This window comes from Pseudomonas sp. BW16M2, from assembly GCF_014268865.1.
GTDB lineage: Bacteria > Pseudomonadota > Gammaproteobacteria > Pseudomonadales > Pseudomonadaceae > Aquipseudomonas > Aquipseudomonas peradeniyensis.
On sequence record NZ_JABWRI010000022.1, the window covers coordinates 1 to 57671 of the forward strand.

The window sequence follows — 57671 nt, forward strand, 5'->3', positions numbered from 1 at the left end:
CGCCACCTTTGCCCTCTCCACGGGGAAGGCACTGTCATCAGTGGCGCGGCCAATGCCACAGTGAATGGTCGTGCAATTGCACGCATGGGGGATGAGCTCAGCTGCGGTGCGGTCATCGAGACCGGTGCCGCGCATACGCTCATTGAGGGCAGTCCTGCGGCGCGCCAGGGAGACAAGACAAGCCACGGCGGGACACTGATAGAAGGTGAACCCGCCTGGCTGATCGAATAGGGCTAGCTAGAGTCGCCGAGCATCATCATGACGGACGCCACGCATGCACCCTGCGTGTGAAGAGGGAGACTGCCAGCGAGAACAGATAACCCGGCCACAATCAGATGCCCACTGTGGCCGGCCCAAATACTAAAATGAACCTGCAACCACCAAATCCCAGGCACAAAAAAAGAGGCCTTTTGGCCTCTTCTTTGTGATCCCAGCGACGCACTGCGGATCGAATTTGGAGCGGGAAACGAGACTCGAACTCGCGACCCCGACCTTGGCAAGGTCGTGCTCTACCAACTGAGCTATTCCCGCGTCGTGATGGGTGCCATTCTAGCGATTTCCAGAACGGCGTCAACCCCTTGATTCAAAAAAACTTTTACTTCTGCTCCGAACCTTCGCGCAGGTGCGGCCAGGCGGCCAGCAGGTAGTGCACCATCGAGATCAGGGTCAGGCCCGCCGCCGCCACCAGCAGCCCATAGCCCAGCACCACCCAGAAGGTCAGCAGCGGCGGGTTGGCCAGCAGGATCACCAGCGCCAGCATCTGCGCGGCGGTCTTCCACTTGCCCAGGTTCGACACCGCCACGTGGGCGCGGGCGCCGAGCTCGGCCATCCACTCGCGCAGCGCCGAGACGACGATCTCGCGGCCAATGATCACCGCCGCCGGCAGCGTCAGCCAGAAGTTGGCGTGCACCTGCACCAGCAGGACCAGGGCCACGGCGACCATCAGCTTGTCGGCCACCGGGTCGAGGAAGGCGCCGAACGGGGTGCTCTGCTGCAACCGACGCGCCAGGTAGCCGTCGAGCCAGTCGGTGGCGGCGGCGATGGCGAACACCGTGCTGGCGGCCATATAGCTCCAGTGATAGGGCACATAGAACAGCAGGATGAAGATCGGGATGAGCAGGACGCGTAGAACGGTGAGCAGGTTTGGAATATTCATCGGTACGACTGGCTGCGAGTTGAACCCGGCATTCTACTCGCTATGCAGGCTGGCATAAATCGACTCGGCAAGCTTTTTACTGATGCCGGGGGCTTTGGCGATCTCGTCGACACTGGCGCGGTTGAGCTCCTGCAGGCCGCCGAAATGTTTCAGCAGGTCGCGACGGCGCTTGGGGCCGACCCCGGCGACGTCCTCCAGGCTCGAGGTGCGCCGGGCCTTGCCGCGCCGGGCGCGGTGGCCGGTGATGGCGAAGCGGTGGGCTTCGTCGCGGATCTGCTGGATCAGGTGCAAGGCCGGCGAGTCGCCCTTGAGGGTGAACTCGTGGGCCACGTCGTTCAGGTACAGGGTCTCGAAACCGGCCTTGCGAGTCACGCCCTTGGCCACGCCCAGCAGCGTCAGGTCAGCAAAGCCCAGTTCCTGCATCACGTCGCGGGCCATGTTCAACTGGCCCTTGCCGCCGTCCACCAGCAGCACGTCAGGTAGCTTGCCCTCGCCGTCCTTGATCCGCCCATAACGGCGCTGCAAGGCCTGGTGCATGGCCGCGTAGTCATCGCCAGCGGTGACGCCTTCGATGTTGAAGCGGCGGTAGTCGGACTTGAGCGGGCCTTCGGGGCCGAACACCACGCAGCTGGCCACGGTGGCTTCGCCGCTGGAGTGGCTGATGTCGTAGCACTCCAGGCGCTGCGGTACCTCGTCCAGGTCGAGCACCTGGGCCAGCGCCTCGAAGCGCGCGGCCATGTGCTGGCGGTTGGCCAGGCGGGCGTTTAGGGCCTGCTCGGCGTTGGTCACCGCCAACTGCTGCCAGCGCGCGCGGGTGCCGCGCACCCGGTGGCTGATGCTGATCTCGCGGCCGCGCAGGGTCTGCAGCGCCTCGCTGATGGCGGCGAAGTCGTCGTGCACCACGTTGACGATCAGCTCGCCCGGCAGCTCGCGCTCGGCGTTGCCCAGGTAGTACTGGGAGAGGAACGCGGCCATGACTTCGGCCACCTCCTCCTCGATGCCCACCTGGGGGAAGAAGTTCTTGCTGCCCAGCACCCGGCCGCCACGCACGCTGATCAGGTGCACGCAGGCGCCGCCCGGGTTGACGAAGGCCGCCACCACGTCGACGTCGCCGGAGCCGCCCTCCATGTACTGCTGGTCCTGGACCCGGCGCAGCAGGGCGATCTGGTCGCGCAGCTCGGCGGCCTTCTCGAAGTTCAGGGCCATGGCGGCCTTTTCCATCTCGGCGCTGAGCTCGTTGCCCAGCTGCTGGCTGCGGCCTTCGAGGAACATCACCGAGTGGCGCACGTCCTCGGCGTATTCCTCGGCGGCGACCAGCCCCACGCACGGTCCCTTGCAGCGCTTGATCTGGTACTGCAGGCACGGGCGGGTGCGGTTGGCGTAGTAGCTGTCCTCGCACTGGCGCACCGAGAACGCCTTCTGCAACAGGCTCAGGCTCTCGCGGATGGCACCGGCGCTGGGGTACGGGCCGAAATAGCGGCCCTTGGCCTTCTTCGCGCCGCGGTGGATGCCCAGGCGCGGGAATTCGCCGTCGGACAGGAACACGTACGGGTAGGACTTATCGTCGCGCAGCAGGATGTTGTAGGGCGGCCGCCATTCCTTGATCAGCGTCTGCTCGAGCAGCAGCGCCTCGGTCTCGTTGGCGGTGATGGTGGTTTCGACCTGGGCGATGCGCCCCACCAGGGCAGCCGTCTTCGGCGCCAGCCCGGTCTTGCGAAAATAGCTGGCCAGGCGCTTCTTGAGGTTCTTGGCCTTGCCCACGTACAGCAGCCGGGCCTCGGCGTCGAACATCCGGTACACGCCCGGGCGACCGCTGCAGGTCGCCAGGAACGCGCTTGCATCAAAAGGTTGTGACATGAGGTGTGCTTACAGACTTGCGTCGACCATACCGTGGCGGACGGCCAGCAAGGTCAGTTCGACGTCGCTGGTGACCGAGAGTTTTTCGAAGATTCGATAACGGTAAGTATTGACGGTCTTGGGGGACAGACACAACTTGTCAGAGATGATCTGCACCTTCTGGCAGCCGACGATCATCAGCGCAATCTGGATTTCCCGCTCGGACAGCGCGTCGAACGGCGAGCCCTGGGGCTGGAACGACTTGAGCGCCAGCTGCTGGGCAATCTGCGGGCTGATGTAGCGCTGGCCGGCGAAGGCCAGGCGGATCGCCTGGACCATTTCGTCGAGCCCGGCGCCCTTGGTGAGATAGCCCGCGGCCCCCGCCTGCAACAGGCGGGTGGGGAACGGGTCTTCCTCGCACACGGTCACCGCGACCACCTTGATGTCCGGATGGCTGCGCAACAGCTTGCGCGTGGCTTCCAGACCACCGATCCCTGGCATCTTCACGTCCATCAGGACCACGTCCGGCTTGAGCTCGCGGGCCAGCTTGAGGGCGGACTCGCCAGAGTCCGCCTCCCCCACCACCTGCAGCCCGTCGATGTCGGCCAGCATGCGTGTGATGCCGGTACGCACCAGATCGTGATCGTCGACCACCAGGACCCTAATCAAGCAGACACCTCGTCAGTGGGGCGATTGGATCCCGCCACCTTAACAAAATTTTTCACAACGAACCTAGCGCAAAGCGTCATGGAAATATGCCTGCCGGTCAGGCCGCCGAATACGCAGCACTTGCGCCCCGCCCTCTTCGCCTGCCAGGCGGTTGAGCAGGTGCCAGACCGCGGCCTGGTCGGCCGAGGGCAGGCGGCGGAACGCGTCGAGCAGACGGTTTTCGTCGGACGTGAGGCTGTCCAAGGGCGCGGGGGTGTGCACGCCGCTCAGCACATAGAGCGCATCGACGCCCTTGCTGGCGACTGCCGCGAGGTAGTCCATGCGCGGCGTGCGTTCGCCGCTCTCGTATTTGCCCTGGGCGTTGGGCTCGACCCCGCCGATGTCGCCAAAGATACGCTGGGTCAACCCCAGGCGTTCGCGCTCTTCTCTGAGTCGCGGACCGAATCCGTTCATCTGCTTGCCTCCTTTGCATGAATGGAAGAAGGGTGCATCCCGCACCCGAGTGAATGCTTGCGCAGTCGTCCGGCACTATGCCAATTGGATCCAATCCTTGCAAGCCATCATTGCGCCACGGTCGGACGGCTGGGGGACATGGAAGCGCCCGACGACAGACGAAAATAGCACTTCCAAGAATCAGAAAGACCACCCAAGTCAGTAAAAAAGCGCACATCTAAGCGCGACTGAAACGGCTGAAAACGTGGCGAAAAGCGCCATTTTGGCGTCATTTTATCGGCACAAACAAGCATATCGATTTTTTGACGCCTAACTTTTATCTAACTTTAACTCGTTGTTTTTCAAGTAGTTTTTAACTTTCTCACAGCGCATTTAGAATTTATCAAAACAACAACACAACAAAGCTTGCCGAACTATCAGAAAACTCCTTAGGATGTAAAAAGACCACCAAGAAACAGCCTGCATCGCTATATATCTAGCGCGGCCTGATCCTGCGCGTCTGGCATTTTCAAAACTTCTGAACTGAGTATCTCGGCCGGCCTTGCGCCGCGCCTGGGGAGAGGGATCTATGAACATCAGTATCTTCGGACTTGGCTATGTGGGGGCGGTCTGCGCCGGCTGCCTGTCGGCACGCGGACACCAGGTACTGGGGGTGGACGTCGCCCAGGCGAAGATCGACATGATCAACCAGGGCCGCTCGCCCATCGTCGAGCCGGGCCTGGAACAGCTGCTACTCGACGGCGTGCGCCAGGGCCGCCTGCGCGGCACCACCGATGTCCAGGCGGCGATCCTGGCCACCGAGCTGTCGCTGCTGTGCGTCGGCACGCCGAGCAAGGCCAACGGCGACCTCGACCTGGTGTACATGGAAGCGGTGTGCCGGGAGATCGGCGCGGCCCTGCGCGACAAGGCCAGCCGCCATACCGTGGTGGTGCGCAGCACGGTGCTGCCGGGCACGGTGAAGAACGTGGTCATCCCGCTCCTCGAGCAGGCTTCGGGCAAGCAGGCCGGTCGCGATTTCGGCGTGGCGGTCAACCCGGAATTCCTGCGCGAGAGCACGGCGATCCAGGACTACGACTTCCCGGCCATGACCGTGATCGGCGAACTCGACAGCCGTTCGGGCGACCTGCTCGCCGCGCTGTACGAAGGCCTCGACGCCCCGGTGATCCGCAAGTCGATCGAGGTCGCCGAGCTGATCAAGTACACCTGCAACGTCTGGCACGCCACCAAGGTCAGCTTCGCCAACGAGATCGGCAACATCGCCAAGGCCTCGGGGGTCGACGGCCGCGAGGTGATGGACGTGGTCTGCCAGGACTACAAGCTCAACCTGTCGCGCTACTACCTGCGCCCGGGCTTCGCCTTCGGCGGCTCGTGCCTGCCCAAGGACGTGCGCGCCCTCACCTACCGCGCCAGCCAGCTGGACGTGGCGCACCCGCTGCTGGCCTCGATCATGGACAGCAATCGCAACCAGGTACAGAACGCCTTCGACCTGGTGACCCGGGCCGGCAAGCGCCGCATCGCCCTGCTCGGGCTGGCCTTCAAGGCCAACAGCGACGACCTGCGCGAAAGCCCGCTGGTGACCCTTGCCGAGCAACTGATCGGCAAGGGCTACGACCTGCGCATCTTCGACGCCAACGTCGACCACGCCCGTCAGTTCGGCGCCAATCGCCAGTACATCGAGCAACAGATCCCCCACGTCAGCGCCCTGCTGCGCAGCGACCTGCAGCAGGTGATCGACGAGGCCGAGGTGATCGTGCTGGGCAACAACGACGAGCGCTTCGTCCAGGCCCTGGACGTCGGCAACGGCAAGCAGGTGATCGACCTGGTCGGCTTCATGGCCGGCAGCAGCGACGCCCAACGCCACGGCATCTGCTGGTAAGGCACGCCGCCGCCCGCCGTCACGGCGGGCCCCGACTCAAGGAGCTACAACGCCATGGAACGACAGCAACAGCGGCCTTTCGCGGCCCCGGCGTACATGCGCGCGGCGGCCGCCTTCTGCGCCTGGGCACTGCTCGCCGGGCTGATCGCCCTGGCCGCGCAGATGGTCGCGCCACAGTACCTGGACCCCAGCCACCACCAGTTCATCTTCATCATCGGCACCCTGGGCATGTGGCGCTACGGCAACGCCATCGTCCACTACCTGCGTGGCATGTACTTTTTGCACTGGCGCTTCCCGCGCCTGCGCCGCCGGGTCGAACGCCTGGGTGACGCGGCCTTGCCGTCGCACATGTTCATGGTGGTGACCAGTTTTCGCATCCCCACCCACACCACCTTCAAGGTGTACCAGTCGGTGTTCCAGGAGGTGCAACGGCTCAAGGTGCCGTGCACGGTGATCGCCTCGATCGTCGAGAAGGGCGACGAGCAGTTCATCAAGGACATCATGCGCGACGAGGTGCGGGGCCGCGACGATATCGGCCTGGTGATCGTCCGCGCCCGCGGCACCGGCAAGCGCGACGGCCTGGCCCACGCCTTCCGCGCGCTGTCGCGGCAGATGCCGCTGGACGACGCGGTGGTCGGCGTGGTCGACGGCGACACCATGATGCTGCCCGGCTGCGTCGAGCGGGCGGTCAAGCTGTTCGCCGTGCTGCCCGACGTCGGCGGCCTGACCACCAACGAGTTCTGCGAGGTCGAGGGCAGCCGCTGGATGCGCCAGTGGCACTCGATGCGTTTCGTCCAGCGGCACATCAACATGTGCTCGATGGCCCTGTCGCACCGGGTGCTGACCCTCACCGGCCGGCTGTCGTTCTTCCGCGCCGGGGTGATGACCGACCCGGGCTTCATCCGCGACGTCGAGGCGGATTTTCTCGAGCACTGGCGCCTGGGCCGCTTCCAGTTCCTCACCGGCGACGACAAGTCGAGCTGGCTGAGCCTGATGCGCGCCGGCTGGGACACCTTCTACGTGCCCGACAGCCATACCCTGACCGTCGAGCACCCGCCCAGCGACAGTTTCTGGGTGGCCACCCGCCAGCTGATGTTCCGCTGGTACGGCAACTCGCTGCGGCAGAACTTTCGCGCCACCGCCCTGCTCGGCCGCGCGCGCCTGGGGCTGTTCACCCTGTACGTGCTGCTCGACCAGCGGGTGTCGATGTGGACCTGCCTGATGGGCCTGACCGCCTCGGTGCTGGCCGGCCTGGTGTTCGGCATCCAGTACCTGCTGGTGTACCTGTTCTGGGTGCTGGTCTCACGCAGCCTGGTGACGGTGCTGTTCGTCTTCGCCGGGCACCCGGTCAGCCCGATGTACCCGTTCGTTCTCTATTACAACCAGATCGTCGGTTCGCTGATGAAGGTCTACGCGATGTTCCACATGGACCAGCAACGCTGGACGCGGCAGAAGACCACCCTGGCCACCGGCAGCGTCGACTTCGACGCCAGCCTCAACCGCTGGTCCTCGAAGGCGATGCTGTGCTCCTCGATCGCCATCTTCTTCGGGGTCATCACCGTTCTCCTGGAACTCACGCAACGTTAAGGAAAGGCGCCTGCACATGAGTACTTCGAATACCCCGGCGGCCCCGGGCAAGACCGCGGCCAACATCGTCCACGAGGCCATCGACGAGCGTCAGTACGTGCGCACCCGCATGCACGCCCGGGTGCGCCTGTCCGGCGCCGGACGCGAACCGTTCGAGGCCGACCTTGCCGACATCTCGCTGGGCGGCATCGGCCTGCTGCACGAGGCGCCGCTGACTGTCGGCGCGCTGTACGACGCCTCGATCCAGCTGCGCCTGAACCAGGTGGACCTGTCGATCGACGGCAAGGTGCGCATCGTCTCCCAGCGCGGCAAGGAGGTCGGCGCGCAGTTCGTCGACCTCGACGCGCAGAAGCGCGACATCCTGCGCTACCTGATCAGCGCCTACCTTTCGGGCGAAGTCGCCGACATCAACGGCCTGTTCAACGTGATGCAGCGCGAGAACTACATCAAGGCGCGCAAGCACCAGCAGGCCAGCGCCCGCACCCCGGCCGAGCGCCTCAAGGCCGTGGCCGGCACCGCGCTGTACGCCGCCGCCGGCCTCGCCGCCCTGGGCTTCGTCGGCTACAAGGGCTACCTGCTGTTCTTCCGTGTTCCGGCGCTGCAGGCCACGGTGGCCGGCAATGCCCAGGTCATCAGCATGCCGGACAACGGCTACGTGAAGTACCTGCTTCCGGCCGGCGCCAGCGAGGTGCAGGCCGGCCAGCCGCTGGCGAACATCTCCACCCAGCTGGCCACCAGCTTCACCAGCCCGGCGGACATGAAGGCCCTGGCCGACCTCGCCCCGGGCGACCTGCAGGCGCTGCTGGGCCGCGCCAGCGTCGAGACGGTGATCAACAGCCCGTGCGACTGCCAGGTCTGGTACCCGTCGCCGCCGCTGGACGGCTATGGCTACAAGGCCGCGCCGATGATGCACCTGCTGCCGAAGAACGAGGGCTTGTTCGTGCGCGCCAACGTGCCGTTCGACAAGCTCGCCGATGTCAGCCGCGTGCGCTCGGTGGACATGCAGGTGTTCGGCCTCGACCAACACTTCAGCGGCACGGTGGTGGACGCCCGCTCCGACGAGCTGAACCACAACCTGGCGCTGACCATCCAGCCGGACAGCCCGCTGCCGGCGGCGGCCTACCAGAAGGCCGTGGCGGTCGACCTGTACCTGGGCCTGCCGTTCGGCAGCGGCAACTGAGGGCCGCTCATGAACGCCAAGAACGCCCCGCGCCTGTTGCTGGCCGGCCTCGGCCTGGCCTGGGCCGGCAGCGGCTGGGCCGGGCAGAGCCTGGAGCAGATCCGCTACGCGCTGTACAAGGACCCGAGCGCCGACGTCACGAGCGACCTGCGTGCCCTCGCCGAGCGCGGCGACCTGGCCTCCAAGCAGCTGCTCGGCGATGTGCTGGCCAACAGCGACAGTGCCAACCGTCAGGATATCGTGAGCCTGTACCAGGAGGCCTTCGCCGACGGCCACGGCCAGATCCCGGCGCTGGCCTCGCTGGCGCGCCTGCTCGACCGCACCCCGCGCCTGCAGCGCAGTCACGAAGCATGGGTGCGCCAGGCCCTGGCCCGCTACCCCAACGACCGTGATCCGCGCAGCACCAGCACCAGCCTGGAGGTGTTCCTGGTGTATCCGCAGCTGTTCCCCGGCGAGCGCGCCGCTGAACTGCTGGCGCTGTACGAACAGAGCTGCCTGCTCAACTGCCGTCCTGAGCTGTACCGCGCCGTGGTCGCCGAGCGCCAGGGCGACCGCGCCGCCGCCGAGCGCTGGTACCGGCAGGCGGCACGCATCGACCCGCGTGGCATCGAGCGCTACTACCGCTTCCTCGGCGAGCGCCAGGACCCAGCCTTCCTCGCCTTCGCCCGCAGCCTGGAGCCGGAGATGGCCAGCCTGCCGGTGGAGGTGGTGCAGCGCATCGGCGCGCTGCTGGACAGCATCCATGGCACCACCCGCGCCGAGCTGGACGCCGAGCGCGAGCAGCGCCAGAGCCGCGCCATGGGCCCCAAGGTCGAGCCGACGCCCGAGCAACTGGCCCGCGACAAGGCCAACGACCAGCTGCGCGCCGACGGCATCGCCGAGGCCCAGCGCTGGCTGGACAACGCCGTCGCCCGTGGCTACCTGCCGGCACAGGTGTCCAAGGCCAACTTCATGATTTCCAACCCCACCGAGCACAACGCCGAGCAGACCCAGGCGCTGATCGCCCAGGTGCGGACCAAGGACCCGACCCGGGCCAAGGCACTGGACGCGGCGTTCTACATGGTCAACAACTGGCTGACCCTGGATCCGCAAAAGTCCCAGGCGCTGATCGACGAACTGATCGCCGCCCATTACCCCGACGCGCAGCTGCTGCTGGGCGACCTGTACAGCAAGGGCGGCCTCGACCAGCCCGACCAGGAACGCGCCCTGGCCATCTGGCAGCAACAGGCCGAGCAGGGCTCGACCGCGGCCTGGTACCGCATGGCCACCGTGCACCTGCGCGGCCGGGCCATCTGCCACGACCCGGTCAAGGCCTACACCTATGCGCGCATCGCCCTCGACCTGGGCGAGACCCGCGCCCGTGGCCTGATCAAGCGGCTGGACAAGACCTTGCCCAAGGATGACATCGAGCGCGCCCTGGCCGCGCGCAACGATCTGTTGAAGGAGGCCACCCTGTGAAAGCCCATCCATCCCTGCTCGGCGCCCTGCTCGCCCTGGCGCCCCTGGCGGCGCTGGCGGGCGAGGAAGTCACCGGCCCCGAGGCCGACAGCAGCGCGCCGGTGCGCGTCGCGGCCGTTGACGGCAGCGAGCCGGTGATCACCTCGGAGTTCTTCAACAAGCTCACCGTGCAGACCGGCTACGGGCCGGCAGACTCCCAGGTCGGCCGCGACCGCGAAAGCTTCTACAGCCTGCGCTACGAGCCGTCGTTCGCCTGGTACTCGCCGGAAAAACGCTGGGCCAGATGGATGGTCTACGGCCGCCTGTGGCTGAACTACGACTCCAGCCAATCGAGCAACCTGGCCAACGAGTCGACCAACAACAATGAACGCGAGCAACCCGAGGGCTGGTACGCCGAGCTGCGCGAGCTGTACGTCAAGCGCAACCTGATCGGCGACGACCCGCGTTTCTCGCTGTCGTTCGGTCGCCAACGGTTCTACGACGACTACGGCATCTGGTGGGACGACAGCCTGGAGTCGCTGCGCTTCAACTACCAGGACACCTTCAGCGATGCCTTCGTCGCGGTCGGACAGAAATTTCGCAACTACAACACCGACGTCAATTCGCTGGCCGCAAGCGAAGCGCGCACGCTGTACCTGATGGGCCAGTACGCCTATCGCTGGAGCCCGAACAACCAGGTCGGCGTGCGCCTGATGCAGGAGAACGACCGCAGCGGCCACGACGTCGACGACCGCTACGACTTCAAGGGTTGGCGCTACGGCTTGTTCTTCAAGGGCGACAACCTGCCGCTGGCCAGCGACTACCACCTGGAACTGGCGGCGCTGGACGGCACGATGGACAACACCGCCGGCAACGGCGTCACCAGCACCGGCCACGGCAGCCGCGGCTGGGCGGCGCTGGGCGAGGTCGGCAAGCGTTTCGAGACCTTGCCCTGGACCCCGCGCGTGGCCCTGCGCGGCGGCCTGACCGACAAGCCGGACGACGACAACGACGGCTTCCGGCTCAACCCGATCCAGTCCGACCGCATCACCCGCCAGGGCTCGTACAGCACGCGCCTGACCAGTTCGTTCGTCGCCCTCGACCTGCGCAACCTGAGCTACTACGGCTTGGCCCTGGAGACCCGGCCCACGGCGCGCAGCGCCCTGGACCTGCGGGTGACCCAGCTCAACCTGCGTGATGAAGGCGGCGCCCTGCCGATCCGCATGGCCGCCGATGCCCGCGCCCGGCGCCAGGGCGAACTGAACGCCGGCCGGCACGGCAAGGGCGACAACGTCGGCCAGATGATCGACCTCAACTACTACTGGAAGATGTTCCCGGTAGCCCTCGACGGCAAGCACCTGGACGTCAACACCCTGGTCAGCGCCAGCTACCTCAACGCAGGCAGCGCGCTGGACAGCGGCGACGACTACCAGCTGAGTGTCGGCGTGGTGATCAGCTACTAAGGACCGGCCAGCATGATCTTCGCCTCCAACGTCTTCCTGTTCCTCTACCTGCCGCTGTTCCTGGCCATCTACTACCTGGCCCGGCCGCAGTGGCGCTCGCTGGTGATCGTCGCCGCCAGCTACGTGTTCTACGCCTGGTGGCGCCCGGACTTTTTGCTGCTGTTTGTCGCCATCACCGCCTGGAACTACGGCTTCGGCCTGCTCATCAAGGCGCGCCTGGACGCCGGCGACAAACGCCGCGCCCTGCGCCTGCTGTGGCTCGGCGTGGCCGGCAACCTGGCAACACTGGGCTACTTCAAGTACGCCAACTTCGGCGCCGAGGTGCTGGCCCTGCTGCTGGCGCCGCTGGGCATCAATACCTGGACCCTGGAGAACATCTTCCTGCCGCTGGGCATCTCGTTCTACGTGTTCCATGCCCTGAGCTACATCGTCGACATCTACCGCAAGGACGCCACGCCCACCCGCAGCTTCATCGACTTCGCCGCCTTCGTCGCGCTGTTCCCGCACCTGGTGGCGGGGCCGATCCTGCGCTACAGCCAGCTCGCGCCGCAGCTGCGCCAGCGCAGCCACTCGCTGGAGCTGTTCTCGCTGGGCGTGTGCCGTTTCATGCTCGGTTTCATCATGAAGGTGCTGATCGCCGACCGCCTGGCGCCGATCAACGTGCTGTTCGTCGGTGAAGGCACCCTGCAGTTCAGCGATGCCTGGTTCGGCCTGGTGGTCTCAACCCTGCAGCTGTACTTCGACTTCGCCGGCTACAGCCACATGGCCCTGGGCCTGGCGCTGATGATGGGTTTCCGCTTCCCGGAAAACTTCAACCAGCCCTATGTGTCGCAGAGCATCACCGAGTTCTGGTCGCGCTGGCACATGACCCTGGCGCATTTCCTGCGCGACTACGTGTACCTGCCGCTGGTGCGCAAGCGCGTGGCCGGCGCCCTGCCGGCGCTGGTGTGGACCATGCTGCTGTCGGGCCTGTGGCACGGCGCCAGTTTCGCCTTCATCTGCTGGGGGCTGTTCTTCGGCATCGGCATGGTGCTGGAGCGCAGGTTCAACCTGGCGACCAAGGTCACCACGCCCTATCACCTGGGTCGCAACCTGCGCACCGCGCTGCTGATCATCCTCAGCATGCCGCTGTTCTTCACCATGGACCTGCGCCACAGCCTGCAGATCTACCAGGCGCTGCTGGGCTTCAACGGTCTCGGTTCGCTGGAGCTCTACGTGCTCGGCGCCTCGAAGATGGCCATGGCCTTCGCCCTGGTGGCGGTCGCCTGGCTGATCCTGGCCGGGATCAACAACGTGCGCTTCTACGCCGGCAACAAGGAAGGCTACTTCATGCGTCACGTCGGCGTGCTGCACAGCCTGCTGCTGTGGGGGGGCTTTCTGCTGGCGCTGAGCAGCCTGGCGGCCAGTTCGTTCTCGCCGTTCCTGTATTTCCAGTTCTAGGAGAGTGCCATGTACCCGGTGATGAATTCGGCCGGCAAGGCCAACGGTGTGGTCTTCGCCCTGGCGCTGGCGGCGATGTTCGTCTACTCGCTGCCGCCGGTGCTGAGCTTCGCCCGCGCCCAGACCGACAGCTGGAACCTGTTCGTCGACGGCAAGCTGCTGCGCAAGTTCGAACAGGTCTACGACCAGCGCCTGTTCCTGCGCGAGCCTTCGCAGCGGCTGTGGGCCGACGCCCAGTTCCAGCTGTTCGACGAGGGCACCAAGGGCGTGGTGCTGGGCAAGGACGGCTGGCTCTACACCAACCAGGAATACCGCGTGCCCAACGACCTGGACGCCAGCCTGGCGAGCCAGCTGGAGCAGATCGTCAAGGTCCAAAGGCAACTGGCCGAGCACGGCAAGCACCTGGTTCTGCTGCCGCTGCCGATGAAGCTGGATATCTACGCCAGTCACGCCGCGCACGCCTTCGACCCGCGGGTGCACAGCCTCTACGACCGCTTCGTCGCCGACCTGCAGCTACGCCGGCTGGACGTGGTGCCGCTGCGCGACGCCTACATGCGCAACCTGGCCGGCCCACGGCTGTTCCTAAAGTCCGACACCCACTGGAGCCCGGACGGCGCGCGCCTGTCGGCCTATGAGCTGGCCCGCCAGCGCCCGCAGCTGCTCGGCGACCAGGTGTACGTGTCACGCAAGGCCGGCGACAAGACGGTCAAGGGCGACCTGATGAACTACCTGCAGTTCGACCATGCCCGCCTGGCGCCGCAGTTCGGCCCCAACCCGATCGAGCTGTACGAGACACTCCAGGCCGAACAGGACAGCGACGCGCTGTTCGCCGAGCAGACGCAAAGCCTGCTGCTGGTGGGCACCAGCTACAGCAAGATCGACGACTGGAACTTCGTCGGGTTCCTCAAGGAGGCGCTCAACCGCGACCTGCTGTCCATCGCCGTGGAGGCCCGCGGGCCGTTCGAGGCGATGAACCAGTTCCTCGCCGGCGACCAGTTGCAGAACCCGCAGATCGACACCGTGGTCTGGGAGTTCCCCCTGCGCACCCTGTTGGCCCACCGTCCCGGCGCGCTGGCCCGCAGCGCCCAGCCCGGGCATTTCTGACGTCCCTAGGAGAACCTGATGAAGCTTTCGCCCCTGTTCACCGCCCTGGCCCTGGCTGCCACCAGCCACGCCGCCCTGGCCGCCGAAGGCAATGCCGACCTGTACGACGCCGTAGCCCCGGCCGACTCGGCGTTCGTGCGTGTGCTCAATCTGTCCGACAACAACGTTGATGTGGCCCTCAGCGGCAAGCTCAACCCGCAGAAGGTCGCCCCCGGTCAGCTCAGCGGCTACCGCTTCGTGCCGGCCGGCGTGCACAGGATCGGCATCGGCGCCAAGGCCATCGAACCGACCCTGGCGGCCAACGCCGCCAGCACCGTGGTCTACGACGGCAAGCAGCTGCAGTTGATCGCCGACCAGTACGTCAACGAGCCGAAGAAGGCCCAGGTGGCCTTCTACAACCTGACCCCGGCCCAGGCCACGCTGCGCACCGCCGACGGCAAGCACGAGGTGGTCAAGGCCCTGGCCAGCGGCCAGACCGGCGCGCGCATGGTCAACGAGATCAAGATCGACTTCGCCGCCTATGTCGGCAGCCAGGAAGTGGCCAGCTTCGACGAGCTGTTCCTCAAGAAGGGCCGCTCGTACAGCTATGTGCTGCTGCCAGGCAACCGCAGCCTGAGCCTGGCCAACAGCATCGACCCGACCGAGTGACGCCGTGCCGCACGCAAGGATGACTGGCCCATGAACACCCTCCTCCCCCTCGGCCTCGCGGCCACCCTGGCCCTGCTCGGCGTGCAGGCAAAGGCCGCCGAACCCGCCCGGCCCGGCTGCGAAAACCTGCAGTGCATGGTCTGCCCGGCCCTGGCCGAACCGCAGCACTATGCCGAAGGGCGCATGAAGCTGATGCGCCAGATCGTCCCCGGCAAGGAGCGCTGGCTGTTCCGCTCGATGGTCGACCTGACCAATGACTTCGGCATTCCCGCGCCCATGCGCCCGGAGTTCGCCCGACTGATGGACGCGTTCCACCGCCAGGGCATCCAGGTGGCCATGGCGATCCAGCCGACCCGCGGCCTGATGCACCGCGACAAGCTCTACGCCGATCAGTTGCACGGGTTCGACTTTGCGCGCGCCAGCCACAACCTCGACAGCTACCTGGGGCAGCTGCGCCAGGCCGGCGCGGTGGTGGCGCCGATGATGCAGCTGGTGCGCCAGCCGCCCCAGGCTGAATACTTCTTCCGCCGCGACCACCACTGGACCCCGAGCGGCGCCGAGGCGACGGCCAAACTGATGGCCGAAGAGATCCGCCGCCAGCCTTTCTACGACGGCCTGGCCAGGAAGCGCTACAGCACCGAGCCCGGCGTGATGGTGCCCAAGGACGGCACCCTGAACCTGGCCCTGAGCTACATCTGTGGCAACAACTACGGTTTCCAGTACGTGCGCGGCTACCAGACCGTGCCGGTGGCCGACAGCAGCGACGCCCTGTTCGACGAGGCGCCCGACCCCGAAGTGATCCTGGTTGGCGACAGCAACGCCGCGGCCCGCGAGGACGAAAGCAAGCAGTTCAACTTCGACGGCTACCTGAAGCAGTACCTGGAGGCGGATGTCCTCAACTACGCCCTGCCCGGCGTGGGTGAGGACGGCTCGCTGCTGGAGTACCTGCTGTCCGCCGACTACAAGCCCGAGGCGCCGCCCAAGCTGATCGTCTGGGAGCTACCAGCCAACTACCGCCTGGATTCGCCGTTGATGTACCGCCAGTTGGTGCCGGCGATACACGGCGGCTGCAAGGCGTCCAGGGAAATCCTTGGCACGAAACTGCGGCGTCCGCCACTCAAGGTCGGCGAGCGCATCGAACTGCTGAGCAATGCCGGCGGCGCCCGGCAGGCCGTGTCCAAGGGCTTTCTCGATATCCGCCTGAGCGACAGGAGCGTCAAGGACTTCTACCTCATCGTCTATTACGACAATGGCGCCCGCGACAAGGTGTGGTTCCGCCGCGAGGCGGCCGTAAGCGGCGGCCAGTACTACCTGGAACTGAGCAAGGCCCCCGAGTTCGCCGGCGCCAACCTGCTCTCGGTGTTCCTCGAACCGACCAAGGCCGGCACCGCCGCCACCGAAGTGGAGACCCGCCTGTGCCTGTGAATAGCACCCACGCAACCCCTGTAGGAGATCACCCAGCCCTTCCGGGCTGCGCTGTCACGCAGGGAACAGGGTGGCAGCGTGGGAGCGGGCTTGCCCCGCGATCACCGGCTGAGCCGGTGCCAAACGCCGCATCGCGGGGCAAGCCCGCTCCCACGCTGCGCCCCCAGAAACTCATGCTCACTTTAGCAGCCCTGGTTTTGCTCGCCCCTCACGCCTACGCCACCCAAACCATCTGGCCCGCCCGCGCCACCGCGCAATCGGCCATGATCGCCGACTACCGCACCCTGACCTGCAGCAAGGCGCCGCCAGCGCCCTACACCGCCAGCCTGCGCCTGCAAAGCAAGTACGACCCGCGCGACGCCAGCAAGTCCACCCTGCGCGCCAGCCCCGACGCCGACAGCGAGCGGGTCGCCCGGCAGCTCAAGCAGTTCGTCGGCGGCCTGATCCAGGCCGGCAAGCGCTTCCAGAGCGCCAGCAAGCCGCAGCAGGCCAACATGGCCCTGGCCTGCCAGGACCAGTGGCTGGAGCGCTGGGCGCAAGCGGGTGCCCTGCTCGACCCGGACGCCAGCAACACCGGCATGGCCGCGCGCAAGTGGGCCCTGGCGGCCATGGCCGGCGCGGTGCTGCTGACCCAGGCGGCGGCCGACGGCAAGGCGCCGCTCAGCCCCGCGCAACGACGCTGGTTCACCCAGCTCGGCGAGCAGGTGATTCGCGAATACGACCCGCGCCGCCAGTCCACCACGGTCTATTTCAACAACCACGACTACTGGGCCGCCTGGGCGGTGGCCGCCGCCGGCATGCTGGTGGACCGCGACGACTTCATCCGCTGGGCCGACGGCAACCTGCGTCGAGGCCTGGCCCAAGCCGTGCGCCATGGCGACCAAGCCTACCTGCCGCTGGAAGTGGCACGCAGCAAGCTGGCCGCCAACTACAGCCAGTACGCCCTGGTGCCGCTGGTGCTGCTCGGCGAATCGGCCCGGGCCAACGGCCTGCCCTGGAGCGAGGACGACCAGCGCACCCTCGACCAGCTGGCCACCTTCGCCGCCCGCAGCGTGCTCGCTCCAGACACCCTGCCCCAGCTCAAGGGCCAGCGCCAGGCCGACGTCGCGCCCTACAAGCTGGCCTGGCTGATCCCGTTCCTGGCCCGCCGGCCCGGGCATGCCCTTGCCCGCCAGCTCTACGACAGCGAGGACGGCGAAGTGGACAACTACAGCCAGATCGGCGGCCCGCTCAAGCCGGCCTACCCCAACCTGCCTTGATCAAGGACGCTCCCATGGCACCGTTCAGCCGCTTTTCCCTCACCTGCCTGGCCGCCCTGCTGCTGGCAACGACCGCCCGGGCCGCGCCGGTGATGGACACATTGCCCAAGGCGCAGTATCAGCAGCAGCTGGAGCAACTGCGCCACCAGGCCCGCCAGGCGGTGACCTTCGAGCAGGCGCGCCGCCCGCCACCCGCGGGCCGTGCCAGTGTCAGCCTGCAACCGATGTTCTCGTCCCAGGCCGGCAGCTGGCCGTTCGAGCCGTTCGTCAACAACGGCCTGTTCCGCGCCATCGCCGGCTACCAGGCGCATCACCCCCAGGCCGTGGTGCTGCGCGGTGGCAGCATCACCCTGGCGCAGCTGCATGATGCGCTGCACGACCCACGGGTCCTCAAGCGCTACAAGGACGGCTACCTGCTCAGCTACCCGTTGATGATCGGCGCCGATGCCGGCCTGCGGCTGGAGGGCACGAGCCTCTACCTGTACAGCTTCTCCGGCACCGCGCTGATCAACCAGGGCTGGCTGGGGCTAAACCGGTCGACGCTGGAGAGCGTGGCCGGCGACAAGCCCGGCAACACCGACCGCGCCTGGCGGCCCTTCGTGGTGGCCTGGGCTGGCAGCCATACGCAGGTGATCGGCTCGACGCTCAAACGCCTGGGCTACAACGCCAACCTGTCCCGCGGCCTGAGCACCGCGCTCAGCACCCAGCAGCCGGCCAGTGCGCGCCCCGCCACGCTGCTGGTTGAGGCCAGCCATTTCAGCGAGCTGTCCAGCGCGGTGGAGTTGCAGCACAGCCAGGCGACCGTCGTCGACAGCCGCTTCGAAGGCTCGCAGCAGTACGCCATCGACGCCCGTGACAGCCAGCTGAGCCTGCGTGGCAACCAGTTGCGCGGCGTCGACAACAACAGCGGCGTGCGTTTGCGTGGCCAGACCCGGGCATTGGTCGAAAACAACCTGATCCTCGGCGCCTCCAAGGCCGCCATCGAGATCAGCGACCAGCGCGGCGCCGTGCTGCTGGCCGGCAACCGCATCGGCGACAGCCGTGGTCATGGCATCCAGCTGCGCAACCTCGCGCCGACGGCCGAAGCCCCGCTGCTGATCGACGACAACCTGCTGGCCAGCAGCCAGGGCAGCGCGGTGGACGCCAGCGAGGTCACGGGCCTGACACTGGTGGGTAACCGGATCGGCAATACGCCGGAGTACGCCATCAGCCTGCGCAACACGACGCCACAGCCCGGGCCGCTGGTGATCAGCGGCAACCGCCTGGGACAGGTGGGCAAGGCGGTGGTGCGGGTCGAGGGGGTGCGCGAGGTCGAGCTGGGGGGCAATCGCTTCGATGGCAAGGCGCTGCTGCAGAACCTGCTGACCGGCGACCTGCTGGCGTTGCAGGGGCCGGTGCTGGAGGCGATGCTGGTTCAGGGACAGATGGTCAGGGTGCGCCAGGACTGAAATACACCGCCCTTGTAGGAGCGGCCTTGCGTCGCGAAAGGGCCGCAACGCGGCCCCGGCGATCTTTGTTTTAACGCTGAAATCCTGGGGCCGCTCCGCGCCCCTTTCGCGGCACAAGGCCGCTCCTACAACGGATCGCGTCAGGGCACCGGGCGCTGCATCCGCACAAAGCACTCGTCCATCCCGACCTCGACGAACCCTCGGCGCTGATACAGGCGCCGCGCCGGGTTGCTGCTGAACACCATCAACCGCAGCCAGGGCAACCCGCGCTGCGCGGTCCAGCCGGCCAACTGCTCCAGTACCCAGCCGCCCACTCCCCGGCCGCGCTGCTCGGGCAGCAGGTGCAGCTCGCGGATATACAGCGCCTGGCGGTCCTGGCTGAGGCTGCAAAAGCCCAGCACCCGGTCGTCCTCAACCACCAGCCACTGTTCGCGCCAACCCCAGGCTTCGTCGAAGGCTTCCTCGATCCACAACAGATCGAATTCACGGTAATACGGCAGCATGGCGCGGCGCGTGAGGTCACGGGCGAACGTGAGGTGTTCGTCAGTGGCGGGGATCAGTTCAAGGGGCATAGCACACCGGCGAACTGGCCGGGCCACGGCGTTCCAGTTCATCCTCGAGCCACCGGGCCAGGACCTGGGCATTGTTGTGCTCGGTGTCCTTGCCGGCATACAGCAAGGTCAGGTCGCCTTTGCCGGCCAGGTCCAGCAGTGGGTACCAGTGCTCGGGGTGGGCGGCCAATTCCTGCTGGTAGCGCTGGGTAAAACCGGCAAAGTCGAACTCGCCGGCGTGAAACGCCTTGCGCAATGCGTCGGACGGCGCCACTTCGCGCAGCCACTGCCCATGCAGGTCCTCCTTGCGCGTGTTGCGCGGCCACAGGCGGTCGACCAGCACACGTTGGCCATCGCTCGCCATGACGGGATCGTACACCCGCTTGCAACAGATCATCGAAAACTCGCTTGGCAATTGCGTAGTGCCTTCTAGACTAGAAGTTCCGTTGACCGAGGTCACGCGGGAGTAACAGATTGTTTCTAGGATAGGAAACCTTCCCTTCTCCGTCGAAGCCCCCGGAGCCATCATGACAACTCCCTTGCTGGTCAGCCAGGACGCGCTGCCCAAGCTCGACTCCCGCCCCCACCTGTCCCACCGTCCCGGACGCGCCACCCTCACCCTGTTCTTCGGCCTGCTGCTGGCCGGCCTGGCCTACACCTTCTGGAGCCTCAAGCAGGATGTCAGCGCCAGCGGCACCGTGGTCACTACCGTCACCCCCTTCCTGCTGCTGGGCCTGGCCCTGCTGATCGCCCTGGGCTTCGAGTTCGTCAACGGCTTCCACGACACCGCCAACGCCGTGGCCACGGTAATCTACACCCATTCGCTGCCGGCGCCGGTGGCGGTGGTCTGGTCGGGGTTGTGCAATTTCCTCGGGGTGCTGCTCTCCAGCGGCGCGGTGGCCTTCGGCATCATCGCCCTGCTGCCGGTGGAGCTGATCCTGCAGGTCGGCTCGTCGACCGGCTTCGCCATGGTCTTCGCCCTGCTGCTGGCGGCGATCATCTGGAACCTCGGCACCTGGTGGCTGGGCCTGCCGGCGTCGTCCTCGCACACCCTGATCGGCTCGATCATCGGCGTCGGCGTGGCCAACGCGCTGATGCACGGGCGCGACGGCACCAGCGGCGTGGACTGGACCCAGGCCAGCAAGGTCGGCTATGCCCTGCTGTTCTCGCCCCTGATCGGCTTCGCCTGCGCCGCCCTGCTGCTGCTCGCCCTGCGCGCGCTGGTCAAGCGCCGCGAGCTGTACCAGGCGCCAGAAGGCCAGACACCGCCGCCCTGGTGGATCCGCGGGGTGCTGATCCTCACCTGTACCGGCGTGTCGTTCGCCCACGGCTCCAACGATGGCCAGAAAGGCATGGGCCTGATCATGCTGATCCTGGTCGGCACCCTGCCGATGGCCTATGCGCTGAACAAGACCATGCCCAACGAGCAGGCCCTGCAGTTCTCGGCGGTCGCCGAGGTCACCCGCCAGGCCCTGGTACGCGCAGCGCCGGCACCCGCACCGGCCGATCCGCGCCAGGTGCTGACCGCGTTCATCTCCGAGCCCAGGGCCAGCGCCGAGCTGGTCCCGGCGCTGGCCGCGCTGACCGGCATGATCGGCGAGGAAGTCAAAGGCTACGGCTCGCTCAAGCGCGTGCCGGCCGAGGCCATGGCCAACGTGCGCAACGACATGTACCTGACCAGCGAGGCCATCCGCCTGATCGACAAGCACCAGCTGGCCCGTTACGACGCCGACACCAGCCGCCACGTGCAACTGTTCAAGCGCCAGCTGGACGACGCCACCCGCTATATCCCGCTGTGGGTCAAGGTGGCGGTGGCCATCGCCCTGGGCCTGGGCACCATGGTCGGCTGGCGGCGCATCGTGGTGACGGTGGGCGAGAAGATCGGCAAGACCCACCTGAGCTATGCCCAGGGCGCTTCGGCAGAGGTGGTGGCGATGTGCACCATCGGCGCGGCGGACATGTTCGGCCTGCCGGTGTCGACCACTCACGTGCTGAGTTCGGGCGTGGCCGGGGCCATGGTGGCCAATGGCTCGGGAATTCAACGCAAGACACTGGTCAACCTGCTGATGGCCTGGGTGCTGACCTTGCCGGCGGCGATGTTGCTGGCGGGGTGCTTGTACTGGTTGCTGAACCAGACTCTCTGAATGTCGCTGAATCTGCAGGCGATCGCGCAGGAAACAAAGTTGTAAACATTACCAGCGTGGGAGCGGGCTTGCCCCGCGATAGCGATACTGAATTTTCCGACGCTATCGCGGGGCAAGCCCGCTCCCACAGATCCCCTGTCAGGCCGGGATCTTCAAGCCGCGCTGGACCGCCGGGCGCTCGAGGAACTTGGCCAGCACCCGCTGCACTTCCTTGAACTCGTCGAACCCCACCAACTCGCGCGCGTTGTAGCGCTCCACCAGGTTGCGCACCCAGGGGAAGATGGCGATATCGGCGATGCTGTACGCATCGACCATCCACTCCCGCCCCTGCAGGTGCCGGTCGAGCACGCCCAGCAGGCGCTTGGACTCATTGACGTAGCGGTCACGCGGCCGCTTGTCCTCATACGCCTTGCCGGCAAAGAAGTGGAAGAACCCCACCTGGCCGAACATCGGCCCGATGCCGCCCATCTGGAACATCAGCCACTGCAAGGTCTGGTAGCGCTGGGCAGGATCCTGGCTGAGTAACTGCCCGCTCTTCTCGGCCAGGTACTGCAGGATCGCCCCCGACTCGAACAACGGCAGCGGCTGACCACCAGGGCCATCGGGATCGAGGATTGCCGGAATCTTGTTGTTGGCGCTCAGGGAGATGAACTCGGGGCTCAGCTGGTCGTCGTTGTCGAAGCTGACCTTGTGCACCTCGTAGGGCAGGCCGATCTCCTCGAGCATGATCGAGACCTTGACGCCGTTGGGCGTGGCCAGCGAATACAGTTGCAGGCGCTCGGGCTGCCGGGCCGGCCATTTGCGGGTGATGAGGAATACGGAAAGATCGGTCATGTTCGCGCCCTGAAGGTTGAGGGACTCAATTTAAAGACTGCCGGGCGTCCTGACCATCACCCAGTCTCGGTGCCGCTCGTCACCGCAGGGAAAGATCGCCTCGCCCACCTTGCGAAAGCCATTGCGCCCATAGAAACGGATGGCCCTGGCGTTGAGTTCATTGACAGTCAGGCGGACCGGGCCACCAGTGTGGGCCAGGGTAGCCTCGAGCAGCGACTGCGCGGCGCCTGTGCCGTGTGCGGCAGGCAGCACATAGCAACGGGAAATCTCCACCAGCTGATCGGCCTCGGCGATCCCCAGCTCACCGGGCGCCAGGTCGAGCATGCTGTAGCCCAGGACCTGGCCATCCTGCTCGACCACCAGCAGGCGCTTGTGCGGGTGGCACAGGTGCGCCTGGAAATGCTCGGGCTGCAGGTTGTGGGCGATGTAGTGCTGCTGCGCCGCGGGAGTGCTGTCGGGCGGGCTGGCCAGGGCGAAGGTGGCCTGGCCGATGTGGCTCAGGACTGCGCAATCGTCGCTGCGGGCCGGGCGGATCTGGTAGGGCATGGCAACATCCTGTCGGGCATCCGGATCACCCTCGACAATGCCAGCCCCTACCAACCGGTGCAAGGTTCAGGCGTTGCCGTGGGCCTGGCGCTTGAGCTTCTCGGTATCGACCCGTACGAACACTGAATCGGCGGTAACGGTCAGCACATCCCCAGCCCAGACTTCGCAGATCACCCGGCTCTTGCGCCCCACTTCGCCCTCGACCCGCGCCTTGAGCAGCAGCTCGACACCCATCGGGGTGGGCTTGAGGTAGGTCAGGCTGAGCTGGCCGGTAACGCAGTCGATACGCGGCAGGCTACCGGGCTCGCGGCCTTCGGCGCGGTAGTGGTGGGCCATGGCGGTCCAGTTGGAGTGGCAATCGACCAGCATGGCCAGCAGGCCGCCGTAGACCAGGCCGGGCCAGCCGATGAAGGTCGGGTCGGGGGAATGACGGCACAGCAGGTGGACGCCGTCGTCATCCCAGTGACTCTGCACATGCAGGCCGCTGGGGTGGGAGCATCCGCAGCCATAGCAGGTGCCATCAGGGGCGGCGAGTTGCTGCAGGGAAAGGGTTTGCTCGGTCATACGCGTCCTTGGCTTGTTGGAATTGGGAAGGAGGCTGACTGCCGATGGTAGCGCCCTGCCCGCTCCACGCCAATGAGCATGGCCCGGAGGACAGCCATCAAGTTCAGGAGGAAAACGAATGACGCCAATCGAATAATTCGTTTGCGGGATATATCCCAGCCACGCTTGGATACGACCTGACTCGAACAACAGGCCGCGTGCAGATGAATCAGGAAAGTATCAGCCAGTCCATCGCCATCGTTCACCCGATCACCCTTTCCCACGGCCGCAACGCCGAAGTCTGGGACACCGCCGGCAAGCGCTACATCGACTTCGTCGGCGGCATCGGCGTGCTCAACCTGGGCCATTGCAACCCGGCGGTGGTCGAGGCCATCCAGCAGCAGGCCGCGCGCCTGACCCACTACGCCTTCAACGCCGCGCCCCACGGTCCGTACCTGGAACTGATGGAGCGCCTGAGCCAATTCGTCCCGGTCAGCTACCCGCTGGCGGGCATGCTGACCAACAGCGGCGCGGAAGCAGCGGAGAACGCCCTCAAGGTCGCCCGCGGCGCCACCGGCAAACGGGCCATCGTCGCCTTCGACGGTGGTTTTCACGGCCGCACCCTGGCCACCCTCAACCTCAACGGCAAGGTCGCCCCGTACAAGCAGCGCGTGGGCGAACTGCCCGGCCCGGTCTATCACCTGCCCTACCCCAGCGCGGACACCGGCGTGAGCTGCGAGCAGGCGCTCAAGGCCATGGAGCGCCTGTTCAGCGTGGAACTGGCGGTGGAGGACGTGGCCGCGTTCATCTTCGAGCCGGTGCAGGGCGAAGGCGGCTTCCTCGCCCTCGACCCGGCCTTCGCCCAGGCCCTGCGCCGGTTCTGCGACGAGCACGGGATCCTGATCATCATCGACGAAATCCAGTCCGGCTTCGGCCGCACCGGCCAGCGCTTCGCCTTCCCCCGGCTGGGCATCGAGCCGGACCTGTTGCTGCTGGCCAAGAGCATCGCTGGCGGCATGCCGCTGGGCGCGGTGGTCGGGCGGCGAGCGATCATGGACGCGCTGCCCAAGGGCGGGCTGGGCGGGACCTACTCGGGCAATCCGATCGCCTGCGCGGCGGCACTGGCGAGCCTGGCGCAGATGACCGACGCCAATATCGCCACCTGGGGCGAACGGCAGGAACAGGCCATCGTGGCGCGCCATGCACGCTGGAAAGCGTCGGGAGGGTGCGCCGCGCTCGGGCGCCTGACCGGCACCGGGGCCATGCGTGGGCTGGAGCTGGTCAACCCGGACGGCAGCCCGGCACCGGCGCAACTGGCCAAGGTGCTGGAGGCGGCGCGCGGCAGAGGCCTGCTGCTGATGCCCAGCGGCAAGGCGCGGCATATCATCCGCCTGCTGGCACCGCTGACCATTGAACCCGAGGTGCTCGAGGAAGGCCTGGATATCCTCGAGCAGTGCCTGATGGAGCTGGGCTGAGGGTTACAGGCCCAGCTCTTCGGGGGTGGGCATGTCGCATTCGAAGGCGATCCAGCCGCCTTCGAGCTCGGCGTGGCCGTTGACGATCGGGCCGTAGTAGCTCAGGCCGTTCTCCAAGGTGACGCAGATGTGCGTGGCGCCTTTTTCCGGCGCCCCGAGCGTACCGACGAAATGCACCTTCTTCAGCACCTCGGTCACCGCCTCAAGGCCCACGCGCATGTTGGTGTTCTCCGAGGCCTCGGTGTCGCCCCCACGGTCTTCGGCGCTGATGGTCACGGTGGCGGTGTAGGGGTACTTGTTGCTCAAGCGGGGTTACCTCGGTTTTGAAGGGTTGGATTGCTGGCGCGTAGAGTACGGCAGGCGTTCCCGGTTGTCTCTACCGACCTCATCGCGGGGCTAGCCCGCTCCCACGTCGACATCCTGAAGAGGGGCATCGAGCATGGCCTCCCCTGCCCCGATCTGTTAGGGTGCCCGCCGATGCACGCCACACCACGCGAGGATACCGAGTGAGCGCCGAACAACCCCTGATCGCCGACCTGTTCGAGGTCGACAAACGCCTGACCCTCAAGCCCGTCGTGGACTTCAACGCCTACCTGCGCAACGCTTTCGGCGACGGCCCCTGCCGCTGCCACCGCTGCGTCGAGGGCAATGGCGACGAGAACGGCTACGAGCACCGTCACAGCTTCGAGCTGGAAGGCCGCACACTGCACCGGCGCTTCGCCAGCACCGCCGGCAGCGACGTGCTGATGGCGCTGAAGAAGGCCTGGCTGTCCTACACCAAGGCCGAGCTGATCACCGTCGGCGCCCTGGACATGGCCATCCTCAAGTCGTTCACCGATACCGCCCTGCACGAACGCCTGCTGGCCCTGCTGCCGGCCAGCGGCCTGGCCCGCGAAAGCGAAGGCCAGTGGCAGTTGCAGGTGCTCGCCGACTGACGGTCGCCCCGGCAGGATTCTCCCGCTCTGCTACCTTGGGAGAATCCTCACCCACAGGTGATCCGACCATGGCCCGCACGACCCCCATCGAGCTGTACCGCAACATCGGTATCGTTGCCCACGTGGATGCCGGCAAGACCACCACCACCGAGCGGATCCTGTTCTACACTGGGGTCAACCACAAGATGGGCGAGGTGCACGACGGCGCCGCGACCATGGACTGGATGGCCCAGGAGCAGGAGCGCGGCATCACCATCACCTCGGCGGCCACCACGGCCTTCTGGCAAGGCTCGACCAAGCAGTTCGAGCACAAGTACCGCTTCAACATCATCGACACCCCCGGCCACGTCGACTTCACCATCGAGGTCGAGCGCTCGCTGCGCGTGCTCGATGGCGCGGTGGTGGTGTTCAGCGGCGCCGACGGCGTCGAGCCGCAGTCCGAGACTGTATGGCGCCAGGCCAACAAGTATCATGTGCCGCGCCTGGCCTACATCAACAAGATGGACCGCCAGGGCGCCGACTTCCTGCGGGTGGTGAAACAGATCGACCAGCGCCTGGGCCACCATCCGGTGCCGATCCAGCTGGCCATCGGCAGCGAGGAAAACTTCATCGGCCAGATCGACCTGGTGAAGATGAAGGCCATCTACTGGAACGACGCCGACCAGGGCACCAGCTATCGCGAAGAAGCGATCCCCGCCGAGCTGCAGGCCCTGGCCGACGAATGGCGCGCCCACATGATCGAGGCGGCGGCGGATGCCAGCGAAGCGCTGACCCTGAAGTTCCTCGAAGGCGAGGAATTCACCACCGAGGAAATCAAGGCCGCCCTGCGCCAGCGCACCATCGCCAACGAGATCGTGCCGACCATCCTCGGCTCGTCGTTCAAGAACAAGGGCGTGCCGCTGATGCTCGACGCGGTGATCGACTACCTGCCCGCCCCCAGCGAGATCCCGGCGATCAAGGGCACCGACCCGGACGACGAGGAAAAACACCTGGAGCGCCACGCCGATGACAAGGAACCGTTCTCGGCCCTGGCCTTCAAGATCGCCACCGACCCGTTCGTCGGCACCCTCACCTTCGCCCGGGTGTATTCCGGCGTGCTCAGTTCAGGCAACGCCGTGCTCAATTCGGTCAAGGGCAAGAAGGAACGCATCGGCCGCATGGTGCAGATGCACGCCAACCAGCGCGCCGAGATCAAGGATGTGTGCGCCGGCGACATCGCCGCGCTGATCGGCATGAAGGACGTCACCACCGGCGACACCCTGTGCGACATGGACAAGCCGATCATCCTCGAACGCATGGACTTCCCCGACCCGGTGATCTCGGTAGCGGTGGAACCCAAGACCAAGGGCGACCAGGAGAAGATGGGCATCGCCCTGGGCAAGCTGGCCCAGGAGGACCCATCGTTCCGGGTCAAGACCGACGAGGAAACCGGCCAGACCATCATCTCCGGCATGGGCGAGCTGCACCTGGACATCATCGTCGACCGCATGCGCCGCGAGTTCAACGTCGAGGCCAACATCGGCAAGCCGCAGGTGGCCTACCGCGAGAAGATCCGCAACACCTGCGAGATCGAAGGCCGCTTCGTCCGCCAGTCCGGTGGCCGTGGCCAGTACGGGCATTGCTGGATCCGCTTCGCCCCGGGCGACGAGGGCAAGGAAGGCCTTGAGTTCATCAACGAGGTCGTCGGTGGCGTGGTGCCACGCGAGTACATCCCGGCGATCCAGAAAGGCATCGAGGAGCAGATGAAGAACGGCGTGCTCGCCGGCTATCCGCTGATCAACCTAAAGGCGGCGGTGTACGACGGCTCGTACCACGATGTCGACTCCAACGAGATGGCCTACAAGATCGCCGCTTCGATGGCCACCAAGCAGTTGTCGCAGAAAGGCGGCGCGGTGCTGCTGGAGCCGGTGATGAAGGTCGAGGTGGTGACCCCCGAGGAGTACCAGGGCGATATCCTCGGCGACCTGAGCCGGCGCCGGGGGATGATCCAGGACGGCGACGAGACCCCGGCCGGCAAGGTGATCCGCGCCGAGGTGCCGCTGGGCGAGATGTTCGGCTACGCCACCTCGATGCGCTCGATGACCCAGGGGCGGGCCAGTTTCTCGATGGAGTTCACCCGCTATGCCGAAGCACCGGCGAGCATCGCCGATGCCATCGTGAAGAAGAATCGCGGGGAGTCCTGAAACCATCGCGGGGCAAGCCCGCTCCCTCGCAATGCCCGTGGCTGCTGCGTGGGAGCGGCGGTGCGCCGCTGCGACTTGCCCCGCGATGAATCAGTGCTGCTCACCCGCCCGCTTGAGCAGCTTCTTGCAGCGCTCCGACAGATGCACCACCCGCAACTGCTTGCCGGCCTTGGCATACCGCTCGCGCAAGGTCTGCAACGCAGCTATCGCCGAATAATCGACAAAGCTCAAATGCTGACAATCCAAGGTCACCCTGGCCGGATCATTGGCCGGATCGAACTGGTTGAGAAACGGCGTGGTCGAGGCGAAGAACAGCGTGCCATGCACCTGGTAATGCTTGGTCCCCTCGGCGTCCACATGATTGTCGGCGTACAGCTCCCGCGCATGCTGCCAGGCGAAGTTGACTGCGGCGATGACGATGCCGAACAGCACCGCCGTGGCCAGGTCGGTGAACACCGTGACCACGGTCACCGCGATGATCGCCAGCACATCGCTCACCGGTACCTTGTGCAGCACCCGCAGCGAGGCCCAGGCGAAGGTCTGCTGCGCCACCACGAACATCACCCCCACCAGCGCGGCCAGCGGAATGCGCTCGATCAGCGGCGACAGGAACAAGATGAACAGCAGGATCATCACCCCGGCCACCACGCCCGACAGGCGTCCACGGCCATTGGAACTGAGGTTGATCACGGTCTGGCCGATCATCGCGCAGCCGCCCATGCCGCCACACAGCCCCGAGACCATGTTGGCCGCGCCCAGGGCCACGCACTCGCGGTCCGGATAGCCGCGGCTCTCGGTGATCTCGTCGGTGAGGTTGAGGGTCAGCAGGGTTTCCAGCAGGCCGACCATGGCCATCAGGAATGCATAAGGCGCGATGATCTTCAGGGTCTCGAGGTTCCAGGGTACCTCCGGCAGGGCCAGGTGCGGCAAACCGCCGGCGATATGGGCCATGTCGCCGAGGGTGCGGGTCGGCAGGCCGAGCAGGTAGACCAGCAGGCCGACACCGAGGATCGCCACCAGCGCCGGCGGCACCGCACGGGTCAGCTTCGGCAGGACGTAGACCACCAGCATGGTCAACGCCACCAGGCCGATCATCAGGCACAGGGGCGTCCCGCTGAGCCAGTGCTCGCCATCCTTGAAGTGCTCCAGTTGGGCCAGGGCGATGACGATGGCCAGGCCGTTGACGAAGCCGAGCATCACCGGGTAAGGCACCAGGCGCACCAGCTTGCCCAGGCGCAACGCGCCGAACAGGATCATCACCACCCCGCCGAGCAGCACCGTGGCCAGCAGGTACTGGGCGCCGTGCTGCACCACCAGGGCGACGATCACCACCGCCATGGAGCCGGCGGCGCCGGAGATCATGCCGGGACGGCCGCCGAACAAGGCAGTCAGGGTGCAGATGATGAAGGCGCCGTACAGCCCCATCAACGGGTTGAGGTGCGCCACCAGGGCGAAAGCGATGCACTCCGGCACCAGGGCGAAGGAAGTGGTGAGGCCGGCAAGCAGGTCGGCACGAAGTCGGGCGGGTTTCATGGAGGTCCTGTAAACAACCTCAAGCTCCTACGCTGTGGAGACTTGGGTAATGAGCCTGAAAATCGAGGGCGCGATGGTACGGAATTTGTCTGACAGCAGCCACCGTCAATCCGCACGGCAAGTTGCACGCAAATTTGCCATCATGTCCATTCCACCCGCGGAGATCATGGACATGCCGCTACGCCCCCTGCTCGCCTCCCTGCTGCTGGCCGCCAGCCTCACCGCCCAGGCCGCCACCGAGGTCATCCCCCTGCAACACCGCAGCAGCGCCGAACTGCTACCCGCCGCCCAGTCGTTCCTGGGCAAGGACGGCAGCGTCAGCACCTTCGAGGACAAGCTGATCGTCAACGCCAGCCAGGAACGCATCGACGACCTGCGCGCCCTGCTGCAACAGCTCGACACCGCGCCCAAACGCCTGCTGATCAGCGTCGACAACAACGACAGCAACTTCCAGGACAACCGCGGCAACGCCCGCGTGATCCGCTACGGCACCGCCAACCGCGAAGGCGGCATGCAGCAGGTGCAGGCCAGCGACGGTCAGCCAGCACTGATCCAGGTGGGCCAGAGCATCCCCGTCACCAGCACCGCCACCGACGGTTACGGGCGCATCCAGAGCAACACCGAATACCGCAATGTGACCCAGGGCTTCTACGTCACGCCACGCCTGAGCGGCGACACGGTTCGTCTGCAAATCAGCACCAATAATGATCGAATGAGCCAGGAACGTGCCGATGTAGTGAAAGTGCAAAGCACCGACACGACCGTCACCGGCAAGCTCGGCGAGTGGATCACCCTGGCCGGGTTCAACCAGCAGAGCCAATCCGAACGCAGCGCGTCAAGCCTCAGTTACAGCACCCAGCGCGGTGAAAACATGACGTTGCGGGTCAAAGTCGACCTTCTCGACTGAACCCAGGCAATTCAAGGCCTCGACCAAAGGCCTTGAAACTGACCGCCAAGTCGTATTAGACCAAGGATGTAGTAAGCCGAAAAAAGCACTACAAAACATTTGACAGGCTCTTTTCGGCAAGGGCATGATGGCCTCGCTCCCGCTAATCAGAGGCCCTGGCAAGGGTCTTCGAGGTGCGCTCCTCCCACCGTGGAGGCACCTCGTGTCCATACGGCCCACAAGGCGGTTCGACGGGATTGCGACTGCAACGAAGAAGTTGTCCCGAGGGACGGAAGCGCATCACCGCAGTTCTGGCAATCGCGTCGCACCGCAGCAAGGCAACCACGAGCCGACCTGCAGGGCACACCTTCGCCTGGCCTGCACACCCCTTCCCCTTCGAGCCTCCTGCGTTCGCCGCCGCACTCCCCCGGACAGGACAGCCGCCTGGCTTCTGATCCGCGTATCCGAGCATCAGCACAATTACACTCAAGATCGATGCGACGAGGTTTATTTCCATGGCACTGACACGCGAACAGCAAATTGCAGCCCTCGAGAAAGACTGGGCCGAAAACCCGCGCTGGAAAGGCGTGACCCGTACCTACACCGCCGCTGATGTCGTTCGCCTGCGTGGCTCGCTGCAGCCAGAGCACACCTTTGCTCGCCAAGGCGCAGAAAAACTGTGGAAGCTGGTCACCGAAGGTGCCCACCCGTCCTTCCGCCCAGAAAAAGATTTCGTCAACTGCATGGGCGCCCTGACCGGTGGCCAGGCAGTGCAGCAGGTAAAAGCCGGCATCCAGGCCATCTACCTGTCCGGCTGGCAGGTTGCCGCCGACAACAACTCGGCCGAGTCGATGTACCCCGACCAGTCGCTGTACCCGGTCGACTCGGTACCGACCGTGGTCAAGCGCATCAACAACGCCTTCCGTCGCGCCGACCAGATCCAGTGGAAAGCCGGCAAGAACCCGGGCGACGATGGCTACATCGACTACTTCGCACCGATCGTGGCTGACGCCGAAGCCGGTTTCGGCGGCGTGCTGAACGCCTACGAGCTGATGAAGAACATGATCGAAGCGGGCGCCGCCGGCGTGCACTTCGAAGACCAGCTGGCCTCGGTGAAGAAATGCGGCCACATGGGCGGCAAGGTCCTGGTACCGACCCAGGAAGCCGTACAGAAGCTGGTGGCCGCGCGCCTGGCCGCCGACGTCTCGGGCGTGCCGACCATCATCCTGGCCCGTACCGACGCCAACGCCGCCGACCTGCTGACCAGCGACTGCGACCCGTACGACCAGCCGTTCGTGATCGGCGAGCGTACCCGTGAAGGCTTCTACAAGGTGCGCGCCGGCCTCGACCAGGCCATCGCCCGCGGCCTGGCCTACGCCCCGTACGCCGACCTGATCTGGTGCGAAACCGCCAAGCCGGACCTGGAAGAAGCCCGTCGCTTCGCCGAGGCGATCAAGAAGGAATACCCGGACCAGATCCTGTCGTACAACTGCTCGCCTTCCTTCAACTGGAAGAAGAACCTGGACGACGCCACCATCGCCAAGTTCCAGCGCGAGCTGTCGGCCATGGGCTACAAGCACCAGTTCATCACCCTGGCCGGCATCCACAACATGTGGCACGGCATGTTCAACCTGGCGCACGACTACGCCCGCAACGACATGACCGCCTACGTGAAGCTGCAGGAGCAGGAATTCGCCGACGCGAGCAAAGGCTACACCTTCGTGGCGCACCAGCAGGAAGTCGGTACTGGCTACTTCGACGACATGACCACCGTGATCCAGGGTGGCGCTTCGTCGGTGACCGCTCTGACCGGTTCGACCGAGGAAGAGCAGTTCCACTGAGTGCGGTGAGCTGTTGAGCAAGGCCCGGGATTCGCGAGGATTCCGGGCCTTGTTCATTTTCAGGCCAAGCGCCATCCCCTGTAGGAGCGGCCTTGTGTCGCGAAAGGGCTGCGCAGCAGCCCCGGCGATTTTGCATGATGTAGAGATCGCGGGGCCGCTTCGCGCCCCTTTCGCGGCACAAGGCCGCTCCTACAGGGATCGCGCCGCCAGCAAAACTGCAGATCAGGTCTAAGCTTGTGGCTACCCCACAGCAAGGACTGCCCATGCCCCGCCCTGGCCACCTGCTCACCCTCGCCGTCGCAGCCGCCGCCTTCTATCTATATGCGCTGGCCAGCGACAATGCCCTGCTCGGCCTGCTGGTCAAACCCATTCCGGTGCTCGCCCTGATTGCCTGGCTGACCACCCTCCCCGCCACACCCTATCGCCGCTGGATCATCCTCGGCCTGGCCTTCTCGGTGTTCGGCGACATTCTCCTGGCGATCCCCCGCGACTTGTTCGTGTTCGGCCTTGGGGCGTTTCTCTGCGCGCACCTGGCCTACCTGCGCGGCTATTGCAGCCTCACGCGACGCCCGGCCTACCCGGCCCTGGCCTTCGCCGTGCTGATAGGCGGTTCGCTGTTCGGCCTGCTCGCCGGCCATGGCCTGGGCCCACTGCTGATCCCGGTGGCCCTGTACGCCCTGACCATCGGCGCCATGCTCTGGCGCGCCTTGGCCTGCGGCGGACTGGCCGCGCTGGGCGCCTGCGCTTTCGTGTTCTCCGACAGCGTCATCGGCATCGACCGCTTCGTCAGCCCATTCGCCGCCGCCGAGTACCTGATCATCCTTTTCTACTGGCTCGGCCAGTGGCTGATCGCCGCGTCGGTCAGCCGCGACGCAAGCGACAAAGTATTGATCCAGAGCGGTACGCACAGTGCCGGAAGCTGCTAGAACGAGAGTTTTTCGCATTTGCAAGAGGGGGCGCTCGGCAGATGAACTTTGCAAGGGCCAGAACAGCTAAAACATTACAGCTCAGGTTAAATGATATTAATTATCATTACGCAACTAGCCCGTCATTACGCGGGGTAAGAAACATAATTAACAAATCCGCGCGCAATGCCCGAAACTCAAGGGTTTCAGCCAGTTACGAAAGATTTTTGTTCTTAAACCTACGAATAAATTTGCAACGGAAATTTTACTTGCACTGGGTTTACCCATAAAATCAGCGCGATTGATTCAGCTGCGACATTTGGTCACTGCGTCTGCGACACCACGTCGCCGCTCTACTTTATTTCAGACTGCAGAGCTGGGTCTCTGTATAAGGATTTCTAGCATGTCCGATTCGGCAGGACTCATCGCCCACAACTGGGGCTTTGCCATCTTCCTCCTGGGTGTCGTCGGCCTGTGTGCCTTCATGCTCGGCCTGTCCAGCCTGCTCGGTAGCAAGGCCTGGGGTCGCGCCAAGAACGAACCCTTCGAATCCGGCATGCTGCCCGTCGGCAGCGCCCGCCTGCGCCTGTCCGCCAAATTCTATCTGGTCGCGATGTTGTTCGTGATCTTCGATATCGAAGCCCTCTTCCTGTATGCATGGTCTGTGTCCGTCCGCGAAAGCGGCTGGACCGGATTCGTCGAAGCTCTCATTTTCATAGCAATTCTGTTGGCAGGTCTTGTCTACCTATGGCGCGTCGGGGCGCTCGATTGGGCTCCCGAAGGTCGCCGCAAGCGGCAAGCGAAGCTGAAACAATGAGGCTTTGGCATGCAATACAATCTCACCAGAATCGATCCGGACGCACCCAACGAGCAGTATCCGGTCGGTGAGCGGGAAACCGTCACCGATCAACTGCTGGAAGACCAGGTCCACAAGAACATCTACATGGGGAAACTCGAAGATGTGCTGCGTGGCGCGGTCAACTGGGGTCGCAAGAACTCCCTCTGGCCGTACAACTTCGGCCTTTCCTGCTGCTACGTGGAAATGACCACGGCCTTCACGGCGCCCCACGACATCGCCCGCTTCGGCGCCGAAGTCATCCGGGCCTCGCCGCGTCAGGCCGACTTCATGGTCATCGCCGGTACCTGCTTCGTCAAAATGGCGCCGATCATCCAGCGCCTGTACGAGCAGATGCTCGAGCCCAAGTGGGTCATCTCCATGGGTTCGTGCGCCAACTCCGGCGGCATGTACGACATCTACTCGGTCGTTCAGGGGGTCGACAAGTTCCTCCCCGTGGACGTCTATGTGCCTGGCTGCCCGCCGCGCCCCGAGGCATTCCTGCAAGGCCTGATGCTGCTGCAGGAGTCGATCGGCCAAGAACGACGCCCGCTTTCCTGGGTGGTTGGTGATCAAGGCATCTACCGTGCCGAGATGCCCGCCCAGAAAGACCTGCGTCGCGAACAGCGCATTGCGGTAACCAACCTGCGCAGCCCCGACGAAGTCTGATCCAGCGACCTGCCGCCCGCTCCCGAAGGAGCCGGCGGCCTGGCTTCATTCTTAACGCTGACCCAAAGCGACCGAGACCATGACAGCGGACAACGCTATTTATATTCCGCCCTACAAGGCTGACGACCAGGATGTGGTCGTCGAACTGCACAACCGTTTTGGCGCCGACGCGTTCGTCGCCCAGGAAACCCGCACCGGCATGCCGGTCCTGTGGGTAAAACGTGCCCAACTCAAGGAAGTGCTCAGCTTCCTGCGCGGCGTCGCCAAGCCGTACAGCATGCTGTACGACCTGCACGGCGTCGACGAGCGCCTGCGCACCCAGCGCCGTGGCCTGCCCGCCGCCGATTTCAGCGTGTTCTACCACCTGCTGTCGGTCGAGCGTAACAGCGACGTGATGATCAAGGTGTCGCTCAGCGAAGGCGACCTGAACCTGCCGACCGTGACCGGTATCTGGCCGAACGCCAACTGGTACGAGCGCGAAGTCTGGGACATGTTCGGCATCGACTTTGCCGGCCACCCGCACCTGAGCCGTATCATGATGCCGCCGACCTGGGAAGGTCACCCGCTGCGCAAGGACTACCCGGCCCGCGCCACCGAGTTCGACCCCTACAGCCTGACCCTGGCCAAGCAGCAGCTTGAAGAGGAATCGGCGCGCTTCAACCCGGAAGCCTGGGGCATGAAGCGTCACGGCGCCAACGAGGACTACATGTTCCTCAACCTCGGCCCGAATCACCCTTCGGCCCACGGTGCCTTCCGAATCGTCCTGCAGCTGGACGGCGAAGAGATCGTCGACTGCGTACCGGACATCGGCTACCACCACCGTGGCGCCGAGAAGATGGCCGAGCGTCAGTCCTGGCACAGCTTCATTCCGTACACCGACCGTATCGACTACCTCGGCGGGGTGATGAACAACCTGCCGTACGTCCTGGCGGTGGAAAAGCTGGCCGGCATCCAGGTACCGCAGAAAGTCGACGTGATTCGCATCATGCTCGCCGAATTCTTCCGTATCACCAGCCACCTGCTGTTCCTGGGCACCTACATCCAGGACGTCGGCGCCATGACCCCGGTGTTCTTCACCTTCACCGACCGCCAGCGCGCCTACACCGTGATCGAGGCGATCACCGGTTTCCGCCTGCACCCGGCCTGGTACCGCATCGGTGGCGTCGCCCACGACCTGCCGCGCGGCTGGGACAAGCTGGTCAAGGACTTCGTCGAATGGCTGCCCAAGCGCCTCGACGAGTACACCAAGGCGGCCCTGCAGAACAGCATCCTCAAGGGCCGTACCATCGGCGTCGCCGCCTACAACACCAAGGAAGCCCTGGAATGGGGCACCACCGGTGCCGGCCTGCGTTCCACCGGTTGCGACTTCGACCTGCGTAAGGCGCGCCCCTACTCCGGCTACGAAAACTTCGAGTTCGAAGTACCGCTGGCCCACAACGGCGATGCCTATGATCGCTGCATGGTCCGCGTCGAGGAGATGCGCCAGAGTATCCGCATCATCGACCAGTGCCTGCGCAACATGCCGGAAGGCCCGTACAAGGCGGATCACCCGCTGACCACGCCACCACCGAAAGAGCGCACCCTGCAGCACATCGAGACCCTGATCACCCACTTCCTGCAAGTCTCGTGGGGCCCGGTCATGCCGGCCAACGAGTCGTTCCAGATGATCGAGGCGACCAAGGGCATCAACAGTTACTACCTGACGAGCGACGGCGGCACCATGAGCTACCGCACCCGGATCCGTACCCCGAGCTACCCGCACCTGCAGCAGATCCCTTCGGTGATCAAAGGCAGCATGGTCGCGGACCTCATCGCGTACCTGGGCAGTATCGACTTCGTTATGGCTGACGTGGACCGCTAAGCATGAACAGCACGCTTATCCAAACCGACCGTTTCGCCCTGAGCGAAACCGAGCGCTCGGCCATCGAGCACGAGATGCACCACTACGAGGACCCGCGCGCGGCGTCCATCGAAGCCCTGAAGATCGTCCAGAAAGAGCGCGGCTGGGTGCCGGACGGCGCCATCTACGCCATCGGCGAAGTGCTGGGCATCCCCGCCAGCGACGTCGAGGGCGTGGCCACCTTCTACAGCCAGATCTTCCGTCAGCCGGTCGGCCGCCACATCATCCGCGTGTGCGACAGCATGGTCTGCTACATCGGCGGCCACGAATCGGTGGTCAGCCAGATCCAGAGCGAGCTGGGCATCGGCCTCGGCCAGACCACCGCAGACGGGCGTTTCACCCTGCTGCCAGTGTGCTGCCTGGGCAACTGCGACAAGGCCCCGGCGCTGATGATCGACGACGACACCTTTGGCGACGTGCAGCCCGCTGGCGTTACCAAACTGCTGGAGGGTTACGTATGACCATCACTTCCTTCGGCCCGGCCAACCGCATCGCGCGTTCGGCCGAAACCCATCCGCTGACCTGGCGCCTGCGCGACGACGGCGAGCCGGTCTGGCTGACCGAGTACGAGTCGAAGAACGGCTACGCCGCTGCCCGCAAGGCACTGGCCGAGATGTCCGCCGACGACATCGTCCAGTCCGTCAAGGACTCCGGCCTCAAGGGCCGTGGCGGCGCGGGCTTCCCCACTGGCGTGAAGTGGGGCCTGATGCCCAAAGACGAATCCATGAACATCCGCTACCTGCTGTGCAACGCGGATGAAATGGAGCCGAACACCTGGAAGGACCGCATGCTGATGGAGCAACAGCCCCATCTGCTGGTCGAGGGCATGCTGATCAGCGCCCGCGCCCTGAAGGCCTACCGCGGCTACATCTTCCTGCGCGGCGAATACACCACCGCGGCGAAGAACCTCAACCGCGCCATCGACGAAGCCAAGGCCGCAGGCCTGCTGGGGAAGAACATCCTCGGTTCGGGCTTCGATTTCGAGCTGTTCGTGCACACCGGTGCCGGCCGCTACATCTGCGGTGAAGAGACCGCGCTGATCAACTCGCTCGAAGGCCGCCGCGCCAACCCGCGCTCCAAGCCGCCCTTCCCTGCCGCCGTCGGCGTGTGGGGCAAGCCGACTTGCGTGAACAACGTCGAGACCCTGTGCAACGTGCCGGCCATCGTCGCCAACGGCAACGACTGGTACAAGTCGCTGGCCCGCGAAGGCAGCGAGGACCACGGCACCAAGCTGATGGGCTTCTCCGGCAAGGTGAAGAACCCTGGCCTGTGGGAACTGCCGTTCGGCGTCACCGCCCGCGAGCTGTTCGAAGACTACGCCGGCGGCATGCGCGACGGCTTCAAGCTCAAGTGCTGGCAGCCAGGCGGCGCCGGTACCGGCTTCCTGCTGCCCGAGCACCTCGACGCGCAGATGTACGCCGGTGGCATCGCCAAGGTCGGCACCCGCATGGGTACGGGCCTGGCCATGGCGGTCGACGACAGCGTCAACATGGTCTCGCTGCTGCGCAACATGGAAGAGTTCTTCGCCCGCGAATCCTGCGGCTGGTGCACGCCGTGCCGCGACGGCCTGCCGTGGAGCGTGAAGATGCTGCGCGCCCTGGAGAAAGGCCAGGGCCGCGCCGAAGACATCGAGACCCTGCTGGGTCTGGTCAACTTCCTCGGCCCAGGCCGCACCTTCTGTGCTCACGCACCAGGTGCCGTCGAGCCATTGGGCAGTGCCATCAAGTATTTCCGCTCGGAGTTCGAGGCCGGTGTAGCCCCAGCCAGTGCTGGCAGCGAAGCCCTGCGCCCGAACCTGGCGAAGCCGATCGTGGTCGGCGCATAACAAGATGAACAGCGGGTGGTCCGTGCCATCCGCCAGCCCGCCGGCCGGCCCGAACGATTCGTGGCCGGCCGCGGGCTCACCGATTTCCATTAGCCACGCCCGCCCACGCGGGCCAACGAAGAACTTTGAACAATGGCCACTATCCACGTAGACGGCAAAGCGCTCGAAGTCAACGGTGCGGACAACCTGTTACAGGCCTGTCTGTCGCTCGGCCTCGACATCCCCTATTTCTGCTGGCACCCGGCGCTCGGTAGCGTCGGCGCCTGCCGGCAGTGCGCGGTCAAGCAGTACACCGACGAGAACGACACCCGTGGTCGTATCGTCATGTCCTGCATGACCCCTGCCTCCGACGGCACCTGGATTTCCATCGACGATGACGAGTCCAAGGCGTTCCGCGCCAGCGTCGTCGAATGGCTGATGACCAACCACCCGCACGACTGCCCGGTGTGCGAGGAAGGCGGTCACTGCCACCTGCAGGACATGACGGTAATGACCGGCCACAACGAGCGCCGCTACCGTTTCACCAAGCGTACCCACCAGAACCAGGACCTCGGCCCGTTCATCGCCCATGAGATGAACCGCTGCATCGCCTGCTACCGCTGCGTGCGCTACTACAAGGACTACGCCGGCGGCACCGACCTGGGCGTATATGGCGCCCACGACAACGTGTACTTCGGTCGCGTCGAAGACGGCGTGCTGGAAAGCGAGTTCTCCGGCAACCTCACCGAGGTCTGCCCGACCGGTGTGTTCACCGACAAGACCCATTCCGAGCGCTACAACCGCAAGTGGGACATGCAGTTCGCCCCGAGCATCTGCCATGGCTGCTCCAGCGGCTGCAACATCAGCCCCGGCGAGCGCTACGGCGAACTGCGCCGCATCGAGAACCGCTTCAACGGCTCGGTGAACCAGTACTTCCTGTGCGACCGTGGCCGCTTCGGCTATGGCTACGTCAACCGCAAGGACCGTCCGCGCCAGCCGTTCCTCGCCGATGGCAGCAAGCTGAGCCTGGACGCCGCCCTGGACAAGGCCGCCGACCTGCTGCGCGGCCGCACCATCGTCGGCATCGGCTCGCCACGCGCCAGCCTCGAGAGCAACTACGGCCTGCGTGAGCTGGTCGGCGCCGAGTACTTCTATTCCGGTATGGAAGCTGGCGAACTGGCCCGCGTGCGCCTGGCGCTGAACGTGCTGAACGACAGCCCGCTGCCGGTCCCGACCCTGCGCGACATCGAAGACCACGACGCCGTGTTCGTGCTCGGCGAAGACCTGACCCAGACCGCCGCCCGCGTCGCCCTGGCCGTGCGCCAGGCCACCAAGGGCAAGGCCGAGGCCATGGCCGACGCCATGCGCGTACAGCCTTGGCTGGACGCCGCGGTGAAGAACATCGGCCAGCACGCGCTGTACCCGCTGTTCATCGCATCCTTGGCTGAAACCAAGCTGGACGACGTCGCCGAAGAGTGCGTGCACGCCGCTCCCGCCGACCTGGCCCGCATCGGTTTCGCCGTGGCCCACGCCATCGACCCGAGCGCCCCTGCCGTCGCCGGCCTGGACGACGAAGCCAAGGCCCTGGCCCAGCGCATCGCCGACGCCCTGGTCGCCGCCAACCGTCCGCTGGTGGTCGCCGGTACCTCCCTGGCAGACCCTGCGCTGATCGAGGCCGCCGCCAACATCGCCAAGGCCCTCAAGCTGCGCGAGAAGAACGGTTCGTTGAGCCTGGTCGTGCCTGAGGCCAACAGCCTCGGCATGGCGATGATGGGCGGCGAGTCCGTCGACGCGGCCCTGGACGCCGTGATCAGCGGCAAGGCCGACGCCATCGTCGTCCTGGAAAACGACCTGTACGCCCGCGTACCGGCCGCCAAGGTCGACGCCGCCCTGGCCGCCGCCAAGGTGGTGATCGTCGCCGACCACTCGAAGACCCCGACCCTTGACCGCGCCCACCTGGTGCTGCCGGCCGCCTCGTTCGCCGAAGGCGATGGCACCCTGGTCAGCCAGGAAGGCCGTGCCCAGCGCTTCTTCCAGGTGTTCGACCCGCAGTACCTGGACAGCAGCATCCAGATCCACGAAGGCTGGCGCTGGATGCACGCCCTGCGTGCCACCCTGCTGAACAAGCCGGTGGACTGGACCCAGCTGGACCACGTCACCAGCGCCTGCGCCGAAGCCGCCCCGCAACTGGCCGGCATCGTCAACGCCGCACCAAGCGCCGCGTTCCGCATCAAGGGCATGAAGCTGGCCCGCGAGCCGCTGCGCTACTCGGGCCGTACCGCCATGCGCGCCAACATCAGCGTGCACGAGCCGCGCACCCCGCAGGACAAGGACACCGCGTTCGCCTTCTCCATGGAAGGTTACTCGGGCTCGGCCGAGCCGCGCCAGCAGGTGCCGTTCGCCTGGTCGCCGGGCTGGAACTCGCCACAGGCCTGGAACAAGTTCCAGGACGAAGTGGGTGGCCACCTGCGTGCCGGTGACCCGGGCGTACGCCTGATCGAATCGCAAGGCGACAAGCTCAACTGGTTCACCGCTATTCCGGGCGCGTTCAACCCGGCTCGCGGCACCTGGACCGCGGTACCGTTCTTCCACCTGTTCGGCAGCGAAGAGTCCTCCTCCCGCGCCGCCCCGGTGCAGGAGCGCATCCCGGCCGCCTACGTGGGCCTCGCCAAGTCCGAGGCCGACCGCCTGGGCGTCAACGACGGCGCAATGTTGAGCCTGAACGTGGCCGGCGTGTCGCTGCGTCTGCCGCTGCGTATCAATGAAGAACTGGGCGCTGGCCTGGTTGCGTTGCCCAAAGGCCTGGCCGGCATTCCGCCCGCCATCTTCGGTGCAGCCGTCGAAGGCCTGCAGGAGGCAGCACAATGAGCTGGTTCACCCCCGAAGTGATCGATGTGATCATTCAGGTCGTCAAGGCCATCGTGGTGCTGCTGGCCGTGGTGGTCTGCGGCGCGCTGCTCAGCTTCGTCGAACGACGCTTGCTGGGCTGGTGGCAGGACCGCTACGGTCCGAACCGTGTCGGCCCGTTCGGCATGTTCCAGATCGCCGCCGACATGCTGAAGATGTTCTTCAAGGAAGACTGGAACCCGCCCTTCGTCGACAAGATGATCTTCACCCTGGCGCCGGTCGTGGCCATGAGCGCCCTGCTGATCGGCTTCTCGATCATCCCGATCACCCCGGGCTGGGGCGTGGCCGACCTGAACATCGGCCTGCTGTTCTTCTTCGCCATGGCCGGTCTTTCGGTCTACGCCGTGCTGTTCGCCGGCTGGTCGTCGAACAACAAGTATGCCCTGCTGGGCAGCTTGCGGGCCTCGGCGCAGACCGTGTCGTACGAAGTGTTCCTGGGCCTGGCGCTGATGGGCGTGGTGGTGCAGGTGGGCTCGTTCAACATGCGCGACATCGTTGAATACCAGGCCAACAACCTGTGGTTCATCATTCCGCAGTTCTTCGGCTTCTGCACCTTCTTCATCGCTGGCGTCGCCGTGACTCACCGTCACCCGTTCGACCAGCCGGAAGCGGAACAGGAACTGGCCGACGGCTACCACATCGAATATGCCGGCATGAAATGGGGCATGTTCTTCGTCGGTGAGTACATCGGCATCATCCTGATCTCGGCGCTGCTGGTAACCCTGTTCTTCGGTGGCTGGCACGGTCCGTTCGGCATCCTGCCGCAAGTACCGTTCCTGTGGTTCGCCCTGAAGACCGCGTTCTTCATCATGCTGTTCATCCTGCTGCGCGCCTCGATCCCGCGCCCACGCTATGACCAGGTGATGGACTTCAGCTGGAAGTTCTGCCTGCCGCTGACCCTGATCAATTTGCTGGTGACCGCTGCGATCGTGCTCTACAACACGCCAGCCGTCGCGGCCCAGTGAGGATTTGACCCATGTTCAAGTATATCGGCGACATCGTTAAGGGCACCGGCACACAGCTGCGCAGCCTGGCCATGGTGTTCTCCCACGGGTTCCGCAAGCGCGACACCCTGCAGTACCCCGAAGAACCCGTGTACCTGCCGCCACGCTACCGTGGCCGCATCGTCCTCACCCGCGACCCCGATGGCGAGGAGCGCTGCGTGGCGTGCAACCTCTGCGCGGTGGCCTGCCCGGTCGGCTGCATCTCGCTGCAGAAGGCCGAGACCGAGGACGGCCGTTGGTACCCCGAGTTCTTCCGCATCAACTTCTCGCGCTGCATCTTCTGCGGCCTGTGCGAAGAGGCGTGCCCGACCACCGCGATCCAGCTGACTCCGGATTTCGAAATGGCCGAGTTCAAGCGTCAGGACCTGGTGTACGAGAAAGAAGATCTGCTGATCTCCGGCCCCGGCAAGAACCCTGACTACAACTTCTACCGTGTTGCCGGTATGGCCATCGCTGGCAAGCCGAAAGGCTCTGCGCAGAACGAAGCCGAGCCGATCAACGTGAAGAGCTTGCTCCCATAAGGACAGAAAGATGGAATTCGCTTTCTACTTCGCATCCGGTGTCGCCGTCGTCTCCACGCTTCGCGTGGTGACCGGCACCAACCCGGTGCACGCCCTGCTCTACCTGATCATTTCGCTGATCTCCGTGGCGATGATCTTCTTCTCCCTCGGTGCGCCGTTCGCCGGCGCCCTGGAAGTGATCGCCTACGCCGGCGCCATCATGGTGCTGTTCGTGTTCGTGGTGATGATGCTCAACCTCGGGCCGGCCTCGGTCGCCCAGGAGCGCGGCTGGCTCAAGCCCGGCATCTGGGCGGGGCCGGTGATCCTCGCCGCCCTGCTGCTGCTGGAGCTGCTGTACGTGCTGTTCGTCACCCCATCGGGCGCCGCCATCAGCGGTACCACCGTCAGCGCCAAGGAAGTCGGCATCAGCCTGTTCGGGCCGTACCTGCTGGTGGTCGAACTGGCCTCGATGCTGCTGCTCGCGGCAGCCGTCACCGCCTTCCACCTGGGCCGCAACGAGGCGAAGGAGTAAATCATGGGTGCTATCCCTCTCGAGCATGGTCTGGCGGTCGCCGGCATCCTGTTCTGCTTAGGTCTGGTTGGCCTGATGGTCCGCCGCAACATTCTCTTCGTGCTCATGAGCCTGGAAGTCATGATGAACGCCTCCGCCCTGGCGTTCATCGTCGCCGGCGCCCGTTGGGTCCAGCCCGACGGCCAGGTGATGTTCATTCTGGTGATCAGCCTGGCAGCCGCCGAGGCCAGCATTGGCCTGGCGATCCTGCTCCAGCTGTATCGCCGCTTCCACACTCTCGACATCGATGCTGCCAGTGAGATGCGCGGATGAACCTTATCTTCCTGACGTTCGTATTCCCCCTGATCGGCTTCCTGCTGCTGTCGTTCTCGCGCGGTCGCTGGTCCGAGAACCTGTCGGCGCTGATCGGCGTCGGCTCGGTCGGTCTGTCGGCGGCCACCGCCGCCTACGTGATCTGGCAGTTCAACGTCGCCCCGCCTGAAGGCGGCGCGTACAGCCAGCTGCTGTGGCAGTGGATGTCGGTGGACGGCTTCGCGCCGAACTTCACCCTGTACGTGGATGGCCTGTCGGTCACCATGCTGGGCGTGGTCACCGGCGTCGGCTTCCTGATCCACCTGTTCGCTTCCTGGTACATGCGTGGCGAAGCCGGCTACTCGCGCTTCTTCTCGTACACCAACCTGTTCATCGCCAGCATGCTGTTCCTGGTGCTGGGCGACAACCTGCTGTTCATCTACTTCGGCTGGGAAGGCGTGGGCCTGTGCTCGTACCTGTTGATCGGTTTCTACTACAGCAACCGCAACAACGGTAACGCGGCACTCAAGGCGTTCATCGTCACCCGCATCGGCGACGTGTTCATGGCCATCGGCCTGTTCATCCTGTTCGTCCAGCTGGGTACCCTGAACGTGCAGGAACTGCTGGTGCTGGCACCGCAGAAGTTCCAGGCGGGCGATACCTGGATGGTCCTGGCGACCCTGATGCTGCTGGGTGGCGCGGTCGGTAAATCGGCCCAGCTGCCGCTGCAGACCTGGCTGGCCGACGCGATGGCGGGCCCGACCCCGGTTTCGGCGCTGATCCACGCGGCCACCATGGTGACCGCGGGCGTGTACCTGATCGCCCGTACCAACGGCCTGTTCCTGCTAGCGCCGGACGTCCTGCACCTGGTCGGCGTCGTGGGTGGCGTGACCCTGGTCCTGGCCGGCTTCGCCGCCCTGGTACAGACCGACATCAAGCGTATCCTCGCCTACTCGACCATGAGCCAGATCGGCTACATGTTCCTGGCCCTGGGCGTCGGTGCCTGGGACGCGGCGATCTTCCACCTGATGACCCACGCCTTCTTCAAGGCCCTGCTGTTCCTTGCCTCCGGCGCGGTGATCGTCGCCTGCCACCACGAGCAGAACATCTTCAAGATGGGCGGCCTGTGGAAGAAACTGCCGCTGGCCTACGCCAGCTTCGTGGTCGGTGGCGCCGCCCTGGCCGCCCTGCCGATCCTGACCGTGGGCTTCTACTCCAAGGACGAGATCCTCTGGGAAGCCTTCGCCAGCGGCAACACCGGCCTGCTGTACGCCGGCCTGGTGGGCGCGTTCATGACCTCGCTGTACACCTTCCGCCTGATCTTCATCGCCTTCCACGGCGAAGCCAAGACCGAAGCCCACGCCGGCCACGGCATCAGCCACTGGCTGCCGCTGGGCGTGCTGATCGTGCTGTCGACCTTCATCGGCGCCTGGATCCATCCGCCACTGGCAGGCGTGCTGCCTGAAAGCGCCGGCCACGCCGGTGGCGAAGCCAAGCACTCGCTGGAGATCGCCTCGGGCGCCATCGCCATCGCCGGTATCCTGCTGTCGGCCCTGCTGTTCCTGGGCAAGCGCCGCTTCGTCACCGCGGTCGCCAACAGCGGTATCGGTCGCGTCCTGTCAGCCTGGTGGTTCGCCGCCTGGGGCTTCGACTGGATCTACGACAAGCTCTTCGTCAAACCTTACCTGCTGATCAGCCACATCCTGCGCAAGGACCCGGTTGACCGCAGCATCGGCCTCATCCCTCGGATGGCCCGTGGCGGCCACGTCGCCATGAGCAAGACCGAGACCGGCCAGCTGCGCTGGTACACCGCCTCGATCGCCGTGGGCGCCGTGCTGGTGCTCGGTGCCGTGGTAGTGGCCGCGGTATGACTATGAATCTTGCGACTTTGCCAAAGGAAACCAACCCGTCATGATTTTGCCTTGGCTGATCCTGATCCCCTTCATCGGCGGCTTCCTGTGCTGGCTGGGTGAGCGCTTCGGCGCCACCCTGCCGCGCTGGATCGCGCTGCTGACCATGTCCCTGCTGCTTGGCATCGGCCTGTGGCTGTGGGCGAACGGCAACTACACCCTGGCCCCCGCGCCGGGCGCCGAACCCGCCTGGGCCCTCGAATACAAGGTCGAGTGGATCAAGCGCTTCGGCATCAGCATCCACCTGGCCCTCGACGGCCTGTCGCTGCTGATGATCCTGCTCACCGGCCTGCTCGGCGTGCTGTCGGTGCTGTGCTCGTGGAAAGAGATCCAGCGCCACGTCGGCTTCTTCCACCTCAACCTGATGTGGATCCTCGGCGGCGTGGTCGGCGTGTTCCTGGCCCTGGACCTGTTCCTGTTCTTCTTCTTCTGGGAAATGATGCTGGTGCCGATGTACTTCCTCATCGCGCTCTGGGGTCACAGCTCCTCCGACGGCAAGAAGACCCGGATCTACGCGGCGACCAAGTTCTTCATCTTCACCCAGGCCAGCGGTCTGATCATGCTGGTGGCGATCCTCGGCCTGGTGCTGGTCAACTACAACAGCACCGGCGTGATCACCTTCAACTACAGCGACCTGCTCAAGGCCGAGCTGCCGGCCGGCGTCGAGTACATCCTGATGCTGGGCTTCTTCATCGCCTTCGCGGTGAAGCTGCCGGTGGTGCCGTTCCACTCCTGGCTGCCTGACGCTCACGCCCAGGCACCGACCGCAGGTTCCGTGGACCTGGCGGGCATCCTGCTGAAGACCGCGGCCTACGGCCTGCTGCGCTTCGCCCTGCCGCTGTTCCCGAACGCCTCGGCCGAGTTCGCGCCGATCGCCATGACCCTGGGCCTGATCGGTATCTTCTACGGTGCCTTCCTGGCCTTCGCGCAAACCGACATCAAGCGCCTGGTGGCCTTCTCCAGCGTCTCGCACATGGGCTTCGTGCTGATCGGCATCTACTCCGGCAGCCAGCAGGCCCTGCAGGGCGCGGTGATCCAGATGCTGGCCCACGGCCTGTCGGCCGCCGCGCTGTTCATCCTGGCCGGCCAGCTGTACGAGCGCCTGCACACCCGTGACATGCGCGAGATGGGTGGCCTGTGGCACCGCATCGCCTACCTGCCGGCCATCAGCCTGTTCTTCGCCGCCGCATCGCTGGGCCTGCCGGGCACCGGCAACTTCGTCGGCGAGTTCCTGATCCTGATCGGCAGCTTCGCCCACGTCCCATGGATCACCGTGATCGCCACCACCGGTCTGGTCTTCGGTTCGGTGTACTCGCTGATCATGATCCACCGCGCCTACTTCGGTCCGGCCAAGGCCGACACCGTGCTGGCCGGCATGGACGGTCGCGAGCTGATCATGGTGCTGGGCCTGGCGGGCCTGCTGATCCTGCTGGGCGTGTATCCGCAGCCGTTCCTGGACACCTCTGCCGCCACCATGAGCGGTGTGCAGCAGTGGCTCGGTTCCGCTTTCACTCAACTCGCTTCGGCCCGGTAAGAGCGCTATGGAATTCACCACTCAACACTTCATCGCATTGGCGCCGATGCTGATCACCACCATCACCACGGTGGTGGTGATGCTGGCGATCGCCTGGAAGCGCAATCACTCGCAGACCTTCCTGCTGTCCACCGTGGGCCTGAACCTGGCCCTGCTGTCGATCCTGCCGGCACTTAAAGTCGCGCCGCTGGCGGTCACCTCGCTGGTGACCATCGACAAGTTCGCCTGCCTGTACATGGCGATCATCCTGGTGGCGACGCTGGCCTGCGTCACCCTCGCCCACGCCTACCTGGGCGAAGGCTCCAAGGGCTTCCCTGGCAACCGTGAAGAGCTGTACCTGCTGCTGCTGATGTCGGCACTGGGTGGCCTGGTGCTGGTCAGCGCCAACCACCTGGCCGGCCTGTTCATCGGCCTGGAGCTGCTGTCGGTGCCGGTCTACGGCCTGGTGGCGTACGCCTTCTTCAACAAGCGCTCGCTGGAAGCCGGCATCAAGTACATGGTGCTTTCGGCCGCCGGTTCCGCCTTCCTGCTGTTCGGCATGGCGCTGCTGTACGCTGATGCAGGCAGCCTGACCTTCGACCAGCTGGGCAAGGCCCTGGCCGCCACCAGCATGCCGAGCCTGCTGGCGCAGCTGGGCCTGGGCATGATGCTGGTCGGCCTGGCCTTCAAGCTGTCGCTGGTGCCGTTCCACCTGTGGACCCCGGACGTGTACGAAGGTGCCCCGGCGCCGGTCGCCGCGTTCCTGGCCACCGCCAGCAAGGTCGCGGTGTTCGCCGTGGTCGTACGCCTGTTCATGCTCTCCCCCGCTGCCAGCAGCGGCGTGCTGAGCACCGTGCTGGCGGTGATCGCGGTTGCCTCGATCATCATCGGCAACCTGCTGGCGCTGACCCAGAGCAACCTCAAGCGTCTGCTCGGTTACTCGTCCATCGCCCACTTCGGCTACCTGGTCATTGCCCTGGTTGCCAGCAAGGGCTTGGCCTTGGAGGCCATGGGCGTGTACCTGGTCACCTACGTGATCACCAGCCTCGGCGCCTTCGGCGTGATCACCCTGATGTCCTCGCCATACGCCGGTCGTGACGCAGACGCCCTGTACGAGTACCGTGGCCTGTTCTGGCGCCGTCCGTACCTGACCGCGGTACTGACCGTGATGATGCTGTCGCTGGCCGGTATCCCGCTGACCGCAGGCTTCATCGGCAAGTTCTACATCATCGCCACCGGCGTCGAGTCGCACCTGTGGTGGCTGGTCGGCGCCCTGGTGATCGGTAGCGCCATCGGCGTGTACTACTACCTGCGCGTCATGGTCACCCTGTACCTGGTCGAGCCGAACCTGCGTCGCCACGACGCCCCGCTGAAGTGGGAACAGCGCACCGGCGGCGTGATGCTGCTGGCCATCGCCATCCTCGCCTTCGTGCTGGGCGTGTACCCGCAACCGCTGCTGGAGATGGTGCAGCAGGCGGGTCTGCAGCTGATCGGCTGATCGGCGCAGAAGACAAAACACCCCGCCAAGGCGGGGTGTTTTGTTTTTCACCTTTCACTTACAGCAAGGCCGCTCGCGTCAGAACATGTGAAACCTCATCCGGCAAGGCCGCCATCAACCGCCACCCGTACAGCTCTCCCTGCTCCGCCCCCCAAGCCTTCTTCACCTCTTGCTCGCGCAACGAAGCCCCTCGTTCGAGCAAACGCAAGTCCAGCGTGCACAATCCCACCACCTGGTCGGTATCCGCAGCACGCACCAGCGCTTCGAGGTGCCGCCATCCCTCCTCCAGACGGTCGGGGAGATACACCCGGACCTTGAGCGTCTGCGCCTGGCCAGTGCCGTACTCGAGATCCAGGTGCGAAGGCAGGTGACCGTCCGCCTCGAGCGCCGAGTAGTACAAATGACCCACTCCCTGACAATACCCGCCACATTGTGCCGCTTGCTCGATGACCACCCTCTCTTCGTGGCCATGGCAAGCAACTCTCAGCGCCGCAGGTCCTCGGCCGAAGCCCGTGCCTGCGAACAGCCGAAGATCGATCAGCTCGATTGCCAGAATGGGCTCGGACAGCTGCGCCATGGGCTTGGCCGGCTCACGCCAGCCTCGCTCCAATTGCACCAGCAGCCGTTCGCCGACATGCTCCAGCAAGTGCTCGACCAACAGGTTGAGCTGCCAATCGAATGCTCCCGAAGCGCCCACTCCCATGCCCGTAAGAAACGCCTCTGTTTCAATGACGCAGGCGTGCCCTTTCAGTAACGCATCACCCTGGCAGGCACGTCGAACGGCAGCAGGAAGCGCTTCGTTGGCGACGAGCCGAGCAACTCGCTCGATACGCGCGGCCAACGCTGTCTGCTCCAGTCCCTCGACAGTCGGTGCAAGCAGTGTCCATAGATAGCCGGTCAACGCGAGGAAAGCTGGGGCCAGTTCGGCATGGGCCTGCAGATCGGGAATCTCCGAGCGCACGGCCAGAAACGTGCCCGCGCCGCCTACCAGATAAATCGGCTGTGCGCCCGGTGCGAGCAACAGATCATAGAGAAACGGATCTTCATCTTCCTCAGTCGCGACTTCACTGACCGACATCGGTCGATAGGTACCCCAGTTTCGACCGTCAAAGCTCGATAACGGTGCCCCCTGTGTGAGCGGGGCAATGCCGACAGAGGCCAAGGCAGGCACCCGAGCATTGAGCAGCCATGGTTCGACACTGGCGATACGGGCGCTGGACTGCTCGCCGACCAAGGCAAACGGATGGGTCGAGGTAAACCGCGCTGGCAAATGATCCACACGATACAGCTTACGTCCCGCGCGTCTTGGCCGGGCCACCAGCAACACGGACTGTGGCCCCCCGTACGATGCCACCTGCTCTCCGGCCCCCACCTCCTCGATCGATCTCGCGCTGCCGTCGGCCATCAGCACCTGGGTACCGGCGGCGAAGCAACAGCCTCCTCCGCCCGTGCTGCGGTAGGGGCTGCCTGGGCGTCCGTTGGCCGTGAACTCGTAGGAGCTGTCTTCATTCATGCACGACGGACCGTAACCGCCATACGTCGGATAACAGACCCGCGCCAGGATGCCTGGCCGAGCTGCCCCAGCGATATCGTTCCAATCCAGGCGGCGGCGCATCGGATCGGCGGTGTTCATCCAGTTGTTGAAGGCGGTCCAGGCCGGCACATCGACGTTCGCAGGCAACGGCACATCGGCCGTACGCAGTGTGTTCTTGACTGCGGTGATGATGCTCGCGATATCCGCAGTACCGCAACCAAGGATCTGCAGCTTCACCCAGTGGTGCCATAGCAGCCAGTCGAAATTGGGCAGCCCGTTGGGGCCGTGATACTGCACCGCCAGAGCCCCGAGGTAGTGGTCGCTTTGCAGGTGCCCACGGTAGCGGGCCAGCGCTTGCGCCTTGTCCGGACAAGCGTTGAATCCTTGCGCGAATGGGCCATAGGACTGCATGGCCCGCGCATACAGCGGAGTGGCCGCCTGTTTCAGGCGGTCATTGTAACCATTGACCGTGTTGTCTATGTCTCCCGATTTCAATTGTTTGCGCAGGTCCGAGGTGATGTTGTACATCGCCTGACACAGCGTGACGATGGAATAGCCTATCCAGAAATCGTCCCCCAGGCCCGTGGCCTGGGAGACGTCACCGGCGTAGCTCGCAGCCGCATAGTTAGGGAAGAACAGGCTCAGGAACGTAGGCCCGGTGCCGAACAGGTTACGGCTGGAACTGTTGCCGGGCGTAGCACCTTCCAGTCGGCTCAGCAGGGCCGCCCGCGCAACCCCACCTACTGGATTCGAACCGATGTCCGGCAACGCGGTGAACATCATTTCCACGGGATCGTTAGTCATGCTGGCGACCCTCCTGGATCAGGCTGTGATGCCCTCGGCGTCTGCCAACATGACTGGTGGCATGACCGGCGGCACGTAGACGCTCACCTTGATGGAGAAACTACAGCTTGCCTCGCCATAGTCGTTGCTCACCGTGACCGTATAGGACTTGGATCCCATAGCGGTCGGGGCAATGCCCTTCTTCTGCGAAACCGTGCCGTTGGTGGTGTCGAACCCCAGGAAGTCCGGAAGCGCAGGCGTGATGCGCCAGGCGCGAGGGAGACTGCCTGGCTGGCCCAGGTACGGCATCACCCGCTGGTCACGGTTGTAGTCCCACAGGTTGAAGTCCGACATCGCCAGCAGGCTCGGTGCCATGGTAGTCAAAGCGACCGTCCAGGCCGTCGCACTGGCCGAGGCAGTGACGCTGCCGCCATCGCTGCTCAAGTACAGCTTCTGGCCCTTGGCCGCCCAGTAGACGTTGTAGAAACGGAAACGCGCAGCGACCAGCGCCTGCTTGTCGTTGAACACCGCACCACCGGCGAACTCGCTTGCCCACTGCTGCTGCCCCACCTTGTCCTTGCTGCCCAGGGGCGCCTTGGCGCCGAGCTTGCGATCATCGTCGAGGGTGATGCACACGTACTCCTGGCGTGGTGTGCCGTTGGCGGTGCTTCCGGGTTGTGTCAACAGGGTGGAAAGCGTGGCGTTGCCAAACGCATCGGAGTTCAGGAAGAAGTTGGTCGAAAAATCGAGCTTCTGCTGGCCGATGCCCAGGCCACCATTGCCATTGAAGGTGAGGGTCTGGTCGCGCTGCCCGTTGTACTGCAGCGCAATGCCCACCAACTGAGGGGCGCGGCCATCGGTGCTGGAACTGATGTTCAACGCATCGATGGACGCCTTGTCCTCCATGTAGAAACCTGCCTTGCGGGCCTGATCCTCGGCGAACTTCTGGATTGGGGTTTTCTGCGGACGGAATGCCAGCACCAGCAGGATGATCACGCCGGCAATGGCCGCGAACGCCGCCAGCGCAGTCATGCAACTGGCGATGGTGGCAACGGCCAAGCCTCCAATGGCCTCGACGCCGAATCCGGCCAACGCCCATTGCCCGACAATCGCCAGCAGCTCCAGGGAAGCGGAGGACAGCAACAAGGCATTGGCCGCCGTCTCGAGGTCGGATTCGGAGTTGGCGATGGCGATGGCGCTCAGCACGATGTTGGCAATGGCGAACAGCGCCCCCAGCCGCGTGGCGATGAACTCATCCAGGTTGCGGCCGAAGATCCGCATGGCCACGGTCATGTCTTCCTCGGCGCCAGCTGCGATCAAGCGCGCCTCCAACGCGGCATCGCGCACCAGCCAGCGCGACAGGCCGCTGCCCGCACGCTGGTTGGCAAGCTCCAGCGTATCGGCGCGCCAGACTGTCCTGAAGAACGAGCCCACGGTGTTTTCCGTGCGGAAGATCGTGGTATAGGCCGTCCCCTTGCGCAATACAGTCCCAAGCAGTTGGGCGAAAACCTGCATCCCCCCCAGCACCACCTGGGCACGCTGCTCATCCTTGAGGTTTTTCCAGTCCATCACACCATACACGAAGGCCGCGATACCAACCGATGCTGCAGCCAGCGTCACCGCCTTGGCGACACCAAGGCCAATCTTGCTGAGCTTCGGCCAGGTCGCGGCGAACCGCCCGGCCAATTTCTCCCACTCGTAGACGCCCGCGAAGGCCTGCGCCAGGCTGGCGAATGTGTCGAGAATCTCCCTGACCTGCCCCAGGCGCTGCACTTCACGAAGCTGCGCGACCATGTCCAGGATCTGCTTGTCCGTGGATGAGCCATACGCCTGGATAAAGGCCGTGATGACCTTGTCCACAGCGTAGACGTACTCGTCCAGGTTGCCGCTGTAGTCGATCAGGGTCGGAAGTATGTTGCCCACCTGAAAGGTCTGGATGACCTGCGAATACTGCGTGCAGAAGAAGCCACTTGGATCAAGCACGTTCAACACAGCCATGTTGGTCTGGATGCGCTGGGCAAAGGCCGAGCCGTCCAGGCCGGTATTGCCATTGAGTGATATCACCCGCAGGTTGTTGAGCGCGGATGGCTGGGTGCAGTAGCGGAACATGAGATAAGCCCAGTAGAGCTGCTCCTTGCCCTTCTTGGCGGTGTCCTCGGCCAGCTTGACCAGTTCGTCGATCTGTTTCTGCTCACCGGTGACGGTGGTCTTTATCTGCTGTATCCACATCGCCAGGTCCTGATCGATAAACGGGACATAGGTGGCGTTGTTGTCAATCTGGTCCCGCAGGAACAGGGCTGTGTCCGAGAACTGCATCTTCCAGCGGTTGGCGTACAAGGCAGGCGCCTGGGTCTGGTAGACGTCGTCCACGGCGACTTGCTGGGACAACCACTTACCGGCCCTTTCGCCGTTGAGATACGGGGCTCCGGGGTCGTCCACCCTGGCCAGAGCGCTACTCAGGTAGGCCACGCCGAGCGAGGGGTACCAGTCCTGAGGCAACTGCCCCTTGCTGCCCTTCATGGCCGCGATGCTCTTGACCTGAGGACTCAGCACAGGCGGATTGGGCGAGATGAACTGGCTGCGCAGCCCCGGATCCATGTAGTACTGCAGGACCTGGTAGAAGTCCGCCATGGCATTCTCGCGGATGATTTCGGTCCAGACCTTTTTCTGCACGCCATTCTCGGTGACCGTCTTTTCCTGGAACGGCGACATCCCCAGCAAGGTATGGATGTTCAGCGCAGGGTCGCCGAGCAGTTGCTCATGCTGCAGCGCACCGAGCTGGGCGAAACCGGCGCGCAAGGCCGGGCCATGCTGATCGAGCGACTGTGCCAGGCGCACCAGCGACCGCGCGCAATGCCGTACACCCACACCGCCATGGGCGCCCTCCACGACCTGGTCACCATTGTCGGAGAAGCGCAGAAGCCCCGCCTGCGGAAGGCCGCTGGCAGCACACTGGCTATTGCTCAAGCCCTGCCAATGCAAGGCGTTGCCCTCCACCCGGGAGTCTACGACGGGCTGTCCGTCGATCAGCAGTTGTCCGCCACGGACAAGCACCAAGCCCTGGTGGCGGCCGGTGGTATGGTCCACCAAACCATAGAAACCGGCGATGGCCGGATTGTCGACCACGCCACGGATCGCATAGGCCGTGCCGAGCACCGTGTTCTCGCCCGTCAGGTAGGCGCCCTGGAAACTGGCACCGAAACCGTCGAAGTCAAAGGCCAACTGGTAAGGGAAGACACTCTTGACCGGACTGTCACCCCGATCGTCATATGCAGGCTCGACACCTTGGTTGGCACTGAATACCAGACGGAACTCAGGTGTCAGCAGCACGGTGAAGTCCGTCTCCGGCTCGGGCGCCCACTCGACTTCACTTTGCAGGTCGTTGAATGCAACCATCACATGCGGATCGGGCTGACCGATGAAGGGCCCCTTGTCCGTCAGGCCATACGTGAAGCGCAGCGCGCCTTCGATCCAATGCGCATCGCGCCAGGCGTTCGAATGGGTATCCCAGTTCAGTTTGGGCCCACTCGCCCCGCCGGAAAGGTATTGCCCGGCATCGGCCGACACGGCGCAGGTGTAGGAGACTGGTTTCAGGTCGATCTCCACCGAGTAATGGGCATCGCCCTGGCGAATGAAGCCGAAACCCTTGGTGTGATCGGGCAACAGGGTGATGTGCCCTTCCACCCGCTGCTCCCCGCTGCCTTGGCGCCAGGACAACACGTGGCCTTGCGGATCCCAGCTCAGCACCTCACGCGCAACGGGTCGATCCCCCAGCAACAGGTGATCCTGCCCCCGATCATCGGGAGCAGGCGTCAGCAAGGTCAGTTCATCCGCCAGCGATGGTCCCTGAGCTAGCAGTGTGCCGAGTACCTTGATCGAATAGGTTCGGGCATAGACATGCCGGGCTGCGAGGTGCCGGGAAAGCGAGAGATGCTGAGCGTTCATCGTGCCGCGTGCACGCACTTGCAGACGAGCAAGCTCCGTTTTGTTGAGCCCTTTCATGACCACACTCCTCCTTGAAAACGCAAATGAACCGCCAGCGATGGTCGACGGCTTGATCAACGTCTTGCGAGGGGAGCAGCCGGCAATTTTTTCATACCGACCGGAACACTGGTTCGAGGGTTGGAAGCTGTGGGTCCCTTCACCGTGCGATGTCCTCGCATAACGCCTCCTATGGCTACCGGCCACTGCCTCGATGCCAGCGTGCGAAGTCTAGACAGCACCGTTAAATCGCCCATCAAACTGAAAAAATTTCATTCACCATCATCAGAACCAACAGATGCGACTTGTCAGTCAGTGCCAATGATGAATGGAATGAATAATCAAAGAACCATTGGCGATTACTTCTACTATTTGCCGATAAAGTAGACATATCCACTGGCCATACCTGATTACAGTTCGGCCACTGTGCTTCGTCTGCCCTTAGCAGCGTCAGACTCCCGCACTTGATCTGGAACCCCGTCCCCATGCGCCCCACCCTCCCCTACTCCCTGCTGGCCCTGCTCGTCGCCGGCACCGCCCAGGCCGCCAATCGCGTCGAACTCGACCAGGTGCTGATCCAGGACCGGCAGCAATCCGAACTGGAAGCCGCCGCCGACCAGCTGCGCGAAATCCCCGGCGCCAGCAACCTGGTGGACATGGACAAGGTGGGCCAGGGCCGGGTGGCCAGCAACCAGGACGTGCTGGCCTATCAGCCAGGGGTGTTCGCCCAGTCGGCGGGCAACGACGGCATCAAGCTGTCGATCCGTGGTTCGGGCATCAACCGCGCGCCGGGCGCCCACGGCTCGGGCGTGTACACGATGTTCGACGGCCTGCCGCTGACCGGCCCGGGCGGCACGCCCTATGAATTGTTCGAACCGCTGTGGCTGAGCCGCGCCGAAGTGCTGCGCGGCGCCAATGGCTTCGACCAGGGCTCGCTGGCCCTGGGTGGCGCGATCAACTACGTGACCCACACCGGCCACGATGCCGCGCCCTTGCAGGTGCGCTACGAAGTCGGCAGCCGTGGCTACCAGCGCCGGCACATCAGCTCCGGGCAGGTGCTGGGCAACCTCGACTACTACGTGGCCCTGACCGATGCCGAGTACGACGGCTACCAAGACCACAGCAGCGGCAGCGCCAAGGGCATCGCCGCCAACGTCGGCTACCGCTTCAACCCGAACCTGGAGACGCGCTTCTACCTGCGCTACCGGGAAACCGAGAACGACCTGGCCGGGCGCCTGACCAAGGACCAGATCAAGCACCATCCCCGTGCCGCCAACCCGGCGTACCTGGCCCGTGACGACAGCCGCCCACAACCGGGCAGCACCTGGGTGGGCAACAAGACCACCTTCTTCCTGGATGACGACTCGCGCCTGGAGGCGGGGCTGGTCTATCACGACTATCCCATGGACCTGCGCGAAGGCCCGATGCGCCTGAAGGTCGCCTACACCGATGTCAGCGGCACGCTGAACTACCTGCGGCGCGACGCCCTGTTCGGCCACGAGAGCAAGACCACCCTCGGCTGGCGCACCACCAAGCACCTGCCCAACAGCGGCGCCTCGCAGTTCGCCCGCAGCGGCGGCGACAACTTTGGCGCCCGCACTCGCGATTTCAGCTACCAGGGTTCGGACACCGTGCTGCATGCGGGCAACGACCTGGAGCTGATCCCGAACCTGTGGCTCACCACAGGCCTGGCGATGATCTACACCCGCCGCGAAAGCGACGTCACCTACCCAACCAGTGGCGGCAAGGTCAGCCAGCATGACTGGGACTACGCCCCACGCCTGGGCCTGCGCTACGACATCCGCCCGGACCTGCAGGTCTACGGCAACCTCAGCCGCTCGGTGGAGCCGCCGCACCCGTGGTCGCTGGTCTGGAGTGCGCCAGTCGCCAACCAGCCCATGAAGATGCAGAACCAGACCGCCACCACCCTGGAACTGGGTGCCCGCGGCGACTCGGCTCTGGGGCGCTGGGACCTGGCCTGGTACTACGCCCAGGTACGCCACGAACTGTTGAACGTGGAAGTCGTGCAGGGTCTGCCGTTCAAGGAGTTCAACGCCAGCCCCACCGTGCACCAGGGCGTCGAGGCCGGCCTGGACAGCCTCCTCTGGGAACAGCCGGGCACCGGCAAGCTCAGCCTGCGCCAGGCATACACCTTCAGCGACTTCCACTACCGCGACGACGACAAGTTCGGCGACAACCGCCTGCCCGGCATCCCCATGCACTACTACCAGGCGGAACTGCGCTACGACTGGCCGAGCGGCTTCCACGCCGGGGTGAACACGCAGATGGCCTCCAAGGTGCAGGTGGACTACGCCAACAGCTACCAGGCCGACGCCTACGCCCTGCTCGGCGTGCGCCTAGGCTGGGACTCGCCGAAACGGGACTGGCAGACCTGGCTCGACCTGCGCAACCTGACCAACAAGCGTTACGCGGCGACGGTGACACCGGGGTACAACGATGCCGGGCAGGACATTGCACGCTCGACGCCGGGTGAAGGGTTTGGGGTGTATACAGGGGTGTCCTACAGCTTCCGATAATCGCCAATCGCGGGGCAAGTCGCATCGGCGCACCGCCGATGCGACTTGCCCCGCGATGACGTCTAGGAGGGCAACTGCACCTGCGGCTTGGTCGAGGCAAAGATCGCCCAGCTGGA

The 57671-nt window shown here is 65.0% G+C and carries 47 protein-coding genes and 1 tRNA gene (1 of these 48 running past the window's edge); 33 read left to right on the forward strand and 15 right to left on the reverse strand.

Features of this window, described 5'->3' with window-relative positions; all coding sequences use genetic code 11:
• A partial coding sequence (locus tag HU735_RS18585; RefSeq protein WP_186714699.1) for a PAAR domain-containing protein occupies window positions 1–231 on the forward strand: 231 nt, incomplete at its 5' end.
• Between the two features lie 224 nt (window positions 232–455).
• Here HU735_RS18585 and HU735_RS18590 read toward each other — a convergent pair.
• From HU735_RS18590 to HU735_RS18610, 5 genes are all read right to left on the reverse strand, one after another.
• Window positions 456–531, reverse strand: a tRNA-Gly gene (locus tag HU735_RS18590).
• Window positions 532–595: 64 nt separating this feature from the next.
• The gene (gene pgsA / locus HU735_RS18595; protein ID WP_186714700.1) at window positions 596–1156 is read right to left on the reverse strand and encodes a CDP-diacylglycerol--glycerol-3-phosphate 3-phosphatidyltransferase; all 561 of its coding nucleotides are present in this window, start codon (window positions 1154–1156) and stop codon (window positions 596–598) included.
• Between the two features lie 33 nt (window positions 1157–1189).
• On the reverse strand, window positions 1190–3013 hold the full coding sequence (gene uvrC, locus HU735_RS18600; protein ID WP_050704747.1) for an excinuclease ABC subunit UvrC: 1824 nt from the start codon (window positions 3011–3013) through the stop codon (window positions 1190–1192).
• 9 nt (window positions 3014–3022) lie between these two features.
• Window positions 3023–3661 (reverse strand): UvrY/SirA/GacA family response regulator transcription factor, encoded by a 639-nt coding sequence (gene uvrY, locus HU735_RS18605; RefSeq protein WP_028692526.1) that lies wholly within the window; start codon window positions 3659–3661, stop codon window positions 3023–3025.
• A gap of 63 nt (window positions 3662–3724) precedes the next feature.
• A complete protein-coding gene (locus HU735_RS18610) occupies window positions 3725–4114 on the reverse strand; it encodes a helix-turn-helix domain-containing protein (protein ID WP_028692527.1) in 390 nt (129 codons plus the stop codon).
• Between the two features lie 568 nt (window positions 4115–4682).
• Here HU735_RS18610 and HU735_RS18615 point away from each other — a divergent pair.
• The 11 genes from HU735_RS18615 (at window position 4683) to HU735_RS18665 (ending at window position 18981) form a co-directional block, all read left to right on the forward strand.
• Window positions 4683–5990, forward strand: a complete 1308-nt coding sequence (locus HU735_RS18615; RefSeq protein ID WP_096049868.1) for a UDP-glucose/GDP-mannose dehydrogenase family protein — start codon at window positions 4683–4685, stop codon at window positions 5988–5990.
• Window positions 5991–6044: 54 nt separating this feature from the next.
• Entirely contained in the window at window positions 6045–7577 is a 1533-nt protein-coding gene (locus HU735_RS18620; protein ID WP_238349847.1) for a glycosyltransferase, read from the forward strand.
• 16 nt (window positions 7578–7593) lie between these two features.
• The gene (locus tag HU735_RS18625) at window positions 7594–8757 is read left to right on the forward strand and encodes a PilZ domain-containing protein (protein ID WP_186714701.1); all 1164 of its coding nucleotides are present in this window, start codon (window positions 7594–7596) and stop codon (window positions 8755–8757) included.
• Window positions 8758–8766: 9 nt separating this feature from the next.
• The gene (locus HU735_RS18630) at window positions 8767–10215 is read left to right on the forward strand and encodes a sel1 repeat family protein (protein ID WP_186714702.1); all 1449 of its coding nucleotides are present in this window, start codon (window positions 8767–8769) and stop codon (window positions 10213–10215) included.
• A complete protein-coding gene (locus HU735_RS18635; RefSeq protein WP_186714703.1) occupies window positions 10212–11657 on the forward strand; it encodes an alginate export family protein in 1446 nt (481 codons plus the stop codon). The genes HU735_RS18630 and HU735_RS18635 overlap by 4 nt, the downstream gene beginning before the upstream one ends.
• A gap of 12 nt (window positions 11658–11669) precedes the next feature.
• Entirely contained in the window at window positions 11670–13097 is a 1428-nt protein-coding gene (locus HU735_RS18640; RefSeq protein ID WP_062574494.1) for an MBOAT family O-acyltransferase, read from the forward strand.
• 9 nt (window positions 13098–13106) lie between these two features.
• Window positions 13107–14201, forward strand: a complete 1095-nt coding sequence (locus HU735_RS18645) for an alginate O-acetyltransferase (protein ID WP_186714704.1) — start codon at window positions 13107–13109, stop codon at window positions 14199–14201.
• A gap of 18 nt (window positions 14202–14219) precedes the next feature.
• Window positions 14220–14849, forward strand: coding sequence for an alginate O-acetyltransferase AlgF (locus HU735_RS18650; RefSeq protein ID WP_186714705.1), 630 nt, complete (start codon window positions 14220–14222; stop codon window positions 14847–14849).
• Between the two features lie 30 nt (window positions 14850–14879).
• Entirely contained in the window at window positions 14880–16274 is a 1395-nt protein-coding gene (locus HU735_RS18655; protein ID WP_186714706.1) for an alginate biosynthesis protein AlgX, read from the forward strand.
• A 173-nt stretch (window positions 16275–16447) separates the two neighbouring features.
• Window positions 16448–17533: a polysaccharide lyase gene (locus tag HU735_RS18660; protein WP_186714707.1), complete on the forward strand. Its 1086-nt coding sequence runs from the start codon at window positions 16448–16450 to the stop codon at window positions 17531–17533.
• Window positions 17534–17547: 14 nt separating this feature from the next.
• Window positions 17548–18981, forward strand: a complete 1434-nt coding sequence (locus HU735_RS18665) for a right-handed parallel beta-helix repeat-containing protein (RefSeq protein ID WP_186714708.1) — start codon at window positions 17548–17550, stop codon at window positions 18979–18981.
• Window positions 18982–19121: 140 nt separating this feature from the next.
• On the opposite strand, the gene HU735_RS18670 is transcribed toward HU735_RS18665, so the two are convergent.
• Together HU735_RS18670 and HU735_RS18675 are read right to left on the reverse strand one after the other, a co-directional pair.
• A complete protein-coding gene (locus tag HU735_RS18670; RefSeq protein WP_186714709.1) occupies window positions 19122–19553 on the reverse strand; it encodes a GNAT family N-acetyltransferase in 432 nt (143 codons plus the stop codon).
• Window positions 19543–19929: a DUF488 family protein gene (locus HU735_RS18675; RefSeq protein ID WP_186714710.1), complete on the reverse strand. Its 387-nt coding sequence runs from the start codon at window positions 19927–19929 to the stop codon at window positions 19543–19545. The genes HU735_RS18670 and HU735_RS18675 overlap by 11 nt, the downstream gene beginning before the upstream one ends.
• A 130-nt stretch (window positions 19930–20059) precedes the next feature.
• On the opposite strand from HU735_RS18675, the gene HU735_RS18680 reads away from it, so the two are divergent.
• Window positions 20060–21676 (forward strand): inorganic phosphate transporter, encoded by a 1617-nt coding sequence (locus HU735_RS18680; protein WP_186714711.1) that lies wholly within the window; start codon window positions 20060–20062, stop codon window positions 21674–21676.
• Between the two features lie 138 nt (window positions 21677–21814).
• On the opposite strand, the gene HU735_RS18685 is transcribed toward HU735_RS18680, so the two are convergent.
• The 3 genes from HU735_RS18685 to HU735_RS18695 all read right to left on the reverse strand — a co-directional run bounded on the left by HU735_RS18685 (window position 21815) and on the right by HU735_RS18695 (window position 23620).
• Window positions 21815–22510 carry a glutathione S-transferase N-terminal domain-containing protein gene (locus HU735_RS18685; protein WP_186714712.1) on the reverse strand — a complete coding sequence of 232 codons (696 nt, stop codon included), beginning with the start codon at window positions 22508–22510 and terminating at the stop codon, window positions 21815–21817.
• Window positions 22511–22540: 30 nt separating this feature from the next.
• Window positions 22541–23056, reverse strand: a complete 516-nt coding sequence (locus tag HU735_RS18690) for an N-acetyltransferase (protein WP_186714713.1) — start codon at window positions 23054–23056, stop codon at window positions 22541–22543.
• A gap of 66 nt (window positions 23057–23122) precedes the next feature.
• Entirely contained in the window at window positions 23123–23620 is a 498-nt protein-coding gene (locus HU735_RS18695) for a PaaI family thioesterase (protein WP_186714714.1), read from the reverse strand.
• Between the two features lie 203 nt (window positions 23621–23823).
• Here HU735_RS18695 and HU735_RS18700 point away from each other — a divergent pair, with 203 nt between their 5' ends.
• Window positions 23824–25074, forward strand: coding sequence for an aspartate aminotransferase family protein (locus tag HU735_RS18700; protein WP_186714715.1), 1251 nt, complete (start codon window positions 23824–23826; stop codon window positions 25072–25074).
• Between the two features lie 3 nt (window positions 25075–25077).
• Here HU735_RS18700 and HU735_RS18705 read toward each other — a convergent pair whose 3' ends face one another.
• A complete protein-coding gene (locus tag HU735_RS18705) occupies window positions 25078–25380 on the reverse strand; it encodes a hypothetical protein (protein ID WP_050706483.1) in 303 nt (100 codons plus the stop codon).
• A gap of 200 nt (window positions 25381–25580) precedes the next feature.
• Between HU735_RS18705 and HU735_RS18710 the strand changes: the two genes are divergently transcribed.
• Window positions 25581–26009 (forward strand): hypothetical protein, encoded by a 429-nt coding sequence (locus tag HU735_RS18710; protein ID WP_186714716.1) that lies wholly within the window; start codon window positions 25581–25583, stop codon window positions 26007–26009.
• 68 nt (window positions 26010–26077) lie between these two features.
• Complete coding sequence (fusA, locus tag HU735_RS18715) at window positions 26078–28192, forward strand: elongation factor G (protein ID WP_186714717.1); 2115 nt, start codon at window positions 26078–26080, stop codon at window positions 28190–28192.
• 90 nt (window positions 28193–28282) lie between these two features.
• Here fusA and HU735_RS18720 read toward each other — a convergent pair whose 3' ends face one another.
• Entirely contained in the window at window positions 28283–29725 is a 1443-nt protein-coding gene (locus tag HU735_RS18720) for a SulP family inorganic anion transporter (RefSeq protein WP_186714718.1), read from the reverse strand.
• A 142-nt stretch (window positions 29726–29867) separates the two neighbouring features.
• On the opposite strand from HU735_RS18720, the gene HU735_RS18725 reads away from it, so the two are divergent.
• From HU735_RS18725 to nuoN, 16 genes are all read left to right on the forward strand, one after another.
• Window positions 29868–30632 (forward strand): secretin N-terminal domain-containing protein, encoded by a 765-nt coding sequence (locus tag HU735_RS18725; RefSeq protein WP_177330852.1) that lies wholly within the window; start codon window positions 29868–29870, stop codon window positions 30630–30632.
• 494 nt (window positions 30633–31126) lie between these two features.
• Window positions 31127–32452: an isocitrate lyase gene (aceA, locus tag HU735_RS18730; RefSeq protein WP_050706488.1), complete on the forward strand. Its 1326-nt coding sequence runs from the start codon at window positions 31127–31129 to the stop codon at window positions 32450–32452.
• 263 nt (window positions 32453–32715) lie between these two features.
• Window positions 32716–33378: a lysoplasmalogenase gene (locus HU735_RS18735; RefSeq protein ID WP_186714719.1), complete on the forward strand. Its 663-nt coding sequence runs from the start codon at window positions 32716–32718 to the stop codon at window positions 33376–33378.
• A 382-nt stretch (window positions 33379–33760) separates the two neighbouring features.
• The gene (locus tag HU735_RS18740; protein WP_028692461.1) at window positions 33761–34174 is read left to right on the forward strand and encodes an NADH-quinone oxidoreductase subunit A; all 414 of its coding nucleotides are present in this window, start codon (window positions 33761–33763) and stop codon (window positions 34172–34174) included.
• Window positions 34175–34183: 9 nt separating this feature from the next.
• Complete coding sequence (locus tag HU735_RS18745; RefSeq protein ID WP_008096180.1) at window positions 34184–34861, forward strand: NADH-quinone oxidoreductase subunit B; 678 nt, start codon at window positions 34184–34186, stop codon at window positions 34859–34861.
• A gap of 79 nt (window positions 34862–34940) precedes the next feature.
• On the forward strand, window positions 34941–36722 hold the full coding sequence (nuoC, locus tag HU735_RS18750; protein WP_186714720.1) for an NADH-quinone oxidoreductase subunit C/D: 1782 nt from the start codon (window positions 34941–34943) through the stop codon (window positions 36720–36722).
• Between the two features lie 2 nt (window positions 36723–36724).
• Window positions 36725–37222, forward strand: coding sequence for an NADH-quinone oxidoreductase subunit NuoE (nuoE, locus tag HU735_RS18755; protein WP_011534616.1), 498 nt, complete (start codon window positions 36725–36727; stop codon window positions 37220–37222).
• Window positions 37219–38586 carry an NADH-quinone oxidoreductase subunit NuoF gene (nuoF, locus tag HU735_RS18760; RefSeq protein WP_186714721.1) on the forward strand — a complete coding sequence of 456 codons (1368 nt, stop codon included), beginning with the start codon at window positions 37219–37221 and terminating at the stop codon, window positions 38584–38586. The genes nuoE and nuoF overlap by 4 nt, the downstream gene beginning before the upstream one ends.
• A gap of 132 nt (window positions 38587–38718) precedes the next feature.
• The gene (nuoG, locus tag HU735_RS18765; protein ID WP_186714722.1) at window positions 38719–41433 is read left to right on the forward strand and encodes an NADH-quinone oxidoreductase subunit NuoG; all 2715 of its coding nucleotides are present in this window, start codon (window positions 38719–38721) and stop codon (window positions 41431–41433) included.
• On the forward strand, window positions 41430–42437 hold the full coding sequence (gene nuoH / locus HU735_RS18770) for an NADH-quinone oxidoreductase subunit NuoH (RefSeq protein WP_050706494.1): 1008 nt from the start codon (window positions 41430–41432) through the stop codon (window positions 42435–42437). The genes nuoG and nuoH overlap by 4 nt, the downstream gene beginning before the upstream one ends.
• A gap of 11 nt (window positions 42438–42448) precedes the next feature.
• On the forward strand, window positions 42449–42997 hold the full coding sequence (nuoI, locus tag HU735_RS18775) for an NADH-quinone oxidoreductase subunit NuoI (protein WP_003251442.1): 549 nt from the start codon (window positions 42449–42451) through the stop codon (window positions 42995–42997).
• 10 nt (window positions 42998–43007) lie between these two features.
• Complete coding sequence (gene nuoJ, locus HU735_RS18780; protein WP_023631348.1) at window positions 43008–43508, forward strand: NADH-quinone oxidoreductase subunit J; 501 nt, start codon at window positions 43008–43010, stop codon at window positions 43506–43508.
• Window positions 43509–43511: 3 nt separating this feature from the next.
• Window positions 43512–43820 carry an NADH-quinone oxidoreductase subunit NuoK gene (gene nuoK / locus HU735_RS18785; protein ID WP_008096201.1) on the forward strand — a complete coding sequence of 103 codons (309 nt, stop codon included), beginning with the start codon at window positions 43512–43514 and terminating at the stop codon, window positions 43818–43820.
• The gene (nuoL, locus tag HU735_RS18790) at window positions 43817–45670 is read left to right on the forward strand and encodes an NADH-quinone oxidoreductase subunit L (protein ID WP_186714723.1); all 1854 of its coding nucleotides are present in this window, start codon (window positions 43817–43819) and stop codon (window positions 45668–45670) included. The genes nuoK and nuoL overlap by 4 nt, the downstream gene beginning before the upstream one ends.
• Before the next feature lie 40 nt (window positions 45671–45710).
• Window positions 45711–47243, forward strand: coding sequence for an NADH-quinone oxidoreductase subunit M (gene nuoM, locus HU735_RS18795; protein ID WP_050706496.1), 1533 nt, complete (start codon window positions 45711–45713; stop codon window positions 47241–47243).
• A gap of 7 nt (window positions 47244–47250) precedes the next feature.
• On the forward strand, window positions 47251–48720 hold the full coding sequence (gene nuoN, locus HU735_RS18800; RefSeq protein WP_038706426.1) for an NADH-quinone oxidoreductase subunit NuoN: 1470 nt from the start codon (window positions 47251–47253) through the stop codon (window positions 48718–48720).
• Between the two features lie 58 nt (window positions 48721–48778).
• On the opposite strand, the gene HU735_RS18805 is transcribed toward nuoN, so the two are convergent.
• The gene (locus HU735_RS18805) at window positions 48779–51058 is read right to left on the reverse strand and encodes a Hint domain-containing homing endonuclease (protein ID WP_186714724.1); all 2280 of its coding nucleotides are present in this window, start codon (window positions 51056–51058) and stop codon (window positions 48779–48781) included.
• An 18-nt stretch (window positions 51059–51076) separates the two neighbouring features.
• Window positions 51077–55039, reverse strand: coding sequence for a hypothetical protein (locus HU735_RS18810; RefSeq protein ID WP_186714725.1), 3963 nt, complete (start codon window positions 55037–55039; stop codon window positions 51077–51079).
• Window positions 55040–55503: 464 nt separating this feature from the next.
• Here HU735_RS18810 and HU735_RS18815 point away from each other — a divergent pair, with 464 nt between their 5' ends.
• A complete protein-coding gene (locus HU735_RS18815; RefSeq protein WP_186714726.1) occupies window positions 55504–57555 on the forward strand; it encodes a TonB-dependent receptor in 2052 nt (683 codons plus the stop codon).
• Between the two features lie 62 nt (window positions 57556–57617).
• Here the strand turns inward: HU735_RS18815 and HU735_RS18820 are convergent, their stop codons facing one another.
• On the reverse strand, window positions 57618–57671 hold the 3' portion of the coding sequence (locus HU735_RS18820; protein ID WP_186714727.1) for an AI-2E family transporter. 1011 nt of this gene lie beyond the right edge of the window; only the last 54 of its 1065 coding nucleotides appear in the window; its start codon lies beyond the right edge, outside the window; the stop codon is at window positions 57618–57620.

What these genes read in the sequence shown, in the direction of transcription:
- pgsA (WP_186714700.1), bottom strand. Translation starts at nt 1,156, where the DNA reads ATGAATATTCCAAACCTGCTCACCGTTCTACGCGTCCTGCTCATCCCG.
- uvrC (WP_050704747.1), bottom strand. Translation starts at nt 3,013, where the DNA reads ATGTCACAACCTTTTGATGCAAGCGCGTTCCTGGCGACCTGCAGCGGT.
- HU735_RS18610 (WP_028692527.1), bottom strand. Translation starts at nt 4,114, where the DNA reads ATGAACGGATTCGGTCCGCGACTCAGAGAAGAGCGCGAACGCCTGGGG.
- HU735_RS18615 (WP_096049868.1), top strand. Translation starts at nt 4,683, where the DNA reads ATGAACATCAGTATCTTCGGACTTGGCTATGTGGGGGCGGTCTGCGCC.
- HU735_RS18620 (WP_238349847.1), top strand. Translation starts at nt 6,045, where the DNA reads ATGGAACGACAGCAACAGCGGCCTTTCGCGGCCCCGGCGTACATGCGC.
- HU735_RS18625 (WP_186714701.1), top strand. Translation starts at nt 7,594, where the DNA reads ATGAGTACTTCGAATACCCCGGCGGCCCCGGGCAAGACCGCGGCCAAC.
- HU735_RS18630 (WP_186714702.1), top strand. Translation starts at nt 8,767, where the DNA reads ATGAACGCCAAGAACGCCCCGCGCCTGTTGCTGGCCGGCCTCGGCCTG.
- HU735_RS18640 (WP_062574494.1), top strand. Translation starts at nt 11,670, where the DNA reads ATGATCTTCGCCTCCAACGTCTTCCTGTTCCTCTACCTGCCGCTGTTC.
- HU735_RS18645 (WP_186714704.1), top strand. Translation starts at nt 13,107, where the DNA reads ATGTACCCGGTGATGAATTCGGCCGGCAAGGCCAACGGTGTGGTCTTC.
- HU735_RS18650 (WP_186714705.1), top strand. Translation starts at nt 14,220, where the DNA reads ATGAAGCTTTCGCCCCTGTTCACCGCCCTGGCCCTGGCTGCCACCAGC.
- HU735_RS18655 (WP_186714706.1), top strand. Translation starts at nt 14,880, where the DNA reads ATGAACACCCTCCTCCCCCTCGGCCTCGCGGCCACCCTGGCCCTGCTC.
- HU735_RS18660 (WP_186714707.1), top strand. Translation starts at nt 16,448, where the DNA reads ATGCTCACTTTAGCAGCCCTGGTTTTGCTCGCCCCTCACGCCTACGCC.
- HU735_RS18665 (WP_186714708.1), top strand. Translation starts at nt 17,548, where the DNA reads ATGGCACCGTTCAGCCGCTTTTCCCTCACCTGCCTGGCCGCCCTGCTG.
- HU735_RS18670 (WP_186714709.1), bottom strand. Translation starts at nt 19,553, where the DNA reads ATGCCCCTTGAACTGATCCCCGCCACTGACGAACACCTCACGTTCGCC.
- HU735_RS18675 (WP_186714710.1), bottom strand. Translation starts at nt 19,929, where the DNA reads ATGATCTGTTGCAAGCGGGTGTACGATCCCGTCATGGCGAGCGATGGC.
- HU735_RS18680 (WP_186714711.1), top strand. Translation starts at nt 20,060, where the DNA reads ATGACAACTCCCTTGCTGGTCAGCCAGGACGCGCTGCCCAAGCTCGAC.
- HU735_RS18685 (WP_186714712.1), bottom strand. Translation starts at nt 22,510, where the DNA reads ATGACCGATCTTTCCGTATTCCTCATCACCCGCAAATGGCCGGCCCGG.
- HU735_RS18690 (WP_186714713.1), bottom strand. Translation starts at nt 23,056, where the DNA reads ATGCCCTACCAGATCCGCCCGGCCCGCAGCGACGATTGCGCAGTCCTG.
- HU735_RS18695 (WP_186714714.1), bottom strand. Translation starts at nt 23,620, where the DNA reads ATGACCGAGCAAACCCTTTCCCTGCAGCAACTCGCCGCCCCTGATGGC.
- HU735_RS18700 (WP_186714715.1), top strand. Translation starts at nt 23,824, where the DNA reads ATGAATCAGGAAAGTATCAGCCAGTCCATCGCCATCGTTCACCCGATC.
- fusA (WP_186714717.1), top strand. Translation starts at nt 26,078, where the DNA reads ATGGCCCGCACGACCCCCATCGAGCTGTACCGCAACATCGGTATCGTT.
- HU735_RS18720 (WP_186714718.1), bottom strand. Translation starts at nt 29,725, where the DNA reads ATGAAACCCGCCCGACTTCGTGCCGACCTGCTTGCCGGCCTCACCACT.
- HU735_RS18725 (WP_177330852.1), top strand. Translation starts at nt 29,868, where the DNA reads ATGTCCATTCCACCCGCGGAGATCATGGACATGCCGCTACGCCCCCTG.
- aceA (WP_050706488.1), top strand. Translation starts at nt 31,127, where the DNA reads ATGGCACTGACACGCGAACAGCAAATTGCAGCCCTCGAGAAAGACTGG.
- HU735_RS18735 (WP_186714719.1), top strand. Translation starts at nt 32,716, where the DNA reads ATGCCCCGCCCTGGCCACCTGCTCACCCTCGCCGTCGCAGCCGCCGCC.
- HU735_RS18740 (WP_028692461.1), top strand. Translation starts at nt 33,761, where the DNA reads ATGTCCGATTCGGCAGGACTCATCGCCCACAACTGGGGCTTTGCCATC.
- HU735_RS18745 (WP_008096180.1), top strand. Translation starts at nt 34,184, where the DNA reads ATGCAATACAATCTCACCAGAATCGATCCGGACGCACCCAACGAGCAG.
- nuoC (WP_186714720.1), top strand. Translation starts at nt 34,941, where the DNA reads ATGACAGCGGACAACGCTATTTATATTCCGCCCTACAAGGCTGACGAC.
- nuoE (WP_011534616.1), top strand. Translation starts at nt 36,725, where the DNA reads ATGAACAGCACGCTTATCCAAACCGACCGTTTCGCCCTGAGCGAAACC.
- nuoF (WP_186714721.1), top strand. Translation starts at nt 37,219, where the DNA reads ATGACCATCACTTCCTTCGGCCCGGCCAACCGCATCGCGCGTTCGGCC.
- nuoG (WP_186714722.1), top strand. Translation starts at nt 38,719, where the DNA reads ATGGCCACTATCCACGTAGACGGCAAAGCGCTCGAAGTCAACGGTGCG.
- nuoH (WP_050706494.1), top strand. Translation starts at nt 41,430, where the DNA reads ATGAGCTGGTTCACCCCCGAAGTGATCGATGTGATCATTCAGGTCGTC.
- nuoI (WP_003251442.1), top strand. Translation starts at nt 42,449, where the DNA reads ATGTTCAAGTATATCGGCGACATCGTTAAGGGCACCGGCACACAGCTG.
- nuoJ (WP_023631348.1), top strand. Translation starts at nt 43,008, where the DNA reads ATGGAATTCGCTTTCTACTTCGCATCCGGTGTCGCCGTCGTCTCCACG.
- nuoK (WP_008096201.1), top strand. Translation starts at nt 43,512, where the DNA reads ATGGGTGCTATCCCTCTCGAGCATGGTCTGGCGGTCGCCGGCATCCTG.
- nuoL (WP_186714723.1), top strand. Translation starts at nt 43,817, where the DNA reads ATGAACCTTATCTTCCTGACGTTCGTATTCCCCCTGATCGGCTTCCTG.
- nuoM (WP_050706496.1), top strand. Translation starts at nt 45,711, where the DNA reads ATGATTTTGCCTTGGCTGATCCTGATCCCCTTCATCGGCGGCTTCCTG.
- nuoN (WP_038706426.1), top strand. Translation starts at nt 47,251, where the DNA reads ATGGAATTCACCACTCAACACTTCATCGCATTGGCGCCGATGCTGATC.
- HU735_RS18805 (WP_186714724.1), bottom strand. Translation starts at nt 51,058, where the DNA reads ATGACTAACGATCCCGTGGAAATGATGTTCACCGCGTTGCCGGACATC.
- HU735_RS18810 (WP_186714725.1), bottom strand. Translation starts at nt 55,039, where the DNA reads ATGAAAGGGCTCAACAAAACGGAGCTTGCTCGTCTGCAAGTGCGTGCA.
- HU735_RS18815 (WP_186714726.1), top strand. Translation starts at nt 55,504, where the DNA reads ATGCGCCCCACCCTCCCCTACTCCCTGCTGGCCCTGCTCGTCGCCGGC.